Below are 57,671 nucleotides of genomic sequence, written 5' to 3'. Positions count from 1 at the left end.
ACATTCCTGCGCTAAATCACAAGGCTGCAGATAAAAATCCATTTTCCCTGCACTGAGTTTTTCCATGTCCAGTAAATCATTCACCAGCAACTGCAGTCTTTTGCTGTTCTGACTGGCCACCTTCAGCATAGCCAGCGCCTTTTCAGGCACAGACCCCAGCACCTGATGGATCACCAGATCCAAAGCGCCACTAATGGCGGTAATAGGTGTACGCAACTCATGGCTGACAGTGGAGATAAAATCGGTTTTCATCTGTTCCAGTCGTTTTTGCTCACTGATATCCTGCATCAACACTAAAGCGCCCAATAGCTGACCTGAGCGGCTTTTCAGTTGCTCTCCCCGGCAACGCGCCCAACGTGGAGCCTGGCCTTTGGCCTTAATACAAATATCCTGCCTTACCACAGGTTCGCCGTGAAAAGCTCTGAGCAAAGGAATTCGGTCAACCGATAATACAGTCTGCCCATCTTCTTCATATAAATCGTAATAATGGCTCCACAATTCTGAGTCACATTTGCGCACATCCACACCGTGCCAGTCGCGTGCTACCTTGTTAAATTGCTCCAGTTGCCCTTCGCTGTCACAGGCCACCAAAGCGTCAGGAATAGAGTCCAGTAACAAGTCCAGCAACTGCAACTTATGTTCGGTCTGCAGCTTTTGCTTATGTTCGTTCAACCGTTCCATCACCAGAGCAGCCAGTTGACGCAATACAACTTTGTCCTGCTCCGTCATTTGTCGTGGCTCAGGAGAAATAATACACAAAGTGCCCAAGGCATAACCCTGCTCATTGATCAGTGGGCAACCTGCATAAAAGCGAATATTCGGAATAGTACAGACTAACGGATTGTCGGAAAAACGTTCGTCTTGCGACGCATCTTCGACGATAAAAATATCGGGCTGTAAAATAGCGTGGGCGCAAAAAGCCAGTTTACGATCGGTCTGACAGACCTCTAGTCCTTGTTTACTTTTAAACCATTGGCGCTGCTCATCAATCAAAGACACCAATGCAATGGGCACCTGAAACAAAGTGGCGGCCAACGAAGTCACAGCATCAAAAGTCGCATCAGGTTCAGTATCAAGGATCTGTAATTTAAGCAGAGCCTTTAATCTGTTTTGTTCATTTTGGGGAACTGCGGCAACCTGCATGCGTGCACTCCTTAGCGGGCAACAAAAGTGATATCAGAAAACATACCACAAAATAAAGAACTACAGCTTACTGCAAAGGATCTTTTGTACCTGATAACAGATGTTTGAGATCCTCAGGGACAGGCAGAGGTTGCATTACCGGATAACGACTGGAGCCAGGATTGCCCAAAGGTAAAAGTCCGGTTAAATGACCCAGAGGAGTTAACAGCAGACGAAGTAACTGGCCCCGAATTTCAGGCCAATTTGTTTGATCCGCCGCCAGTTTCAACATGAGCCAGTGGCTTTGCAGATGCAACACGAAATTATGTTGCCCCAGAATATGCGCCCGTTCTAAATGAGACCAGGCTTGTGGCCATAACTGCTGGCGGCGCGCCTGCTGCGCTTGTTTTATCTCAAAACTATAGGCCTGTTCTGTAGCTGAAGGCATGAATAAAAATCTCAGGTATGACTAAAGAATCTTTACTGTGCCGCGCCTTTGTTGCCCAGTCAAGGCTTGGTGCTGAGCCGCTTTGACTTGAATTTTCGGGCTTTTTGTATTAGGGTGGCGACATTATTTTATCGGGCAACTCTGGCAAGCAAAACAGCATGAACAGAAATCGGGGTCGCGTATCCTGGGTGAGTTTACTCTTGCTTATCAGCTTACTCCTGTTTAAAGGAGTGGCAGCTGCCGCTATGTTATGTTGTGGCCCTGATCATTCAGAACATCCAGCCAGTCATTCACAATCCTCAAATACAGATCAAAGTATGATGGAGCATCATGGCCATCACTCTGCGGCAATTGAGCACAACAGTATGCCGGATGGCTCAGACCTACACGTTATGGACGAGCCTCAGCTTGTGGATCACCAGATGATGGATACCCATCATTTATCCTGTTCAGGTTGTGCCGTCAGTTGTGCCGCTGCGGTATTGATGGTCAACCCATCGGACTTTATGGCTGAACCTGCACAAAACGAACGTATCCTTAGTTTTACCCCTTTAGTTTTCCCTCTGACGGCCTCAGGCCTGGAACGACCTCCCCGTTTATACAGCTGATCAGCATCCCAACACCATCAAAAGCCCGCTTTAGTGCTTTGATCCGGTGTAATTTTTCAGCTTAACTAAACAGGATTTTTATGTCTCAGCTTATTTATCCGGCGCTTTTTGGCGTCTCGGCCTTGCTTTATACAGTGCCAACAGCCGCCTCTGAAGAGCAGCAAACACAAGTACAGCCACTGAATTCAGTGGTCATACAAAGCCGCACCAAGGACTGGAAACAAGCTAATCAAAAAGTCGCTGAACTCGGCGGCTGGCAATTTTACGCCAGTGAGACTGGTGGTCATCAAAGCATGGATCATTCAGGGCACAAGAAGCCTGTCGATCACTCAAAACACAAGCACCATCATCAAATGGATCATTCACAGCACTCAGAGCCACAACAAATCCAGACAGGAGATGAGCATGAGCATCATCACTAAACTGAGCCCGCTGGCAGCTGTGGTACTGCTCAGCGCCTGCGCCGGAACTTCAGGACTGAATACAACAGATCTGGTCCAGCAACAAGCTACAGACCAACAAGTGCAACTGGCAGCAACAGATCCGGCTTTAAGAACAGAAGCAGAGCAGGAAATTGCCCTGCTGCTGGCGGAACCTTTAACGCAGCAAACAATAAGCCGTATTGCGGTGTTAAATAACCCTGATTTTCTGGCCGCTTTATCATCGCTGGCCATCAGCAAAGCACAATTAACTCAGGCCGGTTTATTACCAAATCCAGGCTTGCGGCTGATCCGAAGCCGTACAGAAGAGGGCTACAACACAGAGCTCGATTTTTCACTGAATTTATTTAACCTCATTTTTCTGAATAAAAACCAAGCTATTGCCCAACAACAAGCAAAACAACAGCAGCAGCATGTCGCCTTGCAGCTGATAGATCTGCTGACAAAAAGCCGCAGCGCTTTTATTGAAGCCGTAGTAGCAGAGCAGCGTTTTCAGTATCTGCAGACAGTGCAGGAAGCCATAGATGCGTCGGCAGAACTGGCGAACCGTATGTACCAGGTGGGCAATTACAGTGAACTGCAACAAGCCAGACAGCTAAAGTTTGCTGCAGAAATTCGCTTGCAGCTGGCAAAAACCCAGCAACAACAGCAGCAAAGCCGTGAACAACTTTACCAGCTGTTAGGTTTATCAGACCCAAAAACAAGGCTGCAATTACCGGCCTATTTGCCTGCTATCCCAGATAGGTTGGCGATGGTGCAGGATCTGGAACAGCAAGCTCTGACACAACGGCTGGATCTGCAACAAGCCAAGGCACAGTTAGCCCAACTGGAGCTACAGCTGAAATTAGAGAAAAACAGCCGTTTTGTCCGGGGGCTGTCCGCTGAAATTGCAGGATCAGTACAGCACAGCGCAGAACGGGAACTGGCATTAGGTGTTGAACTGCCTTTGTTTGATTCAGGTGCAGCGCGCGTCAGCAAAGCAGAGGCAGAATATCAACAAGCCTGGTGGCAAGCCAAAGCACTGGAACAAAAAGCCCGCTCTGAAGTGCGACAGGCTTACGCATTACAGCAAAGTTCGTATCAAATCGCCCGGCATTATCAGGATCAACTAGTGCCTTTAGCGCAAAAAATTAACCAACAAAATGTGCTGCGTTACAACGGCATGTTGATTGGTGTATTTGAGCTGATAGCAGATACCCAGGCTCAGGTAGAAACAGTCACAGGGCAAATGATGGCACAGCGGGATTTTTATCTGTCAGAGTTGCGTCTGCAACAAACGATGTGGGGTAGCCCTTCTTTGCCAGTCCCCTCAGAAACCAACACCACAAACAGCGCTGCCTCTGCAGCTGGCCACTAACAGGAGCATCCTATGTTAACCCGTCGTGATTTATTAAAAAAAGTCGGTGCCATTACAGCTGCTGTAGGTGTTGCCGCCGTCAGCCGAAGCTCAATGGCGGCTTTGCCCGAACCTGTTATTCAGCAATCCGCTGATACCATGGACCCTTTAATTCCAAACACAGGCCGTCCATATAATCCGGTTGTGACCTTAAACGGCTGGACTTTGCCCTGGCGTATGAACAATGGTGTGAAAGAGTTTCACTTAGTGGCAGAGCCCGTAGTCCGTGAGTTGGCTCCAGGTATGAAAGCCCATTTATGGGGCTACAACGGTCAGTCACCAGGCCCTACCATTGAAGTGGTAGAAGGCGACAGAGTACGCATTTTTGTCACCAACAAGTTGCCGGAACATACCTCAGTGCATTGGCATGGTCAGCGCTTACCCAATGGTATGGATGGGGTCGCGGGTTTAAATCAGCGAGCCATCAAGCCTGGTAAAACCTTTATGTATGAATTTGTCGCACGCCGTCCAGGCACTTTTATGTATCACCCCCATGCCGATGAAATGGTGCAGATGGCAATGGGCATGATGGGCATGTGGATCACCCATCCAAAAGAGGCGCATCCACATATTGATGAAGTGGACAGAGATTTTTGTTTCCTGTTAAACGCCTATGATATTGAGCCAGGCAGCGCCACCCCAAAAATTATGACCATGACTGATTTTAATCTCTGGACCTGGAACAGTCGGGTTTTCCCCGGCATAGACCCACTGGTGGTGCGTAAAAATGACAAAGTGCGGATCCGGGTAGGTAACCTGACTATGACCAACCACCCTATTCATATTCATGGGCATGAGTTTACCGTCACTGGTACAGACGGCGGCCCTGTGCCTGCTTCAGCACGCTGGCCTGAAGTCACAACAGATGTGGCTGTAGGCCAGATGCGCCAGATTGAACTGATTGCCGACGAAGAAGGTGACTGGGCATTTCACTGCCATAAATCGCACCATACGATGAACGCAATGGGCCATGATCTGCCGACGCTGATTGGGGTGGATCACAGTGGTTTAATGCAAAAAATCAATAAACTGGTGCCGGATTATATGGTGATGGGCGAACGCGGTATGGCTGATATGACCGAAATGAAGATGCCTCTGCCCGCTAACACCCTGCCGATGATGTCTGGTGATGGTCCTTTTGGTTCAGTCGAAATGGGCGGCATGTTCAGTATCTTTAAGGTTCGTCACGATCAGGCTCCGGGCGATTACAAAGATCCGGGCTGGTATCAACACCCAGCAGGCACAGTAGCGCAGGAATGGACCGGAGCAGTACCCCAGGTTACACAAGCTCCAGCCGAATCCCCTGAGACTAAGGTTGAATTAAAAGTCAAAAAACCTGGAGCACATCACCACCACTGATCCGGTAGCTCATGTGCCGTTTTTTTAACCTCGGCTCCATGAATTGGAGCTGAGTTTTGGTTGGGAAAAACGTTTTTCCGTACAAAAACAAAGCAAAAAAACAACTTTAAGACAACTATTCGAGCCCTTTTTATACCATTTAGAAATATCTAATAACCAAAACAACAAATACACACTTGTTACCAAATGTAATCAAATCCAGCATTTTAGCCGCTCACAGAACGCCACTCATCGCATAAAACATCTCCAAATACGAAAAAATGAAAACAAAAGATTAAATTTGATAAATACACCCCTATTTACATTAACAAGACATTGACCAATTATCATACGGCCTGCCCATCACATTAACTAAATAAGGGACAGGGGCTTCCATGGATGAGGCAATTCACATAACAATAATTTGAGAGAACAAAATGCAACATAAAAAATTCAACCTATCCAAAGTCTCTTTGCTTACTTTGTCTGCACTTTCCTTATTGGCAACTGCTGCTCAGGCTGCTCCACTAAAAACAGGCATCGACTTCGGTGTAAAAGAAACCAAAGCTGTTGAGCCACCAACCCGCTTTATCGTTAAATACAAAAATGCCGCTACTTTATCCGCTCAGGGCCTGGCCAGCACAGCAACCAGTTCAGTTAATCAGTTAAAAACGCATGCGGCTTCGGAATTATCCAGCCGTGCTGGTGAGCCACTGAGTTATGTGCGAGCTGTGGCTGTTGCAAATCGCCATGTCGTCAAGGCAGAGCGTCGCCTGTCTAAAGCTGAAACTCAGCGCACCATGGAGTTGTTGGCTCAGGATCCAATGGTAGAGTCAGTGGAAGAAGACCGTATGTTACAAATTGCGGCCACCCCCAATGACACTCAATACACCAGTCAGTGGCACTATTATGAGTCTACTGGTGGTTTACGCGCTAACACAGCCTGGGATAACGCGACAGGAGCTGGCGTAGTAGTTGCGGTATTAGATACAGGCTATCGTCCACATGCCGATTTAAATGCCAACCTTTTGCCTGGTTATGACATGATTTCTGACAGCTTTGTTGGTAATGACGGCAATGGTCGTGATTCAGACGCCCGAGATCCGGGTGACTGGGTGTTAGCCAACGAATGTGGCGGTAGTCACTCAGCTTCAGACTCATCATGGCATGGTACTCATGTCGCAGGTACAGTGGCAGCTGTCACCAACAACGGCTCTGGGGTAGCCGGTGTGGCTTATGGTGCTAAAGTAGTCCCTGTTCGCGTTTTAGGCAAATGTGGTGGTTACACTTCAGATATCGCTGACGGTATCATCTGGGCTTCAGGCGGTACTGTGTCAGGTGTTCCAGCCAACGCTAACCCAGCTAAAGTGATCAACATGAGTTTAGGTGGTTCAGGTGCTTGTGATTCCACCACTCAGGCTGCTATTAACTCAGCCCGCTCTCGTGGCACAGTCATTGTTATTGCTTCAGGCAACGACAATAGCAATGCAAACAACTTCAACCCAGGTAACTGTGCTGGTGTGGTGAACGTTGCTTCAACTAACCGCAGCGGCGGCCGTGCTTATTACTCTAACTACGGTACTTCAATTGACGTGGCAGCACCAGGTGGTGCTATGAACTCAGCCAACGATCCGAATGGTATTTTATCCACTTACAACACTGGTACTACAACGCCAGGTTCTGACAGTTATGCATACAGTCAGGGGACCTCAATGGCAGCTCCTCACGTTGCTGGTGTTGCTGCATTAATTGCTCAGAAAAAACCTGGTGCTACACCGGACGAAATTGAAACTATTCTGAAAACCACAACCCGCTCTTTCCCTGCAACCTGTAACAACTGCGGTACTGGTATTGTTGATGCAGCAGCAGCTGTAGCTGCAGCTTCTGGTACGGGCGGCGGTGGCGACACTGGTGCAACGTCGACCATAAACAATATCAGCGTGGCACGTAATGCCTGGAGACATTACACAGTGGTGGTTCCGGCTGGCATGAGCGTGCTGACAGTCAATACCTCTGGTGGTACTGGTGATGCAGACTTGTATGTACGCCGTGGCTCACGACCAACCACAACAACATACGATTGCCGCCCATACCTGAATGGCAATAATGAAAGCTGTACCTTCAATAACCCTGTGGCAGCCACTTACCATGTTAGTATCCGTGGTTACACTGCGGCTTCAGGTATCACTTTAACGACCTCTTATCAGCCTTAATCCCTGGGCTTTTAAGTGAAGACCCCGGTATTTACCGGGGTCTTCTTTTTTGTCATCAGGAACTTACTTTTGCAGACCATCCAAAATTGCACACTGCGGCTGGTCGTCGCCACAACAACTGTCTGCTAATTGTTGCAACAGGCTTTGCATTTGCTGTAATTCTGCTACTTTTTGTTTAATTTCATCCAGATGCAATTCAGCCAGTTGTTTTACTTCTCTGCTGCTGCGATTTGGATCCCGCCATAAACCCAACAAAGAGCTGATTTGCACTATAGAAAACCCCAGAGCTCTGGCCTGTTTGATAAAGCCTAGTTGTTGCAACTGCTGGTTGTTATATAACCTGTAGCCTGCATCTGTTCTGTTGGCTTTTAGCAATAAACCTGCTTCTTCATAGTACCGGATCATTTTGGCTGAAAGTCCTGTCTGTTTTGCTGCTTGCCCAATAGTCACCAAAGTATTGACTAAATTTGCCATTCGCTTTTACTCCTTTGCTTTCCAGCGTTGCAATAACAAGGCATTACTAATCACCAGTAAACTACTGCTGGCCATAGCTGCACCTGCGATCACCGGATTTAAGTAACCCAAGGCAGCAAGAGGTATGCCCACTATATTAAAAATAAAAGCCCAAAACAGGTTTTGCTGAATTTTGCGGTAGCTAAGCCGCGCTATCTGCAAGGCTGCGCTGACCAGAACTGGCTTACTACGCATCAAGGTCATAGCCGAAGCACTGACAGCGACTTCGGTACCACTGGCCATAGCTACACCTAAATCTGCCTGCGCCAAAGCAGGTGCATCATTAATACCGTCACCGACCATAGCTACTGTATAACCTTGTTGCTGCCAGAGCCCAATAGCTGCAGCTTTCTCTGCGGGTAAGACTTCAGCTTTCCACAGGCTCAATTCCAGTTCGGCTGCTATAGCGGCAGCGCTGTTTTTGCTGTCGCCCGTTAACATAGCCACAGTGATGCCTTGTTGCTTTAATAAGCTGACGGCATGTAACGCATCTGGTTTTAACTGATCGGTAAAACAGAACAATGCCAACAACTGATAACTTTCGCCTTGCTGCTCTGCCAACCAGGATACAGAGGCAGCGCTGGTGGCAATCTGATCAAGAGGTAACGCCAGTCCAAGCTGCTGCATCCAGTGACTGCTGCCAAGCACTAAATGACGCCCCTCCACCTTGCCCAACACACCTTTACCCGCCACCACCTGAAATTGCTCTGTTTCAACAGCTGTCACCTGGTGTTCAGTGGCATAACACAATAAAGCTTTGGCTAAAGGGTGTTCACTGTGTTGCTGCAGCGAGGCGGCCCAGAGTAAAAGTTCAGGCTCATCGGCAAAAGTACTGAATTGCTGCAGCACGGGTTTGCCTTGGGTTAAAGTGCCGGTTTTATCAAACACCACCAAGCTGATTGCTGTGGCTTGTTCTAAGGCAGTGGCGTCTTTAATCAGAATACCAGAGCGTGCGGCCGACCCAGTGCCCGCCATAATAGCTGCAGGTGTTGCCAAACCCAAAGCGCAAGGACAGGCAATCACCAGCACAGCCACTGCATTTAAAATCCCCGCCACCCAGTCTGCGGTGATCAAACCCCAGCCCAGTAAAGTCACTAAAGCAATGACTAACACCACAGGCACAAAAACGGCGCTGATTTTATCCACTAAGGCCTGCACCGGTGCTTTGGCCCCTTGCGCTTGCTCCACCAGTTGAATAATACGCGACAAGGTAGATTCAGCTCCGACCGCTGTTGCTCTGAGTTGCAATACCCCATCAAGATTCACAGAACCACCTGTCACTTTGTCACCCGGACTTTTACTGACAGGCACAGACTCCCCGCTGATCAGCGCTTCATCCACGTGACTCTGGCCTTGTTCAACCAAAGCATCTACCGCAATACGTTCGCCGGGTTTGACCAACACTAAATCACCTTGCTGCACAGTCTCTGCTTTGACTTCAAGCCAAAGTCCGCCCTGAAACAAAGTAGCTACTGCAGGTTTTAAATTTTCCAGTGCCCGCAGCGCATCAGTGGTACGACGTTTTGCTTTTTGCTCCAGATATTTACCCAGTAAAACCAGACTTAATACCGCACTGCTGCTTTCAAAATACAGATGGGGCGCCCCGTGCTGCCCCTGATGAGCATCAAAACTCCACCATAAATACAAAGACAAGCCATAGGCAGCGCTGGTGCCAATAGCCACCAGCAGATCCATAGTGCCACTGCCAGCCTTTAATGCTGCCCAGCCCGCTTTATAAAAACGCGCGCCAAAATAAAACTGCACTGGTGTCGCCAGCAACCATTGCCACAAAGCGGGCAACATCCAATCCAGTCCAAACAACAAACCCAACATCGGCAATACCAAAGGGAGCGTCAGCACTATGCTCGCGACAGCTGGCCAATACTCTTGTTGGTAAAACGCAGTTCTAGTAACTTCGGCTATTGGGGCTTCTGCTGGCACACTGGCCTGATAGCCGGCCTGCTCCACTGCAGCTATCAGCAGTTGTGATGTCAGTGACTCCCCCTGAATTGTTGCAGTTTCAGTGGCAAGATTAACGCTGGCTTGTTGTACTCCGCTGACTTTAGCTAATGCTTTTTCAATTCGGCCAACACAGGAAGCACAACTCATTCCGCTAATGCTCAGTTGGATTTGTTCAGACATAATATGACTCCGGACAAGAAGGGCGAAGGCCCGATATGAATAAGGCTAAAGCTTGCCCTTAGGGTAAGGTCAACTTAATAAAGTTTGTATTATAACTTGACCTTACCACAGCGGTTACCTTCACCATGTTCGCAAACTCACACAGAACACAAAGAGGACCTGGCGAATGAAAATAGAATTGAAAGTAACGGGCATGAGCTGTAATCACTGCATTAGTCTGGTGAACAAAGCCATAGCAAAACTGCAGGCAGATGCCAAAGTGACAGTGGATTTGGCTTCGCAGCAGGTAGAGGTAGAAAGCTCTTTAGCAGTTGAAGATCTGATTACAGCTTTGGATGAAGCCGGTTTCCCGGCTACTGTAAACGACTAAAAATAGCGCTCTGGTTGCTCAGCTACAAAAAGGTAAAGCAGTTAAAGCAGACTCATACTGATAGGAGAAACCAGCAATTTTTTGCGATTTTGCACTCAGCACTCTTCTGCCAGGTGCAGCTGCTGTGTTTTTTGGTTCAAATTCCGGAGCTGGCAAGGACGCCAGTTCACAGGCTGTCAGGTAAAACTCAGCTTTTGAACAAAAAGCCGGGCTGGATAAGTTAAACAACTCTGGCCATAACTTCTGCTGAACTATGGCAGAAACAGCAGCACAAATATCACTGCTGTGCACCATATTCACAGCCACATCAGCTAAACCTGCCTGTTTACCGGATAAAAATCGTGCCGGGTGACGCCCAGGACCAATTAAACCTGCCAGGCGTAAAGTGCAACAAGGAACAGCTTTGTTTAGTAATTGCTCTGCAGCAGCTAACACTTCTATACGTGCGTCTGTCAGTAGCAACTCACTTTGCTCATCGACTTCTCCGGTTAAACCCTCGTAGATCCCCGTGCTGCTTAAATGAATGCAGGCCAAAGCTCCGCAATTTTTCATCAGAGTCGCAAGTTGAGCAATAGCTCTGGTGTAACCATCGCCGTCGGTGCGGCTGGCTGGCACAGTGCAAATAATAAGGGCATCTTTAAATAAGCTTTCCAGCTCAGTTGTAGGCCGTACTGATTGGGCTAAATCTAGAACAAAATGACCAAACTGTTCAGCAACTACTGAAGATTTGGTGACATTGCGGCTGCTGAGCCATAACTCATGCCCGTCAGCCTTGAGCTGAGTTGCCAGTTGAGTCCCTAACCAGCCTGCACCTATCACTAAAATTTTCATCTCTGACACCTTCCAAAACTTACTGATGAATTTGATGGTAACAGAATATGTACTGCTATTTTTATCAAATTTTAAGTAATTTCCACTAACACACTGATTTTTATTGATCCGCATCAACACGATCACAAGCCAAAAGGCGTAGTTTGGCTTGCACTAATGCTGGCGTATTAGTTTTAGCTACTTATTGGTGCTCGACTTTAAGTCACAGACCAGGCCCACAGTTCCAGATCGAGGAGCAATCCGAATGGATGTTGTAGAACTATCACGGTTACAGTTTGCCGCTACGGCAATGTATCACTTCTTATTTGTACCCTTAACTTTAGGTATGGCCTTTTTGCTGGCTATTATGGAGTCGGTTTATGTTATGACAGGTAAAGAAATTTACCGGGATATGACGAAGTTCTGGGGCAAGCTGTTTGGTATTAACTTTGCTTTGGGTGTCACCACAGGCATAGCGATGGAGTTCCAGTTTGGTACCAACTGGTCTTATTATTCGCATTATGTCGGCGATATCTTTGGTGCACCTTTGGCCATTGAAGGTTTGATGGCATTTTTCCTCGAATCTACCTTAGTGGGCTTGTTCTTTTTTGGCTGGGACCGCTTGTCGAAACTTCAGCATCTGACGGTGACCTGGCTGGTCGCTCTGGGGTCAAACTTATCTGCTTTATGGATTTTAGTTGCCAACGGCTGGATGCAACACCCGGTTGGTGCTGAATTTAATTTTGAAACCATGAGAATGGAAATGGTCAGCTTTAGCGAAGTGGTATTTAACCCGGTCGCTCAGGTGAAATTTGTGCATACGGTGTCTGCTGGTTATGTCACGGGCGCTATGTTTGTGCTGGCGATTTCCGCCTGGTATATGCTCAAAGGCCGGGATTTAGCTTTTGCCCGCCGCAGTTTTGCCATTGCTTCTGCTTTTGGTTTCGCCAGTATTTTATCTGTGATTGTATTAGGCGACGAATCGGGTTATGAGCTGGGTGATGTGCAAAAAGTAAAACTGGCCGCTGTAGAGGCTGAGTGGAAAACGCATCCTGCCCCAGCAGATTTTACCTTGTTTGGTCTTCCCAATGAAGAAACCCAAACCACAGACTACGCCGTCAAAATTCCCGGGGCTATGGGTCTGATTGCCACACGTTCTCTGGATAAAGAAGTGATGGGGCTGGCTGAACTGAAAGAGCAACACCGTGCCCGTATTCTCAATGGCCAGATTGCTTATGGCCTGTTGAAAAAACTGCGGGCCGGTGAAAAAACGCCGGAAAACATCGCTGCTTTTGATTTAGTCAAAAATGATTTGGGTTACGGCTTGTTGCTGTTGGCTTACACAGAAGACCCTGTCAATGCCACGCCTGAACAAATCGAACAAGCAGTGCAAAACAGCATTCCTAAAGTAGCGCCGCTGTTCTGGTCTTTCCGTATTATGGTGGCCGCTGGTTTTATTATGCTGCTGGTATTTGCGCTGTCTTTTTACCACAGTGCCAAACGTACGCCGGAGAAACCACGCTGGTTATTGAAGGCCGCTATTTTCTCCCTCCCTTTACCATGGATTGCCTGTGAAGCGGGTTGGTTTGTTGCTGAATATGGTCGTCAGCCATGGGCTGTAGGTGAAATTTTACCTACTCATCTGGCGGCTTCTCAACTGACCGCAGGTGAAATTTGGTTCAGCTTATTGGCCATTACTGCGCTTTATACAGTGTTTTTGATCATCGAAGTCTGGTTGATGCAGCATTTCGCCCGTAAAGGCCCTGCGTCTATTCATACCGGTAAGTATCACGGCGAACAGGCCCGGGAGGTTTAACATGGATTATGAATTTTTACGTTTTATCTGGTGGTTGCTGGTCGGTGTATTGCTGATTGGTTTCGCAGTAACTGACGGTTTTGATATGGGTGTAGGTGCGCTGTTAAAAGTGATAGGACGCGACGATACTGAGCGCCGTATTCTTATAAATGCAGTAGCACCGCACTGGGATGGCAATCAGGTGTGGCTTATTACTGCGGGTGGCGCCTTGTTTGCTGCCTGGCCTCCGGTCTATGCCACGGCGTTTAGTGGTTTTTATCTGGCGATGATGCTGACGTTGGCGGCATTATTCTTACGCCCTATTGGCTTTGATTACCGCTCTAAGCTCGACAATGCCAAATGGCGCAGCAATTGGGACTGGGCTTTAACCGCAGGATCTGCCATACCTCCGATTATTTTTGGTGTGGCTTTTGGCAACTTATTGCAAGGTGTGCCTTTCCATTTTGACGACTTGCTGCGGATTTATTACACAGGTTCGTTCTGGGCTTTACTAAACCCCTTTGCCTTGCTGGTAGGCGTGCTGAGTTTGCTGATGTTTATTAATCAGGGTGCCTGTTATCTGCAAATGAAAACCGAAGCCCCACTGCGCCAACGCGCTCAGGCAATATCGATGATCTGCGCAACCCTTGCCGCAGTGTTGTTTGTTATAGCAGGTTTCTGGCTGGCAGCTGCAGGTATGGGCTATAAAGTGACCAGTGTGATCGACAGCAATGCCATTAATAGTGCTGTGACTAAAACTGTGGAACACAGTTCAGGCGCCTGGTTCAGCAACTATGAAAGTTACCCACTGCTGTGGATTTTCCCTGTGTTGGGTGTGGCAGCCTTCCTGCTGTCAGCTTTTTTCAGCAAACTGGCCAAAGGCTGGCAGTCTTTTGTGGCGTCATCGCTGGCAATCACAGGGGTCATTATGACCGTAGGGGTTTCTATGTTCCCATTTATTATGCCGTCCAGCAGCATGCCCAATCATAGCCTGACGATGTGGGACGCGACATCCAGCGAGCTGACTTTAAAAATCATGTTTATAGTGGCCTGTATTTTTGTGCCTATAGTGCTGGGTTACACTCTTTGGTGTTACTGGAAAATGTGGGGGCGGTTAAACCGCAACACCATCAGTAGCAATAACCATTCAATGTATTAAGGAGCAGTTCTATGTGGTATTTCACCTGGATTTTAGGCGTATTATTGGCCTGCTCTTTTGGCATCATTAATGCGATGTGGCTGGAATTTAATGGGTATCCCGGCGAAGAGGACGAGTCATCAGAATAAAACCGGATACCACAGCCATGCAGTCTTTAAGACAGTTAGTTCAATCAGAAAAAAGCCGTCTGCACCTTGCCATAGCGCTGGGTGCAACGGCATCTTTATTGATGATCTGGCAGTGCTGGTTGCTGGCCACTTTATGTGATCTGGCGTTACATCAGCAGCAGATCCCACCCGGTCTGCTGCTGCATATTTTACTACTTTGGCTGCTGCGGCCCCTGTTGTTAGCCGCCAAAGATTTGTTGGGACTTGCTGCCAGTCAAAAGCTGCGCACCTCTATCCGGCATCAGTTGCTTGGCATTATTAGTCAGGCAGGTCCGCTGCGGCAACGTATTGCTGCTGACGGTGATTTATCCACCCGCTTATTAGAGCAGGTAGACGCGCTGGACCCTTATATCAGCCGTTATTACCCGCAGCTTTATCTGGTCGTTCTTTGCCCTTTGTTTATCTCTGTCGCTGTAGCAAGTCAAAGTCTGCTCGCAGCCATACTGCTATTAGCCACAGCTCCGCTTATCCCGCTCTTTATGATTTTACTGGGGAGAAAAGCCGCAGAAGCCAGTCAGCAACAAGTGCAGGCTTTAGGTTTACTGGGCGGGCGTTTTCTTGAGTTTTTACGCGGTGCTGTTTTGATCCGGCAATTGCGAGCCGAACCTCTGGTGTTAAACAGATTAAACAATGCCAGCGAGGAGTACAGAAACCGAACCATGTCAGTGCTGAGCAAAGCGTTTTTATCCGGCGCCGTACTGGAGCTTTTTGCCTCTTTAGCTATAGCCTTGGTCGCTTTGTATTTAGGTTTGGGTTTACTAGGTGAGTTGCCCTGGGCTAAAGCGCAGATCCCGGTTTCTTATCAACCGGCACTTTTTATCTTATTAATGGCACCAGAGTTTTATGCGCCACTTCGTCAACTGGGGGCGGATTATCATGCTAAAGCTCAGGCCGAAGCCGCTTTTATGAGCCTGACACCTATTTGGGATCTGCCTGTATGCAATGGAGGCGATACTCAGGCTCCGACAAAGCCGGTGAGCATTGAGTTTCAGCACTTAAGTCTATTGGGGTCTGAGCACAGAGCCGCACTGCTCAATGACATTCAGCTGCAAGTTCAACCTCAGCAACGTATTGGCATTATTGGCCCAAGCGGCGCAGGAAAAACCAGCCTGCTGGAATCTTTACTGGCTTTTCAGCAGCCTAATCAAGGCCAGATCTGGATTGCAGAACACAAACTGACAGAATTGGATTTAACCCAGTGGCGACAACAACTGGTGTACTTGTCGCAACAGAGCCAATGGTTAAGTGGCACAGTGCGAAGCAATTTGCTGTTGGCAAAACCACAAGCGACAGAGCAGGAACTGCAGCAGGTGTTGCAACAGGCGCTTTGTGCCGACTTTGTTTTTGCTTTACCCCAAGCTTTGGACACAAAACTGACAGAAGGCGGAATTGGCCTCTCAGGTGGGCAATTCCAGCGTCTGGCGCTTGCCAGAGCTTTATTAAAGCAAAGCTGGCTCTGGCTGCTGGATGAACCCGCTTCTATGCTGCCCGTTGAGCAGCAAAGGCAGTACTTTCAGCAATTAGAACTGTTAAGTCGTGGCAAAACCTTGCTGCTGGCAACTCATCAATTACAACACCTGCAGTGGCTGGACCAAGTATGGCTGATGCACGAGGGCCAGATTATTGCCAAAGGCTCTGTGGCTGAGATCCAGGCTCACCCTCAGTATCAGGCCAGCTACAGGCAGGAGTTCGTATGAAAGATCAACTGAAACTTTCTGCTCTGATGCGTCAGCACTGGCGCTGGTGGTTACTCAGTCTGACGCTGGGTGCTCTTACCTTTGGCAGTGTGATGGGTTTACTGACGGTGTCCGGCTGGTTCATTACAGCAGCTGCAGTGGCAGGTTTACAGCTTGCCGGTGCTGGTACTTTTAATTACTTTAGCCCTGGCGCTCTGATCCGTTTTTTCGCCATCAGCCGTACCACCAGCCGTTATTTTGAACGTTTAAGTTCGCATCAGGCCGTGTTGTTATTACTGCAACAATTAAGGCTTTGGTTTATGCGGCGCTTTTTAGCCAGCAGTTTCAAACCTGACAGCCAATCAGCGGATCTGTTGCAACGGCTAATCACTGATATAGACCGGCTGGATCAATGGCCTTTGCGTGTGGTGGCTCCGGTAGTCTGGGCTTGCCTGCTAAGCGCTGGCTGGTTAGCTGCTCTTTGGTTTTGGCAGGCAGAACTGGCCCAGATTGCTTTGGTTTATCTGCTGGTGTTGTGCTTAGTGCCAGTGCTTGGGGTTGCGTTGGGTTATAGCCGGGCCTGTCGCTTGGTTGAACTGGCATCAGAGCGCAGGCAAGAGTTGCTTGAACCACTATCCGCTTTAACCATGTTGCAACTGCATCAGGGCTGGTCAGGGGCAGAGCAACAATGGCAACACACAGAACAACAGTACCAGACGTTGTTATGGCGTCAGCAATTGCTGGACTTGTTTTGCCAGTTTTTGCTGCTCAGCACTATAGCCCTGATGAGCTTTCATTTGTTAGTGACGGCCTTACCATTGTTACAAAACCAGCAGATCAGCATAGCTGCTTTGGTGGCTCTGCTGATGTCAGCCATGGCTTTACCAGAGATCTGGTTATCGCTGGCCACTTTGTATCGCCATCTGGCCGACAGCAAAATGGCAAAACGACGCTTAAATCAAATCCAGCCAGCGACCGAAAATGGCAGCTACAGCACTGTGACCGGGCCTTTGCAATTAGAACTGCAACAGCTGTCTGTTGGTTATCCCGGCGCAGTGCAACACACATTGCCACTGAGTATCAGCTTAAAAGCTGGTGATCTATTGTGGCTACAAGGCCCATCAGGAGTGGGGAAATCAGCTTTTCTAAGCACGCTGGCGGGTTGGCTGCAACCTCAGTCAGGCCGGGTTTTGCTTAATGGCACAGAGTTACAACTTTATAAAGCTTGCACTCAAAGGCAACAGATCAGCCTGCATTCTCAGCACGTCAGCTTATTTAATATGACGCTGGCAGCCAACCTGCGTCTGGCGAAACCAGAAGCCAGTGACGAAGAACTACAACAAGCTTTAGCAGACACTGTATTAGCTGAATGGGTAGCCACTTTGCCGCAAGGGCTGAACACTGAACTCGGTGAGTATGGTGTTGCTGTATCAGGTGGACAAGCCAGACGTATAGCTTTGGCTCGTTTGTTATTACAAAATGCAGGTATTCTGCTACTTGATGAGCCTTTAGTCGGGTTGGACCCAACCACAGCCCAACGATTAATCCACAACCTTCGTCTTCGCTGTCATCAGCACATTTTGATTATTACCAGCCATCAGCAGTTCGCAGTGGATACAAACTGCTATCAGTTACAACTAAAGGTGTTGTAAATCAAACAAAAAGATCAGCGACATCCGCTTCTTTGACTATGTTTAACAGATAAAAGCAGTGTATTTGTTTCAAATCACAATGCAAAATTTGATAAATATGAAAAAACTAGCAATGCGTTTCGGCGAGTTGTATAATTCGTGCGACAAAGGTTAATGCAATTGTAAAAGGCACAAGAGCTCACACCAATAACCTTTTGCAAGGACACCTCACCCGAAGAAGGGCCGCATACCTTATAGAAAACCAAAACTTAGTCAAGGTTGACTGCAACTATTTTAAAGGGCTGAAGCTGTTTGGCCCCTGAGAACGTACAACACTATAAAATCGATGAGGATACCCTATGTTAAAACGTAAATTACTGGCAGCAACTATTGCCGCAACCTTATGCGGTGCCAGTCAGGCTGCCGTAGACATTAATGGTTTTGCCTCGATCAAAGGCGGCATGGCGCTTGGCAACAGCGACGAGCTGTATGGCTACGATGATGATTTCAGTTTTAAAAATGAAAGCCTGGCTGCTTTGCAGGTGAAATCAGATTTAGGCGACAAACTATCTGTCACTGCCCAGCTGTTAGGCCGTGGAGCCAACGACTGGGACGTTAAATTTGAGTGGGCTTTTTTAAGTTACGACTTAACCGACAGCTTACGTGTTAACGCCGGCCGTTTAAGAACCCCTTTTTATAAATACTCAGATTTCCGTGACGTAGGTTATGCCTACGACTGGTCTCGTGTGCCACAAAGTGTTTATGGTTTAGGTTTTGACAATATCGAAGGCGCTTCGTTATACCACACCACTACCCTGGGTAATTTTGATTCATCGCTGCAGTTGATTGTAGGCAGCTATGACGGCGATGCAGCTATTGGCGACGCAGTAGCAGATGCCCAAATTGACAATGTGACAGGCATAGCCTGGGAACTGGGCCAGGATGGTTATTCATTCCGTATGGCTTACCTCGTTGGCAAAACCACCTTTTATGTGGATCCACTGGATAACAGTACTACAGGTTTGTATGCACAACTCAGAGCTTTTGGCTTAGGCGCACTGGCAAGTGAACTGGATATAGTGGACGAATCCAGCTCTTTTGCAGGTATTGGTTTTAATATTGATAAAAACGACTGGCTCATCGTTTCTGAAATCACCAAAGCCTCTGTAGATAATTCATTTATCTCTGATCAGGAATCCTATTATATTTCCATTGGTCACCGTTTTGACAGCATCACGCCTTATGTGTCTTTTGAAAAAGAAGACAATAAAGCAAAAACTGAACTCTATGCTGGCGTGCCGGCAGCTTCCCCTATTTTCGCTCCGGTCGCGGGTTTGGTGAACCAAATGGAGATGGAACGTAACAGTATCAACATCGGTGTACGTTATGACTTCCACCCGTCAGCTGCCTTTAAAGCGCAATATACCAATGCCGACAATAAAACTGAAGACCGTAAAGACAGCGTATTAGTTGTTGGCGTGGACCTGGTGTTCTAAGGAATCAAATCATGTTAAAAAAATTAATCTTAATTCCGGCGCTGGCTGTAAGTTTTATGACTTTTGCCAATGTTGCAGTGATAGTTCACCCATCCAATGCGGCCACCTTGTCGCAGGATGATATTAATAAACTATTTACTGGTCGCGCCAAAAGTTTTACCGATGGCAAAGCCGCTGAACCTGTTAATCTGGCCGAAGCTGTTGCAATTCGGGCTGATTTTGATCAAAAAGCTTTGGGCCGTTCTTCCAGCCAAATGAAAGCCTATTGGTCTAAACTGATATTTACAGGGAAAGGAACGCCACCCAAAGAAATGGCGTCTGAACAGGAAGTGTTGGATGCAGTAGCCAAAAATCCTGCGGCTATTGGTTATGTCAGTGCAGGCGCTGTGACTGACAGTGTCAAAGTGGCCTTAACGCTGAACTAAAGGTTGTCCAGGCAGGTGATTGCATCACCTGCCTTTGTTGTAAGCCATATTCTGGATACTACTTATGCTGAAATACCTGAGTTTATTAAAAAAAATCTGGCTTATTATTGCTATCGCAATCTTAGCTTTTTTAATAGTACTGACTTCATCTATTTACTTTACAGCCCGTAATGCCGACAGCATTGTGCTGATTAAAGACAAAATGTATGACAGCTCCAAATTAGCCTCCAGAATGGTGGTTGAGTTTAATGCGGTGGAAGAATTTTTTACTCAGTCAGTTTCGTTGTCAGACCCTGACATTCTGAGTACAGCTAAAACCACACAAGAGCGGGTGGTCGCTCATCTGACCAAGCTAAAACAACTGGACACTGCCAACCTGAGACAGTTGGAAACTCTGGAGCAGAATTTTAGTGCTTATGCCAAAGCAGCTGCTGAAATAGCTCAGTCCATGATTGACGGCACTTTGGATATGGGAGCAGCACAAAGCATTATTCAAAACAAAACCACCTTGTATGAAACGGCAAAAAGTGGTTTTGTTGCCTACGAAAAACAAACCGATGACAGCTTCCAGCAAATTCTGGTGGATATGTCGGCTTCATCTGAACGCTCAGTGTTAATTATCGTATTATGCGGCACTATCTTATTGATTATAATGGCAGTTGTTGGCCATGTGATAGGCAGAAATATCAGTAAAACAGCCCATAGTCTGGCCAGTTCTTTACAGGTGTTAGCCTCAGGTAAAGGCTCATTATCCAGCCGTCTTTCTATCGACTCTGAAGATGAATTTGGCGCTGTGGCCCGCAACTTCAACGAATTTATCTCGTTGCTGCAAAGCTCTTTTGTTGCCATTGCCCAGTTAGTGGATCCGGTCAGCCGCACAGCCGATGCTTTGGCCAAAGGCATGCAAGAGCTGGATGGCATGACGGGTCAGCAAAAAAATGATGCCGACACTGTGTCACATTCAATGGAAGAAATGCAAAGCAGCGTCAAGGACATCAGCCAGTCGGCCAATGCAGCTTCCGGCAGTGCTAACGATGCAAGCCGTTTAGCCAAGCTGGGGTATGAAAAAACCACATCTTCAGTGCAGGCCTCTAAAGATTTAGCCGGTGAAATAGCGCACACCAGCGCCGTGATCACAGAGCTGGCCAAACAAACTCAGGAAGTGGGTGGTATTTTAAAAAGTATCAATGATATTGCTGACCAAACCAACTTACTGGCCTTAAACGCAGCTATTGAAGCTGCGCGTGCTGGCGAACAAGGTCGTGGTTTTGCGGTGGTTGCAGATGAAGTTCGTTTATTGTCGTCGCGCACAGCGTCGTCAGTCACCACTATCCGCGATCTGCTTGGCAAACTGACACAAAACGTCGACAGCGCAGTACGCCTGATGGACCAGGCCGTAAATAAAGCCAATCACAGTGCTGTGCTGACGGCTGAAGCAGGCAGTTCTATCGAACTGATCAATCAGGAAATTGACAAAATTAATATGGTCAATGCCCAAATTGCCACAGCCACTGAAGAACAAACCATGGTAGCCAGCCTGGTACTGGACAATACCCATCAAATGGCTGACTCTTTCAGCCGGACTATTCAGGTACAACACACTGTGGCAGATATATCTGATCAGCTGCGTGGCCTGGCTCAGGAATTAAATACGGTATCGTCTAAGTTCAGAGAGTAAGACACTCAACGAATTTAGAACTCTGTTACTAAAAAACGAAGCGTACAAAACCCAGGGACGGGTGTTGTTTTACACAAAACAAATTTTTCACTACAAGCCATTGAATAAAATAAATTATTTAGTCTATGCCCTTATTGCTGCTATCTTATAGCCATGGTAGCAACAAGCAGGTTGGGTCATCGCTATGCGTATTTTTTCTTTTCTTGTCATTACTTTGTTCAGTTCCTCTTTAATAGCTGCCGATTTTCAGCTGCCTGATTTTGTGTTGGGCAGTACAAAAGCTGAGCTAAAAGATGAAGTTCTGGCCAAAACCAGCCTGACCCTGTTTGAAGCACAAGCCACAGTAGAAACACAGTGGGCGGAAGATAAACTGCAAGCTGTGTTGCTGACTTATTATCAGGGTACAGACTATACAGAGCTCAGACGAAAATTCTCTGCTTTGCAGCAACAATTCATCACAGCTTTTGGCACTCTGGCCTGGGTTTCATCCGAAGCATCGCCGGATACCACTCAGACCATAGAACAACAATTGGCTTTGTTGGATCAAGTGATGCAAACAGCTCCAGAGCTGGCTGCAGGCTACAGACAAAGCCATCTGGCACATTCCAATCTGATCCTGGATTTTCAACCCTCCCCTCAACCTGATAACAACAGGTTGCATCTGCAAATCAGATTTTCGTCTATCAATGGTGAGTTTAAGCTGATGTTGTTTGTTGACGAAAAAACCGCTGCTGAACGCACTGCCGCGGCTGTAGTTAACCTTGAAGCCTTTTAGTGGATACCGGGACAATTTTTTTGGGTTGCAACTCAGATATATGCAATTGTGACTACAGTGGACCGGAGCAACTCCTTTGATCTTCGGTTCAGCAACTGTCGCTCTTTTAAGTGATACCCACAGCATACCGGCTGACCCAGTGTTTGAGCGGACCGGCCTTTTCTGCTACTGCTAACCCCAACTGGCGTACAAAACGCACTGGGGGCAAGCTGCTGCTAAAGCTTTGATAAAACAGGTCCATAGCTGCCATCATCAGCGCATTTTCACGCTGGCGTGTGCTTTGGTATTGCTTTAACCATTCAAAATCCGCCAAATCATGGCCTTGCGTAAAAGAGCGCTCCAGTAGTTCGCAGAGCAGCATAGCATCAGCAAAACCCAAATTCACGCCCTGACCTGCCAGCGGATTAATACTGTGAGCCGCATCACCTACCAGCACCAGCCTGCCTTTGACATAGTCCTTTGCATGGACCCTGGCTAAAGGAAAACTGGCCACTTGCTCCACCGTAATTTTGCCAAGCTTAGCCGGAAAAGCCTGCTGAATTTGCTCAGCCAAAGCAGTTTTAGATAAAGCCGCCAGCTGTTTAATTTTATGATGATGGTCGTACCAAACCAGGGAGCCTTGCTTGCCTGGTAAAGGTAAAAAAGCCCGCGGCCCTGATTCATGAAACTGCTGCCAGGTGATGTCCTGCTGATCGTATTCTGTGTTGACTGTAACCACTAAACAGCTTTGCTGATACTGCCAGCCTGATACAGCAATCTGTGCCAACTGGCGTAATTGCGATTGGCCACCATCTGCGGCTATCACCAGTTTGGCTTTTAGCTCACCAAATTCTGCTGTGGTGACACTGGCATAGTCAGCTTGCTGCTCAAAACCAGTCACAGTGGCAGGGCAAAACAGTTGCAAGTTGGCAGAAAACTTGGCCCACAGCGCCTGCTGGATCAGGTTGTTTTCAATAATATGGCCCAGATGCGTCAGTGCCACTTCATCGGCATGAAAAGTGAGTCCTGCCTGTTCGCCTTCAAAAGCCTGTAAACGTTTATACGGGCATAAACGCCATTGTTGTAATAAAGACCAGGCGCCTAAGTCGGTCAGCCACTGTTCGCTGCGTCTGTTAATAGCGGATACACGAAGATCAACAGTACTTTGTGGGTCATAAGCTGAGACAGACTGTTTTTCAATTAAGCCCACTTGTAAACCGGCACGGCTTAACTTCAGCGCCACTGAAGCGCCCACCATACCACCACCTACAATTAATATATCCAGCACAGAAACCTCCCACTGACTTCAGCGCATTCTACCCTGCTTTGAGATCTTTTTTTTGCGCTATATCAGTAATTATTCGCCGCACACTGAAAGATTTTTCAGACAATTCCGGTATATAAGCTCATATCACTTAAGGAAAAACCAAAATGAAAATGAAGCATATGCTGTTACTTACTATCTGCCTCTTTAGTTTTAACCTGTTAGCAGAACCCCGTATTGCCCAAAGCCCTGAAGATATTAAGCCCTTATTAAACGGTATGACAGCACCAAAGGTTAGCCTGCAGGATGCCACAGGTAAAACCGTAGAACTGAATTCAGTTTTAAAACAGCAAGACACAGTGCTGGTGTTTTACCGCGGCGGTTGGTGCCCTTATTGCAACCTGCAACTGGCCGCTTTACGTGACATTGAACCTAAACTCAAAGCTTTGGGTTATCAGTTGATTGCAGTTACACCAGACAGCCCAGCGGCAGTTCAGGCCAGTTTAAAAGACACCAAAGATGCAGCTATTACTTATACCCTGCTATCGGATAGTCAGTTCAATTTAAGCTCAGCTTTTGGTGTAGCTTATTATCTGGATGAAAAAACCAGTGCCACCTATTTAAACACTTACAAACTGAATCTGAATAAAGAAACAAGCAGCGGCAAAGTAGTATTGCCTGTGCCTGCGGTTTTTATCATGAACAAAGACGGCTTAGTGCAATACAGTTATCAGCATATTAATTACAAAGTCAGGTTGCAGCCTGAACTGCTGCTGTTAGCAGCGCGTTTAGCAAAAGAGCCAAAGGAATAACATTCACTAAAAACCCGGTATTTTTGCATATTAATCCATAGTTAATTCAGGGCAGCCCGAACTGCCCTGAAACTGCAGCTGAACAGCCTGAAACTCATTGACGACAGCGTAAAAATACGGCATTTTGCGCGCCCTTGCAGCCCAGGCTTTTGATTGCCTCTGTTTGTTGCCCTTGAGGGCAAAACTGACTAGAGTAGCTGCATCTTTAAATCCGAATTCTGTTTTGAATTCTATTTTGAATTGTAACCCCTGGCTTGAGGAGACTTAGCATGCGTAAGGTAACTGTGGCTGCCACCCAAATGATTGGTGGCTGGAATGTTGACGAAAATATTGCCCGTGGTGAGCGCTTAGTCCGTGATGCAGCAGCTCAGGGTGCACAAATTATCCTGTTGCAGGAATTGTTTGAACGTAACTACTTCTGCCAGAAACAAAAGTATGAATATTTAGAGTTCGCCACTTCTGTGGAAGATAATCCGGCTATTGCCCATTTCAGCAAAATTGCTAAAGAGCTGAATGTGGTTCTGCCTATCAGCTTTTATGAAAAATCCGGCAACTGCTTCTACAACACAGTGGCCGTGATTGACGCAGATGGCAGCAACTTAGGTTTATACCGCAAGAGCCATATCCCTGATGGCCCTGGTTACAGCGAAAAATTCTATTTCACTCCGGGTGACACTGGCTTTAAAGTTTGGGATACAGCTTATGCCAAAATTGGTATAGGTATTTGTTGGGATCAGTGGTTCCCTGAATGTGCCCGCAGCATGGCATTAATGGGCGCAGAACTGCTGTTCTACCCTACAGCTATTGGCACTGAACCTCATGATGAAACAGTGAATTCACGTGAACACTGGCAACGCACTCAACAAGGCCACGCAGCTGCCAACCTGGTTCCACTCATTGCATCGAACCGCATTGGTCGTGAAACCGAAGACGACTTTGCTATTACCTTCTACGGCAGTTCTTTTATTGCCAACGAGTTTGGTGCCAAGGTAGAAGAAGCAGACGAAGTCAGCGAAGCTGTGTTAGTCCATACCTTCGATTTGGACGAAACTGCGAAAAACCGTCGCAACTGGGGCGTGTACCGTGACCGTCGTATCGATTTATACGGTGCCCTGTTAACGAAAGACGGCAAAACCACACCTACTGAAGGTAACAACTAAGATGGCTGTTACATTAAATAGTACGCCTCGTGCCGATGGTTTTTTTATGCCAGCCGAATGGGTAACGCATAAACAAACCTGGATGGTATGGCCAGAACGTACCGATAACTGGCGTTTAGGCGCTAAGCCAGCTCAAAACGCTTTTTGTGCTGTCATCCGTGCCATTGCCCGTTTTGAGCCTGTCACAGTATTGGCTTCTGCAGCTCAGTTTGCCAACGCACAAGCGCAGTTGTCTTTAGAAGCCACGACCTATCCAATACGTGTGGTTGAAACCTCAACGGATGACGCATGGTGCCGTGACACCGGCCCTACTTTTGTGACCAATGGAAAAGAAGTACGTGCAGTGGATTGGACCTTTAATGCCTGGGGTGGTTTAAACGGCGGTTTGTATTTCCCATGGCACAGAGACGATCAGGTCGCGCAAAAGATTGCCAATATCGAAGGTACGCCACGTTATCGCACTGAAGGTTTTGTGCTGGAAGGCGGTGCTATTCATGTCGATGGCGAAGGTACTTTACTGACCACTGAAGAATGTTTGTTGAATAAAAATCGCAACCCGGATTTATCCCGCGAACAAATCGAGCAGATGCTGTCGGATTATTTAAGTATAGATAAAGTCATTTGGCTCAAAGAAGGCATTTTTAACGACGAAACCGATGGTCACGTCGATAATATGTGCTGTTTTGTTGGCCCTGCCGAAGTTTTGCTGGCCTGGACTGACGATAAAAACGACCCACAGTACGAACGTTCACGCGCCGCTTTAGAAGTGCTGGAAAACAGCACAGACGCCAAAGGCCGCAAATTCACAGTACATAAACTGCCTGTGCCTGCCCCTATGCTGGCCAAAGCAGACGAATATGCCACAGTGGATTTAACAGGAGCTGCTGTACCTCGTGAATCTGAAGCCCGTTTAGCTGGTTCTTACATCAACTTCTATTTATGCAATGGGGGTTTGGTGGTTCCGGTGTTTGACGATGCCAACGATCAGGTGGCGATAGAGATCCTGAGTAAAGTCTTTCCAAAACATCAGGTGGTCACTGTACCTGGAAGGGAAATTTTATTAGGTGGCGGTAATGTGCACTGCATAACTCAGCAGCAGCCAAGCTGATTTACATTCGTTTCTCAAACGGAGCCAAGAGCTCCGTTTTTTTTTGTGAAAAACATACAAAAAAAACAAACCACTACAAAAAACCTTACAAATCATAGATGTTAACCCCTCAAAAAACACAAACAAATCACTAGAGTTCCAATTTATTAACATGTTAGGATGGAAACGCGATTGGTTTTGGATGTGCGCACATCCAAATCGGTAAGCTTCTAACAAAAACTTGAAATCATGGAACAGAGAACAACACAATGTCTAAGCTAAAATATTCTGCTTTATCCGTTGCTGTGCTGGTTGCTCTTGCAGCCTGTGGTGGTGATGGGAAAAAAAACGTTGCTCCACAAGCAACAAATGTCTCACTAACTAACGTCGAAGTAAGAGAATGGGTTCCGGTATCAGGTGCTTTTGCAGCTAGTGATGCAAACCAGGATCCATTAAGCCTGACTGCTATCTCTGAAAATGGTGCTGCAGTGCCCTCAGTTGGTGGTATTTACACACTGAGTAAAGGTACTTTAGCTGTCACAGGTCTGAATTTTGTATTCACTCCAACTGCCCCCGGCGAACAAGTATTTTCTTATACTGTATCTGATGGTGAAGCATCAGCTACTGCAACTGTCACCATAGCTGGTGCAGGCACTGATCCATTGGCTTACCAACAATGGCACTTAAAAAATACCGGACAAAAAGCCTACTCAATGAGCGATTCATTGTATGAGACTTACTTTACCTTGTTAACCGACTTAATAGGACTGCCGGAAGAAGATGCCGCGGCTATAGTCGAATCCCGTAAAAACCCTGATATTCTGGTTGAGGGTGAAGATGTCAACGTAGCTGCGGCCTATGCAGCTGGCGCCACTGGCCGCAACACTATTGCTGTTGTCGTGGACTCAGGTTTAGAAATCGGTCATGAAGACCTGAAAAACAATGTAATACCTAATCGCTCACTGAACTTTGTACCTGGTGTTGCGGATCCAACAAACCCAACCAGTATGAACGCCACCGGCGACCATGGTACCAGTGTTGCTGGTTTGATCGCAGCTGAAGGCTGGAATGGTTTAGGTGGTCGTGGTGTTGCACCTGATGCTCAACTGATAGGCATGAACTATCTGGAAGAGCAAAGCAACGTCGCTTATGTATTAAGCCATGGTGCTCCGGGCAGTGGTATTACGGCTTCTGAACCTGTAGCTGTATTTAACCGCAGCTATGGCATCACCATTCCTGCTGCAATAGCTTATTCTGAGTTTGATGAAGAAGTACAACAATACAGTGCTACGGAGCTACGCTCAGGTTTAGGCGCTGTCAATATGAAGTCCAGCGGCAACAGCTTCCTTGACGGAAGTGTCGGCTTTGATAACGACTTATGCGAAGTAAACGGCGCCAATGATTTAGGTTTAACCTGTTACAACGGTAACTTTGAACCTTCTCAGGCGACTCCTTATTACTTCAGCGTTGGCGCAGTAAACAGTGACGGCAAACACACCAGCTACTCCACTGCAGGTGCCAACTTGTTAGTGTCTGCACCATCTGGTGAATATGGTGACTTCGCTCCTGCTATGGTAACAACTGACCAAATGACGTGTTTGCGTGGTTACAGTAGTTTTGCCAGAGCTGAGCTTTTTGATAATAACTATTTCCCAGGCTTCTTTGAAGGGTTTTACCCATTCAACAACCCGGGCCATCCTGAAAACGCCAGCTGTAACTACACTTCAACCTTCAATGGTACTTCATCAGCTGCTCCAAATGCTTCAGGTGTAGTAGCGCTGATTGCCTCTGCGAACCCAGAGCTGAGCTACCGTGATATTCGCCACATTCTGGTCTCTACCAGCACTATGGTTGATCCAGACAATGCACCTGTAGCACTGGAATTATCCAATGGTGAATTCCTGGCTCACCAGGGCTGGGTAGAAAACGCTGCAGGCTTTAACTTCAACAACCTGTACGGTTTTGGCCGTGTTGATGCGGGTGCTGCTGTAGCCATGGCAAAAAACTACACCGCTGATTTAGGTGAAGAAGTGATTTCAGAGTGGGTAGGCGTAGGTTCTTATGCTGACACTGAAACACCAACGTCATTGGCTTTAGCTGTACCGGATAACAGTGCCACTGGCGCTACAGTGACTCTTGAAGTGTCTGACGAAATGGTGCTTGAAGGTGCTCAGCTGAAGTTTTCAGTATCTAACCCTGATATGGCCTACGGTTTCATGACAGTAGATGGTTATTTCCAGACTACAGCTGGTATTGACTTAGCTATTGAAGTGACATCACCTGCTGGCACGAAGAGCGTATTGTTATCCTCTAAGCAAGCCTTGACTATTCCGGCTCTGACAGAAGATTTCTTCTTCCAGCCTGGTTATATTCTGAATGATTCAGTCTTCCTGACCAACGCTTTCTATGGCGAAAACGCTCAGGGTACCTGGACTGTAAAAGTACTGGATGCTAACGGCTCAAATTACCCGTCTACAGGTGGTTTTTTTGGTGTTGATGGTTATGCCAACAACGCTCAACCTTCAGTTGTCGAAGGTGTAGCTATTCGTGTATTTGGCCATTAATAGAGGAAGTACAGAGTTATGAAATTGAAATTAACCTTAGTTGCTCTGGCTACTATTGGAACTATGGCTTGTGCTCAGGCTACAGAAGTTTCACCAGAGTTGAAAAAACTAATCCCGGCAAAAGCTGAAGTAGTGAAAGCGAAAAAAGTTGGAAATGCTGACTTTGGTGTTTACAAATTAGTACCTGAGTTAGCCTTAGCTCCGGCTAGTCTTGCAGCAGATACCTCTAATGGCACATTATCTGGTCGCGCTTTAGTAAAGCAAACTGTCGTGAATACAGAGGGTACAGTGAAAACTGATGCTGTGGTAAGAAACTTACTGACAGGTGAACTTGGAGTTGTCACTGGCCGTTTGTCCATATTGGCAAGTGATACAGCTGCACTGCAAAGCTTACAACAAGACTTTGGATTAAAACTGGTCAAAGCCGTTGGTGACAAAATTGCCATTATGCAGGCTCCTGCTGGTGCAAATCTGACTGAATTAGTGGACTCAATCCGCAAATCAGGTCTGGTAAAAGAAGCTCGTTTGGATGTAGTTGAAAAGCTGAATAAACCAAACTAATTTATGCTTTAAGCTACAGCAAATTTCTAAATATGAATGCCAGTCAGCTCAGCTGACTGGCATTTTTTTATATCATTTCAGTGTCACCCGCCAGACTCTTTGTGTTGCCCCAGCGCCATACCCCTGCCTTTTATCTCGTTCCATGAAACGAGCGCATATTTAGCAAAGCAGCAAGGCCACCGGCAGCAATACCATACCAGATAAGACTGAGTATCCAGTGATACTGTATTGATGCACTGTCACAAAGATCCGCATCTGGTCGGTGATCATTCAAGACTGATGAAAGCAATAGACTCATGTTCAGTTTATTGCGGTATAACAAAGCGAGAGAGAAGCTGAGTCTGTAATGATTAGAGTAAAAAAAGCCTGCGACATCTCTGCCGCAGGCTTTTTGTTTTCATCCTTCTGAACACTACTTATCGAACTTATATTTCCGATAAACAGCTGCTATCAAGCGAAGGCTGAACCTTTGTTAGTTACGACGACGACGTAAGAAAGCCAGAGGTAATAACATCAGCGATAACCAACCGAAACTACCACTTGATTTTTTAGGTGCCGGAGCAACTGTTACATTAAAAGTAGCTGTGTTGGAGGTTAAACCCGCACTGTCTGTAGCAACTACAGTCACAGCGACTGTGCCAGCTTCATCCCAGGTAGGGACCCGTGCCAGATTGACCTTACCATCAGCATAAGTAAACAGAGCTGGTGTCACAGTCACTTTATCCAGAGTCGCCTCTGCTTCGTTAATAGTCACAGCTACATTACCAACCTGAGTACCTGCGGTAGCTACAGTTGCCACTATGGTCGCAGCAGTTGCTGAAGCAGTAATGACAGGTGGTGCATCTGGCAAGTTAGCCACTGCGATATTTACAGTAGCAGGTGCAGAGATATTGCCCGCCTGGTTCACTGCCACAACAGAGAGTTGAGCACTGGTGAAACCCGCTTCGTAATCCAGCAAGGAAGCATCAGCCACTGTGACGGTACCATTTTTAGATACCGAAAACGCCAGACTTGAGGCGCCTGCAACCAGGAACTCAGCAACGGCCGGATCCAATAAACCGGTTTCAGCCGTCAGTTGGCCTAACACAGTGCCTGCAACGCTGTTTTCGTCAATACTGTATTCAACAGTTTCGGCCATCACAGGAGCAGTAGTTGCAGATGGAGTCTCAGCAGCAAAAGCCACATCACCTACAGCAGACAACAAGACTACACCAGCACCACTGGCACCATCAATCTCAATACGGGCTTCCTCACCCGGCGCCAGACTCTCTACTTTGTCACCTACAGCAGATGGTGATGCGCCATCAGAAGCAGGCACAACGTCCGCACTCAGCGAGGTTAAAGTCACAGTTGGAGCAGAAACCAATCTGGCGTTCGCTTCAATAGAATCATCCAGTTCAGGACCCCAGTCTGCGCCAATAGCATTACCATCATTAATAGTACGGTAACGTGTTCCTATAGTACGACCTAAATCAGCAGCAGATAAACCAATATCTTCAAAACAAGCTGATAAGGTAACGCTGCGCTGACCTACAGAGTGGAACAGATCCATAACAGAGCCACTGTAGGCACCGTATGGTGTGACAAAAGTACCCATCACTGCAGGGAAAGCTGCATAGTTAGCCCCCAAGCGAGTCAGTAATAAGCTGTTCAGTTGATGGTCGTATTCACCATCATTATCAATATCTAAATCCACACCCACGTTCACTTGCTGAAGATGACTCAAGCCATTTTCCAAGGTTAAAGTAGGAGCTAACAATAAACCCGAAGTACAGTAAGCTGTTGGGACCTGAACCACATCAAGAGAAGCTGCACGTAAATCGTAAGCAATACTTTCATCTTTTTCAGAAGTTCCAACCAGTTGAGTCGCAAAAACATCTGCTTCTACAGCACCCACGTTTTTCACTACTTTTACTGATGTATCACCAACAAATCTGCTGCTTAATTCCAGAGCGGCATTAGCTCTTGGCAGAATATGATAAACCAAGTGTAAATCGTTGGCGGCTTCAGTGGTTGCATCATTAAAAATTAAGGCACCATCGTATTCAACTGTCGTCAACTGAGCGTTTTTCTCTGTTAATTCAGAGGTGTTCGCTAATTCCCACTCAGGCAACTTCGTAGGATCAATGGTCACTTTTACATCAAACTTAGTCGATTGACCAGGCGCTACAGTCACAGTTTCTGGAATAACCCAGCTTAAAGCTCCGGTTTCTGTATCAGCGGCAAAACGATCCTGAATGCTCAGACTGTAGGTTTTTGGCTCTGTACCAAAGTTTTTCAGCGTCACAGTTTTTGTCAGAGTTGTAGTTTCAGTCAGAGTATTCAGACCAAAAGATAAAGCTGCCTGAGCAGTATTAAATTTCGAATCTTCAACCCAGGCCGCAACAGGCAGATTGACTGCTTTCTCAACGTTCACCAGACCAGCACCCATAGCAGAGATAGGTGCTAATTCAGTATCAGGGTGAGCTTTTGGCAGAGTATAAACTTCCATATCCGCAGTATTCATCAGGGTAGCTTTCACTTCCTGAGCTGTACGGTTTGGCATAGCTTCACGTAATAAAGCGGCAGCACCAGCCGTCATAGGGCCGGAAAATGAAGTACCAGAGTTTAAGGCGGTTTTATCACCAGTACCAACAGCGGCCATCACGATATTTGTGCCTGGAGCAGTAATTTCTGGTTTTAATAAACCTTCAATAGAAGGACCACGTGAAGTGAATGTCGCCAAACCACCCGCAGAGCTGATTGATTTAGCAACTATGCTGTAGGCCACATCACCGCTGGCCAACGCAGCTTTGATTGCATCGCCATCTTCTTTTGAAATACCAACAGACGGAATAGCAACGGCAGGGTCTGAACCACCGGCATTCACCGGGCCTAAACCAGCCGCGTTATTGGCAATAATTACAAAAGCTGCACCGGCATTTTGAGCATTGATCACTTTAGCAGTGAAGTTACAGGTGCCACGGTCGATTAACACTGTTTTTCCGGTTAACGAACCAGCAGCAAAAGCAGTACAGCCCTGAGCGTTGGTTGACACAAAAACCAATGGGTTAGCCGTGCTGTTAAAACTAAACTCACTGACTTTGTTAAATCCAGAAGGGACCATGTCTATTTCTTTGCCGGCAACATCGTTCGCCTCAAAAATAACCGAAGATCCGGTAGGATGCGTCATAGCACCAACAGATAAGGCATTTGGAGTCGTGCTTGGACCACCAACAATAAATGGGTTCGGGCCATCATTGCCGGCTGAGATCACCATATTGATGCCCAGAGTAGCAGCTTTTTGAATTAAAAACTGAGTACCGCTGGTGGCATTTGTGGTACCAACGTCACTGCCTAAGGACATATTGATCACATCAACACGGTCAGAAATATCACCATCACCATTTGGATCTAAGGCAGCATCTAAAGCACCAATCTGAGCAGCACCAGGGCAAGTTGCAGTACAAACGGTATAACCATAAAAATCGACATCAGGAGCAATAGCACTGACTGAACTGGCGACAAAAGTACCGTGGCCTGCGTTACGAGGATCAATAGGGTTTGGATCATTGTTTACGAAGTCGTAACCACCCAAGACTTTACCCTGAGGCCAGGTTGGCTGAGCACGCTGATCGACAGCATTATAAGCTTCTACTGTACCGGCGCCCCCCATGGATTTGTGGGTGTAATCTATACCCGTATCCAATACTGCAACTGTGATGCCTTTACCTGAAGCAATACCAGCTTTGACTACTGCATCTGCTTTCATATAAACAGCGCTGTCTGCAGCCATTGGTTTGCTGTCGTAAACAGGGTAAATAGAAGCAACAGCCGGATTTGCCTGCAGTTTTTGCAGAGCATCAGCTGATGCACGAACTACCAAACCTGATGCCAGGTTTTTTGTAGTTGCCAATACCTGCGCGTCACGATCTAAAGTTAATAAAGCTGAAGTCACTGCTTGTACAGAATCAGCAATACTTGCTGAGGCAGCCCGGATGGACGCAGAATCAGAGCTTCTTACATCCTGCAAACCTGCTTGTTTTAAAACGACGTAATAAGAAGACGGGATACCTTGTTCTTGATCTTTTACTACAGACCCTTTTGCTTCTTTGCCAGCTAATAAATCTTTAACTGACTGCGTACCCATTTTATATTGTTCTAATGTTGCAGCTGTAGCGCCACAAGATAATGCCAAGCCTACAGCTGAAGCTAGCGCTGTTTTTCCAATATGTTTCATGTATTCTCCGTTTAGGATGTTATGTATTTCTCTGGACCATCTTATTGTTTTCGATGCACGTCAGTTCTTTGACCGTTATCACGCGCACCTCAATTACATTTATTAACACATCAACACACCAATGTCACACGCTTTTGCATCGGTGTTAGCACTAATTTACAGGGGAGCAAACTTTAAGTTGGATATTTATTCGTGCTGATCAAATTACTCAGAAAACTCTATATCATCTGGGCAATGCAGCCCCCGCTGCTTTAAACTACCACTACAATGTAGTTCAGACTGGATACGCACCATGGCCAAAGCCTGCGCCTGCCATATTTTGGTAAAAACTGCTGCAGAAGCAGAAAAATTAAAACAACTACTGGCCAAAGGTGCCAGTTTTCATGATTTAGCTAAAAAGCATTCACTTTGCCCTTCTGGCAAAAAAGGCGGCGATTTAGGTGAGTTCAAACCGGGCCAGATGGTCAGGGCTTTTGATGAAGTGGTGTTTAAGAAAGCTGTACTGGAAGTGCATGGCCCCATCAAAACTCAGTTTGGTTATCATCTGATTAAAACCCTGTACAGAAGCTAACCGGAGAACCTGATGCGTTTTGTTCACTGTAGTTATGAAGAACATGCCGAAGCCATTCTGACTATTTTTAACCATGCCATTTTGAATACCACTGCTTTGTATGAATACAACCCCCGCACTATGGAGACTATGCAACAATGGTTTGCTAACAAAACAGCAGCTAACTTTCCGGTGCTGGGTTTATTGAATGAACTGGATCAACTGGTGGCTTTTGGTAGTTATGGCACCTTCAGAGCGTTTCCTGCTTTTAAATATTCAGTAGAGCATTCGGTTTATGTGGCACCTGAGCAGCAAGGCAAAGGGTATGGTGCTTTGGTACTGCAGAAAATCATAGAGCAGGCTCAGTTGGAGAATTATCACCTGCTGATTGGTGGTATAGACGCAGCAAACGACGCCAGTATTGCTTTGCATACCAAACATGGCTTTCGCCACAGCGGTACTATTACTCAGGCAGGCTTTAAATTTGGCCGCTGGTTAGATCTGGCTTTTTATCAATTGACGTTAAAAACGCCAACTGACCCGACGGACGGATAAGAGGGCTTATCCCCTCTGTTTAATCCGTCCGTTCTGGCTGTTTTATTTTTTCCCTGTCAGTTGCGACCGTAACTTGGCTTTTTCTTTTGCCAGCTGTTTATTGCGGCTTGCCACTTTTTGTACCCGTTCTTCTTCTGCATCTGCTTTTTTGCTGCTGTGATTCATTTTTGGGTCATGTTCGTACCCAGGTAAAACCTGCTGTGCGATCACTTGTTTAGTTACTTTTTCTATAGCTTGCAGCATCACCAGATCATCTGGCGTGATTAAGCTTAAGGCCAAACCTGAATTTCCAGCCCGGCCAGTTCGGCCGATACGGTGCACATAATCCTCAGCCACCTGTGGCAAGTCGTAGTTAACGACTATTGGCAGCTCTTCAATATCCAAACCGCGGGCTGCAATGTCAGTGGCCACCAACACACTTAATCTGTTGTTTTTAAAGTCATCAAGCGCTTTGGTGCGGGCGCCCTGGCTTTTATCACCATGAATAGCACCAGCTTCAATGCCATCCAGCCGCAACTGTTTAGCTAAACGGTCGGCGCCATGTTTAGTACGGCTGAAAATCAACACCTGTTTCCACTGCCGAGAACCAATCAGATAAGACAACATCTCGCGTTTGCGCTGTGAATCCACTCTATATGCCAGTTGCTCTATTTTATCTGCAGTACTGTTAGGTTTGGCGACTTCAATCAACACCGGCGACTTTAACAACGTATCAGCCAGCTCTTTAATTTCTTTGGCGAAGGTGGCAGAGAAAAACAATGTCTGCCGCTCTTTAGGCAAACGCGCCATAATGCGTTTAATATCGTGAATAAAGCCCATATCCAGCATACGATCGGCTTCATCCAGTACCAGAATTTGTAGCTCTGACAAGCTGACAGTACCCTGATGCAAATGATCCAGTAAACGCCCCGGTGTGGCGACCAGAATATCTAAACCACGACTGGCCTGATCATATTGAGGGTTAATAGAAACTCCACCGTAAAAGACCGCATACTTTAGCGGTAAATCAGCGCCATAAGCTTTGACACTATCGGCCACCTGCTGTGCCAGTTCCCGTGTAGGCGTCAGCACTAAACAGCGCACCTGCAAATGACTGACTTTGGTGGTGTTTTTACTGAGCAACTGTAATACGGGCAAAGTAAAAGCAGCGGTTTTTCCTGTGCCGGTCTGAGCACCGGCAAGCACATCTTTGCCTTCTAAGATCACAGGTATGGTTTGCTGTTGAATAGGGGTTGGGGTGTGGTAACCCTGATTGGTCACAGCAGAAAGAATGCGGGGATCTAAACCAAGCGTGGCAAATGACATGCAATTTCCTTTAAAGTAGCGACTTTCAAACATCTACACCCAAGCATCATGAAGCCGCAGCTTCAGGTACAAAGGGTATATAGCCTAAGTCATTGGAGTTGCAGTGAGGCGACAAGCCAGCAAGTCCCCAAGAGCATAGTTTACCTATGTGACTGGGGCTAGATGGCGCAGTCAACAAAGCTGCAGCTTCAAGGACGACGGCTATAAAACAGCGCTAGTGTAGCAGAACAGACAGGACAAGGCATGACTGCAGTATCAACCCTATGGTTTGTTTATATGGTACGCACCGCAACAGGCGCTTTATACACAGGGATTAGCACCCAACCTGAACGGCGTTTACGCCAGCATAGCGGCGAATTAACTGGTGGGGCTAAGGCGCTGAAGGGTAAGGGGCCGCTGCAGTTAGCCTTCAGTTACCCCATGCCCTGTCGCTCCTCAGCCAGCAAACTGGAATATCAACTGAAACAATGGACTAAAAGCGACAAAGAGTTGCTGCTTCAACAAGCTGACAAACAACTACAACGGCTGGAGCAGCTATCAGGCGAAAGTCGCATAGGCACAGAAGCCGCTTCAGATTACACTTTGCTCTGTATACCCAAGTAACTTCAAGATGCAGAATTCAGCGGGAGATAGAGTTCACTTGGCTATATAAAGGAGTAGCGATGGAAAGTTTTGCTTTAGTTCTGGTTTATCTGATCATTGGTGCTTTGCTGCGTAAGTTGCCGCAGTTTCCGCAGGAAACAGGCTTAGTGCTGAATCAGTTTGTGCTTTTTGTGGCTTTGCCTGCTTTAGTATTGCAGAAAATTCCATTGTTAGAGTTTTCCAGCCAGCTGTGGTTGCCAGCCATTACCCCTTGGGTGTTACTGGTGATAGTGGCCGCTTTAATTATTCTGGCGGGTAAATTCTGGCATTGGGAAAAAACCACAGTCGGCGCTTTGCTGGTGGTTTTACCTTTGGGCAATACCTCTTTTTTAGGTTTTCCTATGGTGGAGGCCTTTTTTGGTGAAAAAGCCCTGCCCTTCGCCATGATTTACGATCAGGCAGGCTCCTTTGTGGCGCTGGCAACTTACTCCACTATTTTAGCCGCCTGGTACAACCCCAATGCAGCCACACCCACTACAGGCCAAATCGCTACCCGCATTTTGACTTTCCCTTCTTTTATCGCCTTAGCTCTGGCGTTGGCACTGAAACCCTGGCCTTACCCGGCATTTTTCAGCCTGATACTGGATAGCATTGCGGCTACTTTAGTACCGGTCATTATGATTGCTGTAGGTTTTCAATTCAGATTACAGCTGGACAATAAAGAAACAAAACCTCTTATTTTTGCCTTGGGCGTAAAACTGTTTTTAATGCCTCTGCTGGCTTTAGGATTTTTAAGCTTATTTAACCCAGATCCTTTATTGCTGCAGGTGGTGGTGTTTGAAGCTGCTATGCCGCCTATGGTGTCTGCTGGCGCCATCGCTATTGGGGCCGGACTGGCATTGCGTTTAGTGCCTGCTTTGGTGGGGTTGGGCTTACTGCTGAGTTTTATCAGCCTGCCGCTTTGGTATCTGCTGCTGCAGCTTTACCTGTAAGCAGAGGCTGATGGCTTTTGCGGCTTTAAGCTTTAGGCTAATCAGGTTCAGCACCAGGCTCTGTCGGAGGTTTTTTTTTCATTCGCCCAGCCTGAATTAAAGCATCCCGCAGCAGATATTCTATTTGGCCATTTACACTGCGAAACTCATCGTCAGCCCAGTGCTGCAAAGCCTGCAGCACTGTTTCATCAATACGTAACGCAAAGGCTTTTTTTGACACTAGCTCCTCCGCTTAATACAAGGTACCGGTATTGATCACAGGCTGCACCTGATGATCACCACATAACACCACTAATAAATTGCTGACCATAGCGGCTTTACGTTCTTCATCCAGCTGCACCATATTTTTTTCAGATAAACGGGCTAGTGCCAGTTCAACCATGCCTACGGCGCCTTCCACCAGTTGCTGACGAGCCATCACCACAGCGCGAGCCTGCTGCCGCTGTAACATAGCACTGGCAATTTCCGGCGCATAAGCCAAATGACTGATACGAGCTTCCAGTACTTCAACACCGGCTTTTTCAAGTCTGGCCTGAATTTCACCCCGCAATAAATCTGTGACTTCAGGGCCATTACTGCGCAGGCTGATATCGGTGTCATCTGCAGCTTCATAGGGATAACTGGACGCCAAAAAGCGCAACGCAGCTTCACTTTGAATACTGACAAAATTTTCATAGTCTTCCACTTCAAATACAGCTTCAGCACTGTCTACCACTTTCCATACCACCACAGCCGCAATTTCAACCGGGTTACCACTGTGATCATTGACTTTAAGTTTGCCACTTTCAAAGTTTCGTACCCGCAGCGACACTTTTTGCTTGCTGTAAAAGGGGTTAGCCCAACGTAAGCCGGTTCGCAAATCAGAACCTACATAACGACCAAACAACTGCAGCACAGCACACTGATTTGGTTGCACCATATAAAAACCAAAAAACCTATTCCCACTAAAATCAGCGCCAGTATAGCGATCAATTTCAGTGCCCCGCCCAAAGCCAGCAAAGCAAAACCCGATACCACAAAAGCTGCAGGCAACACAGCTAACATCATTAAGCCACTGCGGCTTGTTGCAAGATATTCTTTCATTACCCCACCTCAATTTGATATCAATTCAATATCAAATTAGCTTTATTTAGAATAAATGCAAGGAAATAAGTATAAAAAGCATGCAATCGACCGCAAAAAGTGGCGACTTCATTGACACAAGAGCATTTGATAAATATGATAAAAACAATCAAATTAGAAAGGTCTTTATGTCAGAGCAAAATCAACTTCTTTCCACCCGGCAAGCGGCAACACTTTTAGGTGTTTCAGTACGTACTATTCAGCTTTGGGTTGAACAAGGTTTATTAAGCGCCTGGAAAACACCGGGGGGGCACAGACGAATAGTGCAGGAATCCCTGTTGAGTTTGCTCCATAAAAGACAAAAAATGCAACCTTTGACCTATGTACTTTGTGTCAACCTTGATGCGGATTTTTTCAAATTATTACAGGTTTTATGTCAGCAGTGGCATTTCCCGGTTGAACTACAACAAGCCCGTAACGCTGTTGATGCACTCTTGATGATGGGTGAACAAAAACCTGAACTGGTATTAATGACATTTGAACAACAAGGTATTGATATGCCATTGTTTCAACAGGAACTGACCGAACATAAGGTCAAACTGGCTTTATTATCTGCCGAAGATCCACAACCACAACTTACGACGGAAATGATTTGGTTACGCCAGCCTTTTGAGCCGCTGCAATTTAAAACCGAACTGCAAAAATTATTGTTTGCCCGTTTGCAACAAGCTGGCTGACAATCCTTTAGCTACATCAATCAAATTGTAAAAAAAACCGGCATCGAAGCCGGTTTGTTTATTAAATCAGCGATTAAACCAAACTGACTTTAGCAAATTTCCTTTTGCCCACCTGAAAGATGTGGCAACAGCCTTTAGCAAACTCCATTTTGCTGTCCTCCACTTTAGTTTCACCGTCCAGTTTGACTGCACCTTGCTTAATCATACGTAAAGCTTCTGAGGTGCTTTCGACCAAACCTGCTTCTTTCAACAGATTGGCAATCTGAATACTGTCAGCAGTTAAGGTTAAAGTCAGTTCCGGGATATCATCCGGTAAAGCGTTTTTCTGAAAACGCTGGATAAAATCCTGTTCAGCAGCATCAGCTGCGCCCTGGTCATGGAAACGGGCAATAATCTCTTTTGCCAGTTCTATTTTGATATCTCTTGGATTACGGCCATCAGCAGCTTGCTGTTTTAATGCAGCGATATCTGCAATAGGACGGAAACTCAGCAAATCGTAATAACGCCACATCAGCTCATCACTGATCGACATTACTTTGCCAAACATCTCAGACGGCGTGTCAGTGATACCAATATAGTTGCCCAACGACTTGGACATCTTTTGCACACCGTCCAGACCTTCGAGCAATGGCACCATGATAATGGTTTGTGGGCGCTGACCTTCGTCTTTTTGCAGCTCACGCCCCATCAACAGATTAAAGCGCTGATCGGTCCCCCCCATTTCGATATCGGCTTCAAGCGCGACCGAATCCCAGCCTTGCACCAGCGGGTATAAAAACTCGTGGATGGCAATAGACTGATTATTGGCATAACGCTTTTTGAAGTCGTCACGTTCCAGCATACGGGCCACAGTCTGACGGGCCGCAAGCTTGATCATGCCGGCCGCGCCTAACTTTTCCATCCATTCGGAGTTAAAAGCCACACGGGTTTTTGCCGGATCAAGAATTTTAAACACCTGCTCTTTATAGGTCTGTGCGTTTGCCAACACATCCTCGCGGGTTAACGGCTTACGCGTTACGTTTTTACCTGTTGGATCACCAATCATGCCGGTGAAGTCACCAATAAGAAAAATGACATCATGACCCAACTGTTGAAAGGTACGTAATTTGTTGATAAGAACCGTATGACCTAAATGCAAATCTGGCGCAGTTGGATCAAAACCTGCTTTGATTTTTAAAGGTTTTCCTTCCTTTAACTTGGCAATCAGCTCTTCTTCTAACAAAATCTCTTCGCAGCCGCGTTTTATCTCAGCCAGCGCCTGCTCCCAGTGAGCCATGGTCTACTCCTACATCTTTTGTATTCGGTAAAATTCCAAGTCTGCATTCTACTGAAACATTTCTTTAGATCAAACCAACAAAAGTGTGGCATCGCACAAAAAATCGTTATATGCTCATTTTTTTATTGGTTTGTCTGATAATAATAAGAGATGCGCTTTCTATGATTTCTTCTTTGCCTATCAAACATCGGTTATTAATCGGCGCTCTAAGCGGCATTGTTGCCGTTATGCTGTTGATCCCGTCAGAACAAGCTTCAGCCTCCAGAACTACAGAAACCTCTGAGCTGGAAGTTGGAAAAAGATACAGTATTGATATTCCTTTGGTGGAAGAGAAAATTGCAGCGTCGCAGCTTGCAACTCTGCCACACGAAGATAACTCACTGGAGTGGGTAACAGTTGACGTGAAAAAAGGCGACATTCTGTCGGCAATTTTTCGCAAAGCTAAATTAGATCAAGCCACAATGCTGGAAGTGCTGGAACTGGGTAAACCAGTCAAAACTTTAACCCGCATCTTTCCTGGCGAGCAAATTGAATTTGGTTTAGATAACCAGGGCAAATTGCAGGAACTTCGTTATCCAATCAACAACCTGAAAACTTTACGTGTGCAACGCACCGCCAATGGCGAATTTGCTGCCGAAGAGCTATTAAAGGAAGTTGAAACCCGTACTGAAGTCGTCAGCGGCGTGATCAACGGTTCCTTCTGGAATGCAGGTTTGGAATCAGGTTTAACTGAAGCTCAGATGCTGACCTTAGCCAACAATATTTTCAGCTACGATATCGACTTTGGTTTAGACATCAAAGCAGGTGACAGTTTTAGCGTGATCTTTGAAACCCGTTATGCCGATGGTCAGTTTGTCGGTAACGGCAATATACTGGCAGCACAGTTTACCAACCAGGGCCAGGTGTATCAGGCTGTTCGTCACAAAGACGGCGCTTTTTATAAACCGGACGGTAAAGGCACTAAACAAGCCTTTTTACGCGCCCCTGTTGCTTTCCAGTACGTCAGCTCCAATTTTAATCCTCGCCGTTTACACCCAGTGTTAAAGAAGGTTCGCCCTCATAATGGCGTAGACTACGTTGCTGCTGTAGGTACTCCTATTATGGCGGCTGGTGATGGTAAAGTCATTGCTTCTACTCGCAACAGTGTGAATGGTAACTATGTGTTTATTAAACACAAAAACAACATAGTCACTAAATACCTGCATTTGTCCAAACGCGATGTGAAACAAGGTGAAAACGTACGTCAGGGTCAGGTGATTGGTCGCTTAGGAGCTACTGGTCGTGTGACTGGCGCTCACTTACACTATGAATTTGTGGTTGGTGGCGTACACCGCAATCCACGTACTGTAAAGTTACCTGAGTCACAGGCTTTGTCACCCAAAGAGCGTATAGCCTTTGTTAATGAAGCAAAACAGTTGATTGCACAAATGCAAAACCATGAGCGGATCACAGTAGCCGCTGCTGAGTAATGTCCAGCCTCTATATAGGTATTATGTCCGGCACCAGTCTCGATGGCATCGATCTGGTGCTGGTTCGTTTTAGCCAGTCCAGTCAAGAAAAACTCCAGCCCGAATTACTTGACTCTTTGCTTTGCCCTTTCCCTGAACAGTTACGCCTGCAGCTTAGTCGATTGGCTCAATCCGGCCCGGATGAGCTTGAATTGATGGGGTTAGTCGAGCAACAACTGGCTTTAGCTTATGCCGATGCGGTGAAGCAGTTATTATCAAAAGCTAAAATTGCACCGGAACAGATAAGCGCTATTGGTTGTCATGGCCAGACCATACGCCATCGGCCTTACGCAGCATTTCCTTTTACTTATCAGATTGGCGACATGTTCCGCCTTGCTGCTGAAACACAAATTCGCGTTATTGCTGATTTTCGTCGTAAGGATATGGCTTATGGTGGTCAGGGTGCGCCTTTAGTCCCGGCTTTTCATAAGGCGGTTTTTGCCAACAGCAGCTATCGCGCTATTTTAAATATTGGTGGTATCGCCAATGTTACTTTGCTGCAACCAAAGCAGCCAGTGCGGGGTTTTGATACAGGACCAGGCAATGGGCTGATGGATAACTGGATCCAGCAACAAGGCTTAGGTTTATACGACAAAGACGGTCAGTATGCGGCTTCTGGCGCCATAAGGCAGGATTTATTAGCAGATCTCTTATTAGACCCCTACTTTCAGTTACAAGGCCCAAAAAGCACTGGCAGAGAGTATTTTAATGATCTGTGGCTAGAGCAAAAATTACAAAACAGAAACTATGCCCCGGCAGATGTGCAGCGCACCCTCACCCGCTTTACCGCACAAAGCATCAAAATTGCATTAGCAAATGAAGCCATAGATGAGTTATTTGTTTGTGGTGGCGGTGCTTACAACCAGGTACTGATGGACGACTTACAACAGTTATTCCCCAAAGTGCAACTAGAACAAACCGCTAGTTTAGGTGTGAAAGCTGATGATGTGGAAGCTATGGCTTTTGCCTGGCTGGCCTATGCTTACGATCACAAAATTCCGGGTAATATTCCAGAAGTTACAGGTGCCCGCAAAGCTGTGGTATTAGGCGCGGAGTTTAGCTGTTAGCTGAATATGACTAAACCCCACACCGATTTTCTATTTAACCAGCGCCAGTAAAATACCAGCAGCTACTGCCGAACCTATCACACCAGCCACATTAGGCCCCATGGCATGCATCAGCAGGAAGTTATGTGGATCAGCTTCTAAACCCACTTTGTTGGCGACACGGGCCGACATTGGCACTGCTGAAACACCTGCAGCGCCAATCAAAGGATTCACCGGATCTTTGGATAATTTATTCATCAGCTTGGCCATCAACACACCAGATGCAGTTCCTATGCTAAAAGCTACGGCGCCTAATAACAAAATACCTAAGGTTTGAGTGGTCAGGAACTGATCGGCACTTAACTTAGAGCCTACAGCTAAACCTAAAAAGATGGTCACTATATTAATCAGTTCATTTTGTGCAGTTTTAGATAAACGGTCCACCACACCAGCTTCACGAATTAAATTTCCCAGACAAAACATACCAATTAACGGCGCTGCGGTAGGTAAAAACAGGAAAGTTAAGATCAGCACCAGCAAAGGAAAGACAATTTTTTCTTTCTGGCTGACTTGCCTCAGCTGCGCCATCTTAATTTTGCGCTCTTCCACTGTCGTTAAAGCCCGCATAATAGGCGGCTGAATAATAGGCACCAGCGCCATATATGAATAAGCTGCTACTGCTATAGCCCCTAACAACTCAGGCGCCAGTTTTGACGCTAAAAAAATCGCCGTAGGGCCATCAGCTCCGCCGATAATGGCGATAGCTGCGGCTTCTGACATAGAAAAACTTAAACCCGGTACCCAGTTCAGCGCTATAGCGCCCAACAAAGTCGAGAAAATACCAAACTGAGCTGCAGCGCCTAATAACAACATTTTAGGGTTAGCTATTAAAGCACTGAAGTCGGTTAAAGCGCCGACCCCTAAAAAAATCAGCAGCGGGAAGATCCCACTTTCTATGCCAACCTGATAGATGGAATACAATAACCCACCCGGATCGCCCATTCCAGCCAGAGGGATATTGGTCAAAATAGCACCAAAGCCAATAGGAAGAAGCAACAGCGGCTCAAAACCTTTAGCTATCGCCAGATACAATAACAAAAAGCCGACAGCCATCATAACAAGAGCTGGCCAGGTTAAATGTGCCAGACCTGTAGAATCAATCAGTGTTAATAAAACGTCCATGATCTATCCTCAGGCAAAACTAACCAGCAGATCGCCGGTAGTCACTGCAGACCCAACACTGATATGAATTTGACTGACAATGCCCGACTGGCTGGCACGAATTTCAGTCTCCATTTTCATAGCTTCCATTAACAGCACCACCTGCCCTGCTTCCACTTGCTGACCCACACTGACTTTAAGCGCCAGAATATTGCCGGCCAAAGGTGAATTTAACTTACTGGCAGGCTGAATGCTGGCCGACTGCGGAATATTTTCACCCACCAGGGCTTTGATCTGCTGCACTGCACCTGCAGGCCCCACTTCAACCTGATACAGCTTGCCATCCACTTTGACACTGTAAACACCCACTGCGGAAGCAGTGTTGTTGATCTGTTCCACCTGAGTGTTTGCCTGGTTTATCGGCTTTTGTTGGCGGGGTGCAGGTTCAAACTTCGATGCATCACCTCTGTGCTGCAAAAACTTCAGGCCTACCTGTGGGAATAAAGCGTAGGTCAATACATCATCAATTTTGTCTTCAGCCAGTTTCAGTAGCAGCTCCTGAGTTTTACTTTCAAGCTCAGTGGTTAATGCATCAAGTTCGGGCTGTAATAAATCGGCCGGACGACAGACAATGGCTTCAGCTCCAGCCAGTACCCGCTGCTGCAATGCCAGATCAACAGGAGCTGGTGTTGAACCGTATTCCCCTTTGAGTACAGCCGCAGTTTCTTTGGTGATAGTTTTATAACGCTCGCCCGACAGCACATTCAACACAGCCTGAGTGCCGACAATTTGTGAGGTGGGCGTGACCAGAGGTAAATAGCCTAACTCTTTGCGTACTTTAGGAATTTCAGTCAGCACCAAATCCATTTTGTCCAAAGCACCCTGCTCTTTCAGCTGGCTTTCCATATTGGTTAGCATGCCACCTGGTACCTGGGCCAATAAAATCCGGGCATCAACGCCTTTGAGTGAACCTTCAAACTGGGCGTATTTAGTCCGTACATCACGAAAATAAGCGGCTATTTCTCCGAGTAAGACTAAATTCAGTCCGGTATCCCGCGCAGTGCCTTCAGTGATAGCCACCATAGTTTCAGTTGCGCTGTGGCCATAGGTCATACTCATAGACGAAATAGCGGTGTCCAGCATATCAATGCCAGCATCAATAGCTTTCTGATAGGTGGCTGTGCTTAACCCCGTTGTGGCATGACACTGCATAGCTATAGGTAACTTCACCCGTTCTTTTAAGCGGGTGATCAGTTCTTCCGCCACATAAGGCTTTAATAAACCCGCCATATCTTTAATACAAATAGAATGGCAGCCCATATCTTCCAGCTGCATCGCCATATCCAGCCAGCCGTCAATAGTATGAACAGGGCTGACGGTATAAGACAAAGTGCCCTGAGCATGAGCTCCTACTTTGACCGCAGCGGCCACTGCTGTATGCAGGTTACGCACGTCATTCATCGCATCAAAAATGCGGAACACGTCTATGCCATTAGCAAAACTGCGTTCGACAAAGGCTTGCACTACATCGTCGGCATAATGGCGATAGCCTAATAAATTCTGACCACGCAACAGCATTTGTTGTTTGGTATTAGGCATGGCTTTTTTCAGCTCACGCAAGCGATGCCAGGGGTCTTCACCTAAATAACGAATGCAGGAATCAAAGGTAGCACCACCCCAGGATTCCATCGACCAGTAGCCTACCTGGTCCAGTTTGGCCGCTATAGGCAGCATATCTTCTAAACGCAGGCGCGTAGCTAACAAGGATTGATGGGCGTCTCTGAGCACCAGCTCAGTCAGTAATAATGGTTGGCTCATTTTTATCCCTTATTTTGTTTTTGATGATGTTCAATGGCTGCGCTGATAGCGGCAACAACAGAAGGAGAAATAGCTGCCTGCTGCGTTGTTGCAACAGTAGCGGGTAAAGCCGGGCTCGAGTGCCGGAGTAATCTGGACATGCCTTGAACAGCAAAAACCAATATCATCAAAAAACTAAATACAACTCCCATGCCCACGACCATCAACACAGCTGCATCCAACAGTAAAACACTGACTTGTTGCTCCGCGTCCATCTTGTGTCCTCTCCATAAATAATTTGCATTGATTAATAGCAGTTTTCTCTAAAGAACATAAGCCATTGCTTAATCACTTTGATTGATGCCTGTTATTTATACAACTTATACGTAACTCTATTGACAAAGGCAAGAAATAGCCATTTAGACAGCTAAGAATCTAAACTTCTACTACAAATGTAAGCTGGAGCTGAACTTGATCGGGCAGGTAAAAAAAACAAACCCCACCAACAAGGCAGGGCTTATATTCAGCTGAAACCGACCAAAGCCAGTTTCTTCACGCCAGAATTAAGAGGCAGGACTTTCTGTGATCATAGCCGCTATCTGAATGGCGACCTGACTCCAGCCCTGGCCCAAAGTTTTTACTACCGCATCATAACCGTCATCAGCAAGAGGCAACTGCAGCTCAAAAGGCTGCTGCTTCACCACTGCACCTGACAATAAATGGGCTTGCCCACTGATCAATACCTGGCCCTGTGCAGTGGTATGAAATTGAGTCACCTGCACCGTCAGACGACTATCACCAGGGCTGCTGACCTGTTGAGTTACGCGCCAGTCCGTTAAAGCCGCTGATAAATGCGCCTGTAAATTGCGGGTCAGTTGTTGATCCAAAGCTTCAGCCCAGTGGTGAGTACGGGTCAGTTGCAGATTGACCTCATTATTCTGATACACCAGCGCATTAGTGTTTAAGTAACTGGCAACCATTACAGGTTCGATCACCAGTACTTTCATACTGGCTGTAGCCGGAGCTTTGGCAGCGACTGCGGGCAAGCGATAATACTGCAGTTCAGATGGAGAACTGCCACAACCGGCCAGAGCCAGACTTAAGCATACACAACCTAAATAACGCATTAGTTGGCCTTCTCAGGTTCAGGATCTTTAGGCAGATCGGCTTTAAAAATCAGTGAGTTACTTTGATTATTCATGGTTTTTATCACTGGCTGTAAGTCACGTAGCAATTGATCCATCGACTGTAAGTTGCCATTTAAGCGCTCATAAGCAGGCGACCCCGGAGAAAAACCGGCCAGTGTTTTACGCAATTCAGCCAGACTTTGCTGCAAATCAGCAGGCAATTGTTGTACCGCATTGTTCTTCACCAGTTGATCCAGAGACTGGATCAGTTGCTCTGCATTTTTCAGCATGGTTTCACTTTGTGCCAGGGTAGCTGAGCTTTGCGCCAACACATCTTCTACAGGTAAGCGGTTCACCTTATCCAGTACCTGCAATACTTTTTGTTCAATATTGGCTAAACCACTGGGTGCTGTGGGCATAATTTTCAGACCCGCATGATTCGCTAAGGCAAAAGGTGCAGGCACTAAAGCTTCGCTGGAAAAGGCTGGTGTTTGCGCTGTCGCGACCTGAACTTTTTCCGAAGGCTCAGCATCTGCAAGATCCGGCACTGCTACTTTCACTTTAGGAGATTCAATCTGTGCATCGGTTTGCACCAGTTCAATATACAGAGCTCCGGTTAATAAACTACCGGTTTTCAGCACAGCTCTTAAACCCTGTTGTACTGCGGCTTCCAGCTCCTGCGCCAGCTTTTTAAGGCTCATTTCACCAGCCAGACGGCCAGCTTCAACCCGCACTAACACTGGAATACCTTTTTTAAAGGCGACATCCAGCGGATTTTCCATATTAAAAAAGTAAGGGGCTACAGCCACAGTACCAATACGTATCCCTTTGTATTCCAGAGGCGCACCGGCGCTCAATCCACGGATCGACTCGTCAAAAAACATCAGGTATTCGTTGTATTCGGTATATAAACCTTCTTTGATCGCTTTTGGATTTTTAAACAGCTGAAATTCACTGTTGCTGGCGACTTTATCGCCTGCTGGCCAGCCATCTAATACAGCAAAATGCACACCACCACTGAGTAAAGTAGCAACAGAGGCTAATTCAACCCGCACCCCTTGCGCTGACACATCAAGCGCCATTCCACTGGCTTGCCAGAAACGTACGTTTTCAGTGACTAAGGAATCGTAAGGTGCCCGCACAAACAGCTGATAGGTCATATGGCCCTGCTCAGCCACAAAGTTGCTTGTCTCCACCGTACCCACAGCATAACCATGATACAAAACAGGGTCGCCTACAGCCAAAGCTGTGGCATCATCACTTAACAAAGTAACACGTACCCCTGGCGCATCGGCCGGTGCTATAGGCGGGCTGTCGAGTAATTCATAATAGTATTTATGGACTGAGGCTTTCCCTGGCTGCAGTTCAATATAAGCGCCGGATAACAAAGTATTTAAACCACTGACACCACCCCGACCTACAGTAGGTTTGACAACCCATAACTGCGAGTCTTCATTCAGCAAGGCTTCAAGACCAGGGTCCATTCGGGCTTTGATTAATACTTTGCTTAAGTCTTCCGACAGCTGCACAGATTCAACCCTGCCGATGTCCACACTGCGGCTTTTGATCTGAGTTTTACCTGCCACTATACCTTCAGCGTTCAGTGTCACCAGCGTGATCACTGGCCCCTGATTTTTTTGGGTGTAGTACAACATCCAGATGCCAATCACAACAGCCATGACCGGCACTATCCAGATAGGTGACAATTGTCGGATTTTTTTCACCGCGGCCACCCGGCCTTGCATCTTAGCCACGTCGCAGCTCCTCTTTTTTATTCCGTTGATCCCACAACAAACGGGGATCAAAACTCATAGCGGCGAGCATGGTGGCTATCACCACAGTCGCAAAAATAATAGCGCCCATACCAGGGTACACGCCCATCAATAAATCAAACCGCACTAAAGCGGCCAATATAGCCACCACCAGCACATCCACCATAGACCAGCGGCCTATCCAGTCGACCAGTAAATACACCCGGGTCGAGAGTAGCTGTCGTTTATGCCCACTGTGACTGGCCAGATAACAGAGCCAGAACATCACTACGATTTTCACCACTGGCACCACCACACTGGCTAATAAAATCACTATAGCAACAGGATAAGCGCCATCCTGCCACATCAATATGATACCGCTGATGATAGTAGACTGAATGCTGCTGCCCAAAGACACAGTTTCCATAATAGGCAGCAAGTTAGCCGGGATATACAGCAAAGAAGCGGTAATCAGCCAGGCTAAGGTTTTTTGTAAGCTGGCCGGAATTCGGGCTGTGACTTTAGTACCACAACGATCACAATATTTTTGCTCCAGTGGCACTATAGCAGTACAGCAGCTGCAACTGGCTAAATTCAGCGAAACTCCGGTGCGGCCTGCAACATCAGCAGAAACAGGCTGAGGCGCAGGGGCTATAGACTCCCACAAGGCGTGGCGGTCTATCACCTGAAAAGTACGTAAATGCAGCAGGCAAAATAAACAAAAAGCCCAGAAACTCATACCCACAGAAATATCGGCGTACACCACCAGTTTGACAAAGGCGACCAGAATACCAATCAGGAAAATATCCACCATGCTCCAGGGTTTGAGCATATAAAGCACGCGGGCAGTCCAGACTAAGCCCCGAACCCGACGTACCATGCCAAGCTTGATATAAATTACGGCCAGCATACAAAAAGCCGGTATGGCCTGAATAAATAACCAAACCAACACAGCAAGCCACTGTTGGTGTTCATCGAATAACACAGAGGAGGTATCAAAAAAGCTCATGATATGCAGGTTGCCAGCCACGTCCATGCCAATAAAAGGAAAAAGGTTAGCCAGAAACAGCATAAATAATGAGCTTGTGGCATAAAGCACAGGACGTAACACCGGATCTTTTTGCCGCATATCCAGCAAATAACCACAGCGGCTGCAAGCCGCTTCCTGACCAATAGCTAAAAGTGGCAGTTGTTGCAATAGATCGCAGTGGCGACAAAGCACCAGTTCAGTCACCAATTGCGCAGACGGCGCTCTACCAGACTCCAGATCAGACAAAAAGATTCCTTTGCAAATGCCTAGACTGCGAATAGCGCTATTGTAAGCAAAAAAAATGAGCTCAGATCAGATTATTTCTAATGAATAATCGATCTGAGCTCATTTTTAAGCTGTTACTTGTTATTCAACAGCTTTAGATACACCCACCATAGCAGGACGTACTAAACGACCGTTCAGTTCGTAGCCTTTTTGCATCACAAAAGTGACTGTATTTGGCGCCACATCAGCACTTGGCTGAATAGACATGGCCTGATGGAATTCAGGATTAAACGGCTGACCTTGTGGGTCAATTTGCTGTACACCGTTTTTCGCCAGCGTATCCAGTAAACTTTTCAGCGTTAAATCCACACCTTCACCAATAGCTTTCTGGCTGTCGTCTTCACGATTTAAGAAAGTTAAAGCACGCTCGAGGTTATCTACTACAGGCAATAAATCACCTGCAAAACGCTCCAACGCAAATTTATGGGCTTTTTCAACGTCCATGGCTGAACGACGACGACTGTTGTCCGCTTCAGCTTTAATTCTAAGCATTAAATCATGCTGATCTGCCAACTGGGCTTTTGCCTGCTGTAATTCTGCATCCAGCTTTGCAATAAGTTCCTGCTCCGGCGTCAGTTCTACGACTTCTTGCTCTGCCGCTGCTTCCGCAGCCTGTTGTTGTTCAGTTTGCACTTTATCTTGCTCGCTCATTAGTTACTACTCCACCATAGGTTTGCTTATTATGGGGATTGATTAAGATGATTCAAGTTAAAAAACATTTGTTGTGCGACAGCTTCAACTAAAGGCACAAAACGACCATAGTTCATCCGGCGTGGTCCAAGCAAGGCAATAAAGCCATGTGGCTGCGAACGGTAGCGTGCACAAATCAAACTCACCTTGGCTAAAGGTTCAATACCAGACTCACGGCCCAGTATTAATTTGGGCTGATGATCCTGAGTGACAGGCGTTAATAATTTCACCAGACAAGATGGATTATCCAAAAGTTCTATCACTTGTTGCAACTGGGGGTCGCGGTGATAGTCGCTCGCCTGCATCAGTTGATGCTGACCATAAATCAGTGGCTGATGCTGTTGCATCTCATCCAGACTCAGCTGCGCCATAGCGGTTTTCACTAAGGCCTGCACAGCACCACATTCTTGCTTAGCTATTAAAGCTAAGCGCGAAATACCGTCCAGCCAGTCCTGACCACACAAAGCCGCATTGAGTAAACACAGTACCCGGCTTAAGGTGGGATTATCAATTAAATCGTCGTAAAACAGCACCCGGTGCAAAATATCACCGTCTTCGTCTATGACCACCAGCAAGAGTCGCTGTGTGGCTAAACGCACTAAATCAACCTGCCGTATCACCCGGCCCTGTTCCTTAGGTGCACTGACAATACTGACCATACCCGTTAAGTTGGCTAACAGCTGGCCGGCTTGCTGACACAGTAAAGACACAGGTAATTGAGGAGGCAAATTCAGCTGAATGGCATCCAGCCAACGCCCGGACAAAGGCTCAAACTGCAGCATTTTATCGATAAACAGCCGTATACCCGACGTAGTAGGCACCCGTCCAGCCGACGTATGAGGAGAGCGGATAAAACCCTGCTGCTCCAGCAACATCATGGTATTACGCACTGTGGCTGAACTGATGCCGAGTTCGGATTGCTCACACAAAAGCTTGGACGACACCGGCATGCCGTCCGTCAGGTACTGCTCAACAATGAGTTTTAATATCAGTTCTGGTCTGCTTAACTGAACCACTACAGCTGTTACTCCGGTTAAAAAGACTGTTCAGACAACGACACTAAAATACCGCCTGAAATACTCTGGTTTATTGTGGGGCCATTATTTAAAAATTCAAGCCTTGCCTTTGCCAAAGCTCTGTGCGCACAAAGCTGTTCCCTGCCAGAAACTATGGTTATACTGAGGCCGCACTTTGAAAGGAACACTCATGAGTCAAAACCCTGGCAGCGCATTTCAAACTATTGGATTAATTGGCAAACCTAATCATCCGGGTGCTAACACTACTCTGGTCAGCCTGTATCAGTTTTTAACGGCGCGGCAGTTAAAAGTATATGTCGAAGAAAAAGTAGCTGAATCTTTGGCTTTGCCTGATGTGCAGGTAATGGATTTAGTGGCCCTGGGTAAAAACTGCGATCTGGCCATAGTAGTAGGCGGTGACGGTAATATGCTTGGCGCAGCCCGTGTACTGGCACGTTTTGGTGTAGCTGTGCTGGGTGTAAACCGCGGCAACTTAGGTTTTTTAACCGACTTATCACCGGAAAATTTTGAAACGCCTTTAGCTGCAGTATTGGCTGGCAATTTTGTTACCGAAAAACGCAATCTGCTGGAAGTGGAAGTCTATCGTAATGACTGCGTAAAAAGCAGTAACAGCGCCGTCAACGAAGCCGTATTACACGCCGATAAAGTAGCGCATATGATTGAGTTTGAAGCTTATATCAATGGCGAATTTGTCTTCAGCCAACGCTCCGACGGTTTAATTGTCAGTACACCAACAGGCTCTACCGCCTATTCGTTATCAGGTGGCGGCCCTATTCTGACGCCTGAACTGGATGCGATGAGTTTAGTGCCTATGTTTCCTCACACTTTAAGCAGCCGTCCTTTGGTGGTGTCCGGTACCAGTGAAATTGTCCTGAAAGTATCGCCAAGTAACGACGCGCATCTGCAAGTCAGTTGCGACAGCCATGTGATACTGGCTGTGATGCCGGGCGATGAAATCCGTATTCGCAAACACCCTAAGCCCCTCAAACTGGTACACCCGCCAGGCTACAGCTACTTTAACGTGCTGCGCAACAAGCTAGGCTGGGGCAGTAAACTCTACTAAAAAATCTCTGCACCACTCCCTTGCTAAAAACCGAATTACTGTATAAATTAACAGTTATTCAGTATAAGGGAGTTGGACCATGCTCAACCATCTGCATATCAGCAACTTTGCCATAGTGCGCGCACTGGAACTCGACTGGCGCGGCGGTATGACCACCATTACAGGCGAAACAGGCGCAGGTAAATCTATTGCCTTGGATGCCTTATCCTTATGTTTAGGTGAGCGTGCCGATGGTTTAGTAGTGCGCCCCGGTTGCGACAAAGCCGATATAGTAGCCACTTTTGATATCAGTCAATTGGCCGCAGCCCAGCATTGGCTGGCCGAACAAGACCTTACCATGGGCAACGAATGTATAGTGCGCCGTGTGGTGGGCAGCGAAGGCCGCTCCCGTGGTTATATCAATGGCGTACAAGTTCCGGCCCAGCAACTCAAAGCTTTGGGTCATCATCTGCTGAGTATTCATGGCCAGCATGCACATCAGTTATTATTAAAATCCGATCACCAGCGTCAGTTGCTGGATGCTTATGCCAATACCCACTCAGCTTTAGCCAATTGCCGCCAGTACTGGAAAGCCTGGCAACAGCTGAAACAAGAATATGGCGAACTGCAAAGCAGTCAGCAGCAACGTGAAGCGCAGCGGCAGTTGCTGGAATATCAGGTGGCTGAGCTGGATCAGTTTGCCCCTGGAGCGGAAGAATTCGCCGCACTCGAAACCGAACATCAGCGTTTAAGCAATAGTCACAGCCTTATTCAGGCCAGCCAACAAGCCTTGCAACTGGCTTATGACGATGAAGAAACGAACAGCTATCGTTTATTAAGCCATGCGTGCCAGCAACTGGATGACTATAAAGAAGTAGACCCGGCTTTGGCCCCTATTCATCAGATGCTGACAGAGGCTTTAGTTCAAATTGAAGAAGCTGGCCGCGAATTACGCCGCTACAGCGAAAAAGTAGATGTTGATCCGGAGCGTTTAGCAGAGATAGATCAACGTTTAGGCCTGTGGCTGAATTTAAGCCGTAAACATCAAATTCCACATGATCAGTTGGCTTTGTTTCACCAGCAATTATCGCAGCAGTTGTCAGAGCTGGCCGGAGATGATGAGCGCATAGTGCAATTGCAACTGGAAATTCAGCAGGCTCAGCAGCAGTATTGTCAGGCTGCTGAAGTGGTGTCTGAATTGCGTAAATCTGCCGCTTTAGAGTTATCCGATAAAATTGCCTGCAGTATGGCCGATTTAAGTATGGCAAACGGTAAGTTTTATATCGCCGTTGAAAGCTCAGGTATAGATAAAGCCAATGCAACAGGCTGGGATCAAGTCGATTTTCTGGTCAGTACCAACCCAGGCCAGCCATTACAGGCGCTGCATAAAGTAGCATCAGGGGGCGAGCTATCCCGCATCAGCTTAGCCATTCAGGTGATACTGGCAGGCAAAGTGACCACCCCTACTTTGATTTTTGATGAAGTAGATGTTGGCATCAGCGGCCCTGTTGCAGCTGGTGTAGGCCGGTTATTACGTCAGTTGGGAGAGTCAACTCAGGTGATTTGTGTGACCCATTTGCCTCAGGTCGCCAGTCAGGGTCATCATCAATTGTTCGTTGAAAAATACACAGACGGTATAGCCACGGAAACCCGGATTCGCGAACTGGCAGATGAAGAGCGGGTACAGGAAATCGCCCGGTTGCTGGCTGGTGAAAACGTTAGTGCGAATGCGATTGCCAATGCCCGTGAGCTGTTATGTGCACCTTAGTAACTGCCTTATCAGAAAAATTTTCAGAATACCCGAACTTAGCCAGGTGACTTAGGTCTGATTAAGGCTTTAATTTCAGCCCATGCTTGCGGTATGATGCCGTCAGACTTATTCAGATGAAGAGACAGATGAAAGCAGTAGTGAAAACGGCCTTAGTGTTGGCCACAGCATTGACTCTGGGAGCATGCAGTAGTTGGGTATACCGGATTGACGTGCCACAAGGCAACTTTCTGGAACAAAAAGATATCGACAAACTGCGTGTTCAAATGACCAAAGAACAGGTTCGTTTTGTGTTAGGCAACCCTGTTGCTGAAAACGCTTTTGACGACAACATCTGGCATTATTTTTATGCATTAAAAAGTGGTCGGGGTGAGAACTTTGAAAAACAACTGATCGCCAACTTTAAAGACGACAAACTGGTTGATATTACAGGTGATTTCACCAAACCAGCCAACTTTAATACACCGCTGGATCAATAATGTTTTGCAGGGTCAGAGCTTCAGCTCTGCCCCCTGCTCGTTACTTCAGTCTAATAGTTCTGCTTATTTACCAGCTGTCAGATTGTGGCTCAGAATCATGACTTTGACTCTGTTGCTGCCTGCCACCTGTCGTTTTATTTGCTCTGCCTTCGTCTTTGGCTTTTTCAGCGCGGCGACGACGCATATCTTTTGGATCAGCAATTAAAGGCCGGTAAATTTCAATTCGGTCACCCGCTTTTGGCACTTCATTCAATTTGCAGGTTCGACTCCAGATCCCCACTTTATTCTGACTTAAATCAATTTCAGGAAAAGAAGAGAGCATACCTGACAGCTGAATAATCTGCTCCACAGTAGCCGCAGCATCCACAGTTAAACTCAACAAACTCTGTTTTGCTGGCGTGGCATAAGCCAGCTCTACAGCTTTAGTTTCAGCCATGTTGCTCTCCGTACACTTGTTTTGCCCTTTGAGTAAAAGCACCCACCATAGCTGCTGTTAACTCATTAAAAATCTTACCAAAAGCAAACTCGACTATTTTATTGGAAAACTCAAAATCCAAAGCCAACACCACTTTACAAGCTTCATCACTTAATGGAATAAAAGTCCAGCCACCAGATAAAGCTTTAAAAGGGCCGGATTCCAGTTGCATCTGAATTTGCGAATCTGTCACTAGCGTATTACGGGTAGTGAACTCCTGACTGATCCCGGCTTTTTTCACCTGTAACTTAGCCAGCATCTGATCTGCAGACTGCTGCAAAATTTGTGCTTTGGCACAACCGGGTAAAAATTCCGGATAACGTGGTACATCGTTCACCAGCTCAAACATCTGGCGCGCGCTGTAAAAAACCAGTGCGCTGCGCTCAATTTGTGGCATACTCTCTCCCCTTAATGCAGGCGGCGATTGTAACAGATCTGGCCGTAGCCTCAATGTCCCAGGCGTAAGCCTTTTGCCATTAAATTTCTTGGCTTTTAAGAGTTAATTCGTTCGCAAAAATGAGCAAAAAACAAAGCAGCAAAAATCAGGGCGGCACCATAGCCCAAAATAGAAAAGCACGACACGACTATTTCCTCGAAGAGCGTTTTGAAGCAGGTATGTGCCTGCAAGGCTGGGAAATAAAGAGTATTCGTGAAGGCAAAGTCAATTTGTCCGACTCGTACGTCATTTTAAAAGATGGCGAAGCTTTTTTAATTGGTGCACAAATTCAGGCGCTGCACAGCGCTTCCTCTCACGTAGTTTGCGATCCAGAGCGATCGCGCAAGCTGTTGCTGAACAAACGTGAGCTCAACAAACTGGTCGGCAAAAAAGAACAAGACGGTTACACCTTAATAGCTACCTCCATGTACTGGAAAGCTTGTTGGGTGAAATTAGAGTTCCACTTGGCCAAAGGTAAAAAGCACTTTGATAAACGTGACGACATCAAAGACAGAGACTGGTCGCGTGAAAAAGAACGCATGATGAAGCACAGCAAAAGATAATTGAGGCTGGGTTTTTACTCACTTCAGCTTGAGATTGTTCAAATCATCACCATATAGAGTAATAACAGCCAAAGGCAGCAAGAAAAGACCAGTTCTTACCTTGCCGCCTTGAACTGCAGAGCGTAGAATGCGCTTAACACAGAAGTGTTCAGAAGTACTAAAGAATTCGGGGCCGATACTGGATTCGACGGGATTCACGAACTCTTAGGTGCATGCCGAGGTGCGGTAGGCCTCGTAAAAAAGCCGCAAACTAGTAGTCGCAAACGACGAAACATACGCACTCGCTGCCTAATAAGCAGTAGAGCGCTCTTCCCCTCACGCATGCCTATAAGCTGAGACTCTGGAAGATCACCCCTAATAGGATCGCATGGCGGCTTTGTCTGGAGCCAAGATGCTAAAACCAATCAGACTCGCCCGACGATAGCCTGCCAGCTGGCGCTCATAGGGTTAACTAAATAACTGGATAAGCATGTAGTACCGACGATCTAGGTTTTTCGGACGGGGGTTCAAATCCCCCCGGCTCCACCAATAAAGCAAAAGGCCACCGCAAGGTGGCCTTTTGCTTTATT

At 46.8% G+C, this 57,671-nt stretch carries 53 protein-coding genes and 1 other RNA gene (1 of these 54 running past the window's edge); 32 read left to right on the top strand and 22 right to left on the bottom strand.

The window, feature by feature from the left end; genetic code table 11:
* A protein-coding gene (locus tag RHEIN_RS03060) for an ATP-binding protein (RefSeq protein ID WP_008897505.1) crosses the window boundary here: on the bottom strand, nucleotides 1-1,143 show its 5' portion. 432 nt of this gene lie to the left of the window's left edge; the window shows 1,143 of its 1,575 coding nt (coding positions 1-1,143); its start codon is at nucleotides 1,141-1,143; its stop codon lies beyond the left edge, outside the window.
* Nucleotides 1,144-1,210: 67 nt separating this feature from the next.
* Entirely contained in the window at nucleotides 1,211-1,570 is a 360-nt protein-coding gene (locus tag RHEIN_RS03055; protein ID WP_008897504.1) for a DUF3703 domain-containing protein, read from the bottom strand.
* Nucleotides 1,571-1,728: 158 nt separating this feature from the next.
* On the opposite strand from RHEIN_RS03055, the gene RHEIN_RS03050 reads away from it, so the two are divergent.
* From RHEIN_RS03050 to RHEIN_RS21335, 5 genes are all read left to right on the top strand, one after another.
* Nucleotides 1,729-2,178 carry a hypothetical protein gene (locus RHEIN_RS03050; RefSeq protein WP_008897503.1) on the top strand — a complete coding sequence of 150 codons (450 nt, stop codon included), beginning with the start codon at nucleotides 1,729-1,731 and terminating at the stop codon, nucleotides 2,176-2,178.
* A gap of 80 nt (nucleotides 2,179-2,258) precedes the next feature.
* Nucleotides 2,259-2,600 carry a hypothetical protein gene (locus RHEIN_RS03045; RefSeq protein ID WP_008897502.1) on the top strand — a complete coding sequence of 114 codons (342 nt, stop codon included), beginning with the start codon at nucleotides 2,259-2,261 and terminating at the stop codon, nucleotides 2,598-2,600.
* Nucleotides 2,584-3,975: a TolC family protein gene (locus tag RHEIN_RS03040; RefSeq protein WP_008897501.1), complete on the top strand. Its 1,392-nt coding sequence runs from the start codon at nucleotides 2,584-2,586 to the stop codon at nucleotides 3,973-3,975. Before RHEIN_RS03045 ends, RHEIN_RS03040 begins: the two co-directional genes overlap by 17 nt.
* Nucleotides 3,976-3,987: 12 nt before the next feature.
* Nucleotides 3,988-5,373 (top strand): multicopper oxidase family protein, encoded by a 1,386-nt coding sequence (locus tag RHEIN_RS03035; RefSeq protein WP_008897500.1) that lies wholly within the window; start codon nucleotides 3,988-3,990, stop codon nucleotides 5,371-5,373.
* 416 nt (nucleotides 5,374-5,789) lie between these two features.
* Entirely contained in the window at nucleotides 5,790-7,565 is a 1,776-nt protein-coding gene (locus RHEIN_RS21335; protein WP_008897499.1) for a S8 family peptidase, read from the top strand.
* 63 nt (nucleotides 7,566-7,628) lie between these two features.
* On the opposite strand, the gene cueR is transcribed toward RHEIN_RS21335, so the two are convergent.
* Both cueR and RHEIN_RS03020 read right to left on the bottom strand, forming a co-directional pair.
* Nucleotides 7,629-8,039 carry a Cu(I)-responsive transcriptional regulator gene (gene cueR, locus RHEIN_RS03025; RefSeq protein ID WP_008897498.1) on the bottom strand — a complete coding sequence of 137 codons (411 nt, stop codon included), beginning with the start codon at nucleotides 8,037-8,039 and terminating at the stop codon, nucleotides 7,629-7,631.
* A gap of 6 nt (nucleotides 8,040-8,045) precedes the next feature.
* Nucleotides 8,046-10,220: a heavy metal translocating P-type ATPase gene (locus RHEIN_RS03020; RefSeq protein ID WP_008897497.1), complete on the bottom strand. Its 2,175-nt coding sequence runs from the start codon at nucleotides 10,218-10,220 to the stop codon at nucleotides 8,046-8,048.
* A 166-nt stretch (nucleotides 10,221-10,386) separates the two neighbouring features.
* Here RHEIN_RS03020 and RHEIN_RS03015 point away from each other — a divergent pair, with 166 nt between their 5' ends.
* Nucleotides 10,387-10,590, top strand: a complete 204-nt coding sequence (locus tag RHEIN_RS03015) for a heavy-metal-associated domain-containing protein (RefSeq protein WP_008897496.1) — start codon at nucleotides 10,387-10,389, stop codon at nucleotides 10,588-10,590.
* A gap of 18 nt (nucleotides 10,591-10,608) precedes the next feature.
* Here the strand turns inward: RHEIN_RS03015 and RHEIN_RS03010 are convergent, their stop codons facing one another.
* Nucleotides 10,609-11,421: an NAD-dependent epimerase/dehydratase family protein gene (locus RHEIN_RS03010; protein WP_008897495.1), complete on the bottom strand. Its 813-nt coding sequence runs from the start codon at nucleotides 11,419-11,421 to the stop codon at nucleotides 10,609-10,611.
* A gap of 244 nt (nucleotides 11,422-11,665) precedes the next feature.
* Between RHEIN_RS03010 and RHEIN_RS03005 the strand changes: the two genes are divergently transcribed.
* The 9 genes from RHEIN_RS03005 to RHEIN_RS02965 all read left to right on the top strand — a co-directional run bounded on the left by RHEIN_RS03005 (nucleotide 11,666) and on the right by RHEIN_RS02965 (nucleotide 22,202).
* Entirely contained in the window at nucleotides 11,666-13,216 is a 1,551-nt protein-coding gene (locus RHEIN_RS03005; protein WP_008897494.1) for a cytochrome ubiquinol oxidase subunit I, read from the top strand.
* 1 nt (nucleotide 13,217) lies between these two features.
* Nucleotides 13,218-14,354: a cytochrome d ubiquinol oxidase subunit II gene (gene cydB, locus RHEIN_RS03000; RefSeq protein ID WP_008897493.1), complete on the top strand. Its 1,137-nt coding sequence runs from the start codon at nucleotides 13,218-13,220 to the stop codon at nucleotides 14,352-14,354.
* Between the two features lie 11 nt (nucleotides 14,355-14,365).
* Nucleotides 14,366-14,482: a cytochrome bd-I oxidase subunit CydX gene (cydX, locus tag RHEIN_RS02995; RefSeq protein WP_008897492.1), complete on the top strand. Its 117-nt coding sequence runs from the start codon at nucleotides 14,366-14,368 to the stop codon at nucleotides 14,480-14,482.
* Nucleotides 14,483-14,499: 17 nt separating this feature from the next.
* Nucleotides 14,500-16,218 (top strand): thiol reductant ABC exporter subunit CydD, encoded by a 1,719-nt coding sequence (cydD, locus tag RHEIN_RS02990; protein WP_008897491.1) that lies wholly within the window; start codon nucleotides 14,500-14,502, stop codon nucleotides 16,216-16,218.
* A complete protein-coding gene (locus tag RHEIN_RS02985) occupies nucleotides 16,215-17,849 on the top strand; it encodes an amino acid ABC transporter ATP-binding/permease protein (protein WP_008897490.1) in 1,635 nt (544 codons plus the stop codon). The genes cydD and RHEIN_RS02985 overlap by 4 nt, the downstream gene beginning before the upstream one ends.
* A 338-nt stretch (nucleotides 17,850-18,187) precedes the next feature.
* Nucleotides 18,188-19,324: a porin gene (locus tag RHEIN_RS02980; RefSeq protein ID WP_008897489.1), complete on the top strand. Its 1,137-nt coding sequence runs from the start codon at nucleotides 18,188-18,190 to the stop codon at nucleotides 19,322-19,324.
* A gap of 11 nt (nucleotides 19,325-19,335) precedes the next feature.
* Nucleotides 19,336-19,749: a phosphate ABC transporter substrate-binding protein gene (locus tag RHEIN_RS02975; RefSeq protein WP_008897488.1), complete on the top strand. Its 414-nt coding sequence runs from the start codon at nucleotides 19,336-19,338 to the stop codon at nucleotides 19,747-19,749.
* Between the two features lie 64 nt (nucleotides 19,750-19,813).
* Entirely contained in the window at nucleotides 19,814-21,427 is a 1,614-nt protein-coding gene (locus RHEIN_RS02970; RefSeq protein WP_008897487.1) for a methyl-accepting chemotaxis protein, read from the top strand.
* Nucleotides 21,428-21,611: 184 nt separating this feature from the next.
* On the top strand, nucleotides 21,612-22,202 hold the full coding sequence (locus tag RHEIN_RS02965; protein ID WP_008897486.1) for a hypothetical protein: 591 nt from the start codon (nucleotides 21,612-21,614) through the stop codon (nucleotides 22,200-22,202).
* Nucleotides 22,203-22,308: 106 nt separating this feature from the next.
* On the opposite strand, the gene RHEIN_RS02960 is transcribed toward RHEIN_RS02965, so the two are convergent.
* Nucleotides 22,309-23,469: an FAD-dependent oxidoreductase gene (locus RHEIN_RS02960; RefSeq protein ID WP_008897485.1), complete on the bottom strand. Its 1,161-nt coding sequence runs from the start codon at nucleotides 23,467-23,469 to the stop codon at nucleotides 22,309-22,311.
* Nucleotides 23,470-23,612: 143 nt separating this feature from the next.
* Here RHEIN_RS02960 and RHEIN_RS02955 point away from each other — a divergent pair, with 143 nt between their 5' ends.
* The 5 genes from RHEIN_RS02955 to RHEIN_RS02935 all read left to right on the top strand — a co-directional run bounded on the left by RHEIN_RS02955 (nucleotide 23,613) and on the right by RHEIN_RS02935 (nucleotide 29,629).
* Nucleotides 23,613-24,257, top strand: coding sequence for a peroxiredoxin-like family protein (locus RHEIN_RS02955; protein ID WP_008897484.1), 645 nt, complete (start codon nucleotides 23,613-23,615; stop codon nucleotides 24,255-24,257).
* Between the two features lie 269 nt (nucleotides 24,258-24,526).
* The gene (gene aguB, locus RHEIN_RS02950; RefSeq protein ID WP_008897483.1) at nucleotides 24,527-25,417 is read left to right on the top strand and encodes an N-carbamoylputrescine amidase; all 891 of its coding nucleotides are present in this window, start codon (nucleotides 24,527-24,529) and stop codon (nucleotides 25,415-25,417) included.
* Between the two features lies 1 nt (nucleotide 25,418).
* Complete coding sequence (gene aguA / locus RHEIN_RS02945) at nucleotides 25,419-26,525, top strand: agmatine deiminase (protein WP_008897482.1); 1,107 nt, start codon at nucleotides 25,419-25,421, stop codon at nucleotides 26,523-26,525.
* A gap of 248 nt (nucleotides 26,526-26,773) precedes the next feature.
* Complete coding sequence (locus RHEIN_RS02940) at nucleotides 26,774-29,068, top strand: S8 family serine peptidase (RefSeq protein WP_008897481.1); 2,295 nt, start codon at nucleotides 26,774-26,776, stop codon at nucleotides 29,066-29,068.
* 18 nt (nucleotides 29,069-29,086) lie between these two features.
* Nucleotides 29,087-29,629, top strand: coding sequence for a hypothetical protein (locus RHEIN_RS02935; protein WP_008897480.1), 543 nt, complete (start codon nucleotides 29,087-29,089; stop codon nucleotides 29,627-29,629).
* Nucleotides 29,630-30,101: 472 nt separating this feature from the next.
* Here the strand turns inward: RHEIN_RS02935 and RHEIN_RS02930 are convergent, their stop codons facing one another.
* Nucleotides 30,102-33,848, bottom strand: coding sequence for a S8 family serine peptidase (locus tag RHEIN_RS02930; protein ID WP_008897479.1), 3,747 nt, complete (start codon nucleotides 33,846-33,848; stop codon nucleotides 30,102-30,104).
* 292 nt (nucleotides 33,849-34,140) lie between these two features.
* On the opposite strand from RHEIN_RS02930, the gene RHEIN_RS02925 reads away from it, so the two are divergent.
* Together RHEIN_RS02925 and RHEIN_RS02920 are read left to right on the top strand one after the other, a co-directional pair.
* Nucleotides 34,141-34,419, top strand: a complete 279-nt coding sequence (locus tag RHEIN_RS02925) for a peptidylprolyl isomerase (RefSeq protein WP_008897478.1) — start codon at nucleotides 34,141-34,143, stop codon at nucleotides 34,417-34,419.
* Between the two features lie 12 nt (nucleotides 34,420-34,431).
* The gene (locus RHEIN_RS02920) at nucleotides 34,432-34,953 is read left to right on the top strand and encodes a GNAT family N-acetyltransferase (RefSeq protein ID WP_008897477.1); all 522 of its coding nucleotides are present in this window, start codon (nucleotides 34,432-34,434) and stop codon (nucleotides 34,951-34,953) included.
* A 42-nt stretch (nucleotides 34,954-34,995) separates the two neighbouring features.
* On the opposite strand, the gene RHEIN_RS02915 is transcribed toward RHEIN_RS02920, so the two are convergent.
* Complete coding sequence (locus RHEIN_RS02915; protein WP_008897476.1) at nucleotides 34,996-36,258, bottom strand: DEAD/DEAH box helicase; 1,263 nt, start codon at nucleotides 36,256-36,258, stop codon at nucleotides 34,996-34,998.
* A gap of 243 nt (nucleotides 36,259-36,501) precedes the next feature.
* On the opposite strand from RHEIN_RS02915, the gene RHEIN_RS02910 reads away from it, so the two are divergent.
* Nucleotides 36,502-36,861 (top strand): GIY-YIG nuclease family protein, encoded by a 360-nt coding sequence (locus RHEIN_RS02910; RefSeq protein ID WP_008897475.1) that lies wholly within the window; start codon nucleotides 36,502-36,504, stop codon nucleotides 36,859-36,861.
* Nucleotides 36,862-36,920: 59 nt separating this feature from the next.
* The gene (locus tag RHEIN_RS02905; protein WP_008897474.1) at nucleotides 36,921-37,832 is read left to right on the top strand and encodes an AEC family transporter; all 912 of its coding nucleotides are present in this window, start codon (nucleotides 36,921-36,923) and stop codon (nucleotides 37,830-37,832) included.
* Between the two features lie 37 nt (nucleotides 37,833-37,869).
* Here the strand turns inward: RHEIN_RS02905 and RHEIN_RS02900 are convergent, their stop codons facing one another.
* From RHEIN_RS02900 to RHEIN_RS21195, 3 genes are read right to left on the bottom strand one after another with little or no spacing between them, the layout of a single operon-like run.
* Nucleotides 37,870-38,052, bottom strand: coding sequence for an Arc family DNA-binding protein (locus RHEIN_RS02900; RefSeq protein WP_008897473.1), 183 nt, complete (start codon nucleotides 38,050-38,052; stop codon nucleotides 37,870-37,872).
* 12 nt (nucleotides 38,053-38,064) lie between these two features.
* On the bottom strand, nucleotides 38,065-38,751 hold the full coding sequence (locus RHEIN_RS02895) for an SPFH domain-containing protein (RefSeq protein ID WP_008897472.1): 687 nt from the start codon (nucleotides 38,749-38,751) through the stop codon (nucleotides 38,065-38,067).
* Nucleotides 38,700-38,915 (bottom strand): hypothetical protein, encoded by a 216-nt coding sequence (locus tag RHEIN_RS21195; RefSeq protein ID WP_008897471.1) that lies wholly within the window; start codon nucleotides 38,913-38,915, stop codon nucleotides 38,700-38,702. The genes RHEIN_RS02895 and RHEIN_RS21195 overlap by 52 nt, the downstream gene beginning before the upstream one ends.
* A gap of 167 nt (nucleotides 38,916-39,082) precedes the next feature.
* On the opposite strand from RHEIN_RS21195, the gene RHEIN_RS02890 reads away from it, so the two are divergent.
* A complete protein-coding gene (locus tag RHEIN_RS02890; RefSeq protein ID WP_008897470.1) occupies nucleotides 39,083-39,631 on the top strand; it encodes a MerR family transcriptional regulator in 549 nt (182 codons plus the stop codon).
* 73 nt (nucleotides 39,632-39,704) lie between these two features.
* Here the strand turns inward: RHEIN_RS02890 and tyrS are convergent, their stop codons facing one another.
* A complete protein-coding gene (gene tyrS, locus RHEIN_RS02885) occupies nucleotides 39,705-40,907 on the bottom strand; it encodes a tyrosine--tRNA ligase (RefSeq protein ID WP_008897469.1) in 1,203 nt (400 codons plus the stop codon).
* A gap of 161 nt (nucleotides 40,908-41,068) precedes the next feature.
* On the opposite strand from tyrS, the gene RHEIN_RS02880 reads away from it, so the two are divergent.
* Together RHEIN_RS02880 and RHEIN_RS02875 are read left to right on the top strand one after the other, a co-directional pair.
* Nucleotides 41,069-42,376, top strand: coding sequence for a peptidoglycan DD-metalloendopeptidase family protein (locus RHEIN_RS02880; protein WP_008897468.1), 1,308 nt, complete (start codon nucleotides 41,069-41,071; stop codon nucleotides 42,374-42,376).
* Nucleotides 42,376-43,482 carry an anhydro-N-acetylmuramic acid kinase gene (locus tag RHEIN_RS02875; RefSeq protein WP_008897467.1) on the top strand — a complete coding sequence of 369 codons (1,107 nt, stop codon included), beginning with the start codon at nucleotides 42,376-42,378 and terminating at the stop codon, nucleotides 43,480-43,482. The genes RHEIN_RS02880 and RHEIN_RS02875 overlap by 1 nt, the downstream gene beginning before the upstream one ends.
* A gap of 30 nt (nucleotides 43,483-43,512) precedes the next feature.
* Here the strand turns inward: RHEIN_RS02875 and RHEIN_RS02870 are convergent, their stop codons facing one another.
* The 8 genes from RHEIN_RS02870 to hrcA all read right to left on the bottom strand — a co-directional run bounded on the left by RHEIN_RS02870 (nucleotide 43,513) and on the right by hrcA (nucleotide 52,318).
* Nucleotides 43,513-44,643 (bottom strand): sodium ion-translocating decarboxylase subunit beta, encoded by a 1,131-nt coding sequence (locus RHEIN_RS02870; RefSeq protein ID WP_008897466.1) that lies wholly within the window; start codon nucleotides 44,641-44,643, stop codon nucleotides 43,513-43,515.
* 9 nt (nucleotides 44,644-44,652) lie between these two features.
* Nucleotides 44,653-46,440 (bottom strand): sodium-extruding oxaloacetate decarboxylase subunit alpha, encoded by a 1,788-nt coding sequence (oadA, locus tag RHEIN_RS02865; protein WP_008897465.1) that lies wholly within the window; start codon nucleotides 46,438-46,440, stop codon nucleotides 44,653-44,655.
* 2 nt (nucleotides 46,441-46,442) lie between these two features.
* Complete coding sequence (locus tag RHEIN_RS02860; protein WP_008897464.1) at nucleotides 46,443-46,694, bottom strand: OadG family protein; 252 nt, start codon at nucleotides 46,692-46,694, stop codon at nucleotides 46,443-46,445.
* Nucleotides 46,695-46,982: 288 nt separating this feature from the next.
* The gene (locus RHEIN_RS02855) at nucleotides 46,983-47,546 is read right to left on the bottom strand and encodes a PqiC family protein (RefSeq protein ID WP_008897463.1); all 564 of its coding nucleotides are present in this window, start codon (nucleotides 47,544-47,546) and stop codon (nucleotides 46,983-46,985) included.
* Nucleotides 47,546-49,291 carry an intermembrane transport protein PqiB gene (gene pqiB / locus RHEIN_RS02850; RefSeq protein ID WP_040554378.1) on the bottom strand — a complete coding sequence of 582 codons (1,746 nt, stop codon included), beginning with the start codon at nucleotides 49,289-49,291 and terminating at the stop codon, nucleotides 47,546-47,548. The genes RHEIN_RS02855 and pqiB overlap by 1 nt, the downstream gene beginning before the upstream one ends.
* 1 nt (nucleotide 49,292) lies before the next feature.
* Complete coding sequence (locus tag RHEIN_RS02845) at nucleotides 49,293-50,573, bottom strand: PqiA/YebS family transporter subunit (RefSeq protein WP_008897461.1); 1,281 nt, start codon at nucleotides 50,571-50,573, stop codon at nucleotides 49,293-49,295.
* Nucleotides 50,574-50,693: 120 nt separating this feature from the next.
* Complete coding sequence (gene grpE / locus RHEIN_RS02840; protein WP_008897460.1) at nucleotides 50,694-51,263, bottom strand: nucleotide exchange factor GrpE; 570 nt, start codon at nucleotides 51,261-51,263, stop codon at nucleotides 50,694-50,696.
* Between the two features lie 29 nt (nucleotides 51,264-51,292).
* Nucleotides 51,293-52,318 (bottom strand): heat-inducible transcriptional repressor HrcA, encoded by a 1,026-nt coding sequence (hrcA, locus tag RHEIN_RS02835; RefSeq protein WP_008897459.1) that lies wholly within the window; start codon nucleotides 52,316-52,318, stop codon nucleotides 51,293-51,295.
* A gap of 190 nt (nucleotides 52,319-52,508) precedes the next feature.
* On the opposite strand from hrcA, the gene nadK reads away from it, so the two are divergent.
* From nadK to RHEIN_RS02820, 3 genes are all read left to right on the top strand, one after another.
* Nucleotides 52,509-53,402: an NAD(+) kinase gene (gene nadK, locus RHEIN_RS02830; RefSeq protein ID WP_008897458.1), complete on the top strand. Its 894-nt coding sequence runs from the start codon at nucleotides 52,509-52,511 to the stop codon at nucleotides 53,400-53,402.
* 79 nt (nucleotides 53,403-53,481) lie between these two features.
* Nucleotides 53,482-55,149 carry a DNA repair protein RecN gene (gene recN, locus RHEIN_RS02825; RefSeq protein WP_008897457.1) on the top strand — a complete coding sequence of 556 codons (1,668 nt, stop codon included), beginning with the start codon at nucleotides 53,482-53,484 and terminating at the stop codon, nucleotides 55,147-55,149.
* Nucleotides 55,150-55,277: 128 nt separating this feature from the next.
* Nucleotides 55,278-55,628: an outer membrane protein assembly factor BamE gene (locus RHEIN_RS02820; protein ID WP_008897456.1), complete on the top strand. Its 351-nt coding sequence runs from the start codon at nucleotides 55,278-55,280 to the stop codon at nucleotides 55,626-55,628.
* A 67-nt stretch (nucleotides 55,629-55,695) separates the two neighbouring features.
* Here the strand turns inward: RHEIN_RS02820 and RHEIN_RS02815 are convergent, their stop codons facing one another.
* A complete protein-coding gene (locus RHEIN_RS02815) occupies nucleotides 55,696-56,064 on the bottom strand; it encodes an RnfH family protein (RefSeq protein ID WP_008897455.1) in 369 nt (122 codons plus the stop codon).
* Nucleotides 56,057-56,500: an SRPBCC family protein gene (locus RHEIN_RS02810; protein WP_008897454.1), complete on the bottom strand. Its 444-nt coding sequence runs from the start codon at nucleotides 56,498-56,500 to the stop codon at nucleotides 56,057-56,059. Before RHEIN_RS02810 ends, RHEIN_RS02815 begins: the two co-directional genes overlap by 8 nt.
* A 119-nt stretch (nucleotides 56,501-56,619) precedes the next feature.
* Between RHEIN_RS02810 and smpB the strand changes: the two genes are divergently transcribed.
* Nucleotides 56,620-57,102: an SsrA-binding protein SmpB gene (gene smpB, locus RHEIN_RS02805; RefSeq protein WP_008897453.1), complete on the top strand. Its 483-nt coding sequence runs from the start codon at nucleotides 56,620-56,622 to the stop codon at nucleotides 57,100-57,102.
* A gap of 168 nt (nucleotides 57,103-57,270) precedes the next feature.
* Nucleotides 57,271-57,630: a transfer-messenger RNA gene (gene ssrA / locus RHEIN_RS20615) on the top strand.
* Nucleotides 57,631-57,671: the final 41 nt, after the last annotated feature.

The sequence above is a fragment of the Rheinheimera sp. A13L genome (assembly GCF_000217935.1).
GTDB lineage: Bacteria > Pseudomonadota > Gammaproteobacteria > Enterobacterales > Alteromonadaceae > Pararheinheimera.
Note: the sequence above shows the minus strand (reverse complement) of the source record. Positions and strands in the feature narration are given on the sequence as shown.

Coding starts and splice junctions, on each gene's coding strand:
- RHEIN_RS03010 (WP_008897495.1), bottom strand. CDS start 11,421: ATGAAAATTTTAGTGATAGGTGCAGGCTGGTTAGGGACTCAACTGGCA.
- pqiB (WP_040554378.1), bottom strand. CDS start 49,291: ATGCAAGGCCGGGTGGCCGCGGTGAAAAAAATCCGACAATTGTCACCT.
- RHEIN_RS02930 (WP_008897479.1), bottom strand. CDS start 33,848: ATGAAACATATTGGAAAAACAGCGCTAGCTTCAGCTGTAGGCTTGGCA.
- RHEIN_RS21335 (WP_008897499.1), top strand. CDS start 5,790: ATGCAACATAAAAAATTCAACCTATCCAAAGTCTCTTTGCTTACTTTG.
- tyrS (WP_008897469.1), bottom strand. CDS start 40,907: ATGGCTCACTGGGAGCAGGCGCTGGCTGAGATAAAACGCGGCTGCGAA.
- RHEIN_RS02920 (WP_008897477.1), top strand. CDS start 34,432: ATGCGTTTTGTTCACTGTAGTTATGAAGAACATGCCGAAGCCATTCTG.
- RHEIN_RS02895 (WP_008897472.1), bottom strand. CDS start 38,751: ATGGTGCAACCAAATCAGTGTGCTGTGCTGCAGTTGTTTGGTCGTTAT.
- RHEIN_RS03035 (WP_008897500.1), top strand. CDS start 3,988: ATGTTAACCCGTCGTGATTTATTAAAAAAAGTCGGTGCCATTACAGCT.
- RHEIN_RS02925 (WP_008897478.1), top strand. CDS start 34,141: ATGGCCAAAGCCTGCGCCTGCCATATTTTGGTAAAAACTGCTGCAGAA.
- RHEIN_RS03040 (WP_008897501.1), top strand. CDS start 2,584: ATGAGCATCATCACTAAACTGAGCCCGCTGGCAGCTGTGGTACTGCTC.
- nadK (WP_008897458.1), top strand. CDS start 52,509: ATGAGTCAAAACCCTGGCAGCGCATTTCAAACTATTGGATTAATTGGC.
- recN (WP_008897457.1), top strand. CDS start 53,482: ATGCTCAACCATCTGCATATCAGCAACTTTGCCATAGTGCGCGCACTG.
- oadA (WP_008897465.1), bottom strand. CDS start 46,440: ATGAGCCAACCATTATTACTGACTGAGCTGGTGCTCAGAGACGCCCAT.
- RHEIN_RS02875 (WP_008897467.1), top strand. CDS start 42,376: ATGTCCAGCCTCTATATAGGTATTATGTCCGGCACCAGTCTCGATGGC.
- RHEIN_RS02810 (WP_008897454.1), bottom strand. CDS start 56,500: ATGCCACAAATTGAGCGCAGCGCACTGGTTTTTTACAGCGCGCGCCAG.
- RHEIN_RS02985 (WP_008897490.1), top strand. CDS start 16,215: ATGAAAGATCAACTGAAACTTTCTGCTCTGATGCGTCAGCACTGGCGC.
- RHEIN_RS02860 (WP_008897464.1), bottom strand. CDS start 46,694: ATGGACGCGGAGCAACAAGTCAGTGTTTTACTGTTGGATGCAGCTGTG.
- cueR (WP_008897498.1), bottom strand. CDS start 8,039: ATGGCAAATTTAGTCAATACTTTGGTGACTATTGGGCAAGCAGCAAAA.
- RHEIN_RS02915 (WP_008897476.1), bottom strand. CDS start 36,258: ATGTCATTTGCCACGCTTGGTTTAGATCCCCGCATTCTTTCTGCTGTG.
- RHEIN_RS02980 (WP_008897489.1), top strand. CDS start 18,188: ATGTTAAAACGTAAATTACTGGCAGCAACTATTGCCGCAACCTTATGC.
- RHEIN_RS02935 (WP_008897480.1), top strand. CDS start 29,087: ATGAAATTGAAATTAACCTTAGTTGCTCTGGCTACTATTGGAACTATG.
- RHEIN_RS02855 (WP_008897463.1), bottom strand. CDS start 47,546: ATGCGTTATTTAGGTTGTGTATGCTTAAGTCTGGCTCTGGCCGGTTGT.
- RHEIN_RS02965 (WP_008897486.1), top strand. CDS start 21,612: ATGCGTATTTTTTCTTTTCTTGTCATTACTTTGTTCAGTTCCTCTTTA.
- RHEIN_RS02870 (WP_008897466.1), bottom strand. CDS start 44,643: ATGGACGTTTTATTAACACTGATTGATTCTACAGGTCTGGCACATTTA.
- aguB (WP_008897483.1), top strand. CDS start 24,527: ATGCGTAAGGTAACTGTGGCTGCCACCCAAATGATTGGTGGCTGGAAT.
- RHEIN_RS03055 (WP_008897504.1), bottom strand. CDS start 1,570: ATGCCTTCAGCTACAGAACAGGCCTATAGTTTTGAGATAAAACAAGCG.
- RHEIN_RS02905 (WP_008897474.1), top strand. CDS start 36,921: ATGGAAAGTTTTGCTTTAGTTCTGGTTTATCTGATCATTGGTGCTTTG.
- RHEIN_RS03020 (WP_008897497.1), bottom strand. CDS start 10,220: ATGTCTGAACAAATCCAACTGAGCATTAGCGGAATGAGTTGTGCTTCC.
- RHEIN_RS02955 (WP_008897484.1), top strand. CDS start 23,613: ATGAAAATGAAGCATATGCTGTTACTTACTATCTGCCTCTTTAGTTTT.
- RHEIN_RS03045 (WP_008897502.1), top strand. CDS start 2,259: ATGTCTCAGCTTATTTATCCGGCGCTTTTTGGCGTCTCGGCCTTGCTT.
- grpE (WP_008897460.1), bottom strand. CDS start 51,263: ATGAGCGAGCAAGATAAAGTGCAAACTGAACAACAACAGGCTGCGGAA.
- cydD (WP_008897491.1), top strand. CDS start 14,500: ATGCAGTCTTTAAGACAGTTAGTTCAATCAGAAAAAAGCCGTCTGCAC.
- RHEIN_RS02970 (WP_008897487.1), top strand. CDS start 19,814: ATGCTGAAATACCTGAGTTTATTAAAAAAAATCTGGCTTATTATTGCT.
- cydB (WP_008897493.1), top strand. CDS start 13,218: ATGGATTATGAATTTTTACGTTTTATCTGGTGGTTGCTGGTCGGTGTA.
- RHEIN_RS03005 (WP_008897494.1), top strand. CDS start 11,666: ATGGATGTTGTAGAACTATCACGGTTACAGTTTGCCGCTACGGCAATG.
- RHEIN_RS02940 (WP_008897481.1), top strand. CDS start 26,774: ATGTCTAAGCTAAAATATTCTGCTTTATCCGTTGCTGTGCTGGTTGCT.
- RHEIN_RS02880 (WP_008897468.1), top strand. CDS start 41,069: ATGATTTCTTCTTTGCCTATCAAACATCGGTTATTAATCGGCGCTCTA.
- RHEIN_RS02815 (WP_008897455.1), bottom strand. CDS start 56,064: ATGGCTGAAACTAAAGCTGTAGAGCTGGCTTATGCCACGCCAGCAAAA.
- smpB (WP_008897453.1), top strand. CDS start 56,620: ATGAGCAAAAAACAAAGCAGCAAAAATCAGGGCGGCACCATAGCCCAA.
- RHEIN_RS03015 (WP_008897496.1), top strand. CDS start 10,387: ATGAAAATAGAATTGAAAGTAACGGGCATGAGCTGTAATCACTGCATT.
- RHEIN_RS03050 (WP_008897503.1), top strand. CDS start 1,729: ATGAACAGAAATCGGGGTCGCGTATCCTGGGTGAGTTTACTCTTGCTT.
- RHEIN_RS02820 (WP_008897456.1), top strand. CDS start 55,278: ATGAAAGCAGTAGTGAAAACGGCCTTAGTGTTGGCCACAGCATTGACT.
- RHEIN_RS02975 (WP_008897488.1), top strand. CDS start 19,336: ATGTTAAAAAAATTAATCTTAATTCCGGCGCTGGCTGTAAGTTTTATG.
- RHEIN_RS21195 (WP_008897471.1), bottom strand. CDS start 38,915: ATGAAAGAATATCTTGCAACAAGCCGCAGTGGCTTAATGATGTTAGCT.
- RHEIN_RS02890 (WP_008897470.1), top strand. CDS start 39,083: ATGTCAGAGCAAAATCAACTTCTTTCCACCCGGCAAGCGGCAACACTT.
- cydX (WP_008897492.1), top strand. CDS start 14,366: ATGTGGTATTTCACCTGGATTTTAGGCGTATTATTGGCCTGCTCTTTT.
- RHEIN_RS02910 (WP_008897475.1), top strand. CDS start 36,502: ATGACTGCAGTATCAACCCTATGGTTTGTTTATATGGTACGCACCGCA.
- aguA (WP_008897482.1), top strand. CDS start 25,419: ATGGCTGTTACATTAAATAGTACGCCTCGTGCCGATGGTTTTTTTATG.